Origin of the sequence: Yersinia sp. J1 (genome assembly GCF_050586585.1) — a bacterium.
In the GTDB taxonomy this organism is placed as follows: Bacteria; Pseudomonadota; Gammaproteobacteria; order Enterobacterales; family Enterobacteriaceae; genus Yersinia; species Yersinia entomophaga.
The window spans coordinates 461,373-519,043 of sequence record NZ_JBOBDP010000002.1; the positions used below are offsets into that span (position 1 = coordinate 461,373).

The window sequence follows — 57,671 nt, forward strand, 5'->3', positions numbered from 1 at the left end:
TCTCCCAGTTTACGGTTCTGCCAGTCGTGCGCGGGTAAAACCGGCAGCCCCAACATACTCAGCAACTTATCTTTACCCGGCTCTGGGAACTCAATGCGCACCGTCAGGCGGGAAATGGCTTTAACCTTCACGTCTTTATAAGCGATGCGAAATTGAGGAACGCCTTCGGTCATTAACTTATTAAAGGTAAATTCGACGTCGTTGGCGGTAATAGGAACATTGTCGTGGAAGCGAGCGTGAGGGTTGATATCAATTTCGACCCAGCGCATATCCGCAGGGTAGCGAGCAGATTCGGCAATCAGCGGATAATAGCTGCCGATTTCATCGTCAGAACTGGTAAACAGGCTATCGTACAGGCGTTCAAAGCCAACCGCAGGCACGCCGCGTAGGGCAAAGCGGTTAAAGTTATCAAAGGTGCCAATGGCGGACAGCGTAATATTGCCGCCTTTGGGTGCCGCCGGATTAACATAATCAAAATGAGTGAAATCAGCGGAATATTTTGGCTCGCCCAAAATTGAGAATGCCACGCCTTCGTTTAGCGTTTCTGCATGCAATCCTAGACTGAAAGTAGCAAATATTAGTGCGGTGAATGCCCGTAATAGCATGATAACGGTGAACCCCTGCGACAAACCTACATAGCAACTGTTTCAAGTAAAACTACCAGCTGTCCGGGTACGAAGGCAAACATTAAAGAAATTTGTTTTCATTACAAAACTTCAGCAATTTCTCCAGCGTTAACGGCCTGCTGAGTAAATAACCTTGCAGGAAGTGAACGCCGTGAGCAATCAGATATTGTGCCTGTTGCTCGGTCTCAATTCCTTCGGCCACGGTTTCAATTTTCAAATTCTTCGCCAGTATCAATACGGAGTCTAAAACGGGCGCGGTAAGGGTTTCAAATCCGATATTATTGATAAATGCCCGATCGATCTTAATATAGTCTAGCGTGAAGCGTTCCAGATAAATTAGCGCGCTGTGTCCGGTACCAAAATCATCTACGGCAATTTTCACGCCGTGCTCACGCAGCCAGGCGAATTGGGAAATAGCTTGTTCTTCTTCTACCATCCCACGTTCGGTTATTTCAAATATAGGGTCGAAGGTATCTAAGGGTAACCGCGCTAACAAACTTAAAACATCCTCACGGAATGTCGGCTCACCTAAATGAAGTGGTGAAATATTAAACGCCAGTTTGGTGCCGGTGGGAATGGAACCAACCATTCTGGCCGCATCCGCAATAATTAAATCAAACAAATGCTGGGTTAGTTGTTGTATCAAACCCTGAGCTTCGACAACGGGAATAAACAAATCCGGCGGAATACGACCCTCAGTCGGGTGCTCCCAACGCACCAGCGCTTCCAGCCCGGACATTTTACGGCTGGTTGCTTCGAATACCGGTTGATATTCGATAAAGAATTCACCGCGCTTCATACCGCGCAGAATCTCGGCCTCGGGGTTTTGGCGGTTGGACATAATGTAATAGGCAGAAATTCCGACAAAGGCGGCCAATAATAATCCGCCAAGTAAAATTATCCGAATATCACTGGCTGTGAAATTGACGCTATACAATAGTAACTTGATGGGATAACCCGGAATCTGGATCTCGCGAGAGGCTGTGTCGGGCAGTTGTTCAATTGGAATGACTTTGGCATTAAAGGTTGTCACGGCCTGGTTGCCAATAATAATCGCCATACCGTTGACGCCCTTATCATTAAAGTTAAGCAATAAATAAGGACGCAGGTTTAACTCTAAAGTTGTCAATACGCCGGTATTTCCGCGGCCAGGCTGACGTAGCCAAACGGCGACCGCCGGTTTATCTGGCAGAATAGGCGTACCCTGCTGAAGCTTGAAATCCAGAGTCTGGTATAAATTAAGTTTTGGGTAAATAGCGTTACTACTGACATGCATTTCGCCGGTAGCCGACGAGCAATAAGTGAAACCATTTCGTACCAGTAAGAATGTCCGCACGCCGTTCGTAAACGCTGCCTTATATTGCAGTGCAGGCTCCGCTAACTTGCAGGATTTCTCCGTTAATGGAATCAGCTGAGACATGGTGGTGGTTAAGTCATTTAAGAAATGCGAGGAGTAAGCGACTATTTGCTCGCTCTGGGCAGATAATCTTTTCTCACTGTTACGATAAAGAAAAGACAGAGTAACGGTAACAAAACAAATAAAGAATATCAGAGAAATAGTGGCACTTTTTTTAATCAGGCGGCGCGGGGATACAATATTGCGAAAGAACGCATTTTTTGAACCCATGATAACGCGACTCCCTGACCCGATGAAAAAAGTAATTATAAGTATAAATATCTTAGCGGTGAAGCGCTACTGGTTTGGTATTAGCCTCGATGCTTCAGAGCTGATATTAGACTAATAAATAAAATTTAATATTTTAAACTGACTTAATGGCAAAAATGTATTAAATAGACTTAATAATGTCTAACTTTAATTATTAATATGATTTTTACCTAAGCTAAGTTGGAACAATATGCTGCGGTTGGTTTAATCAACATCAAACAAGGAAACAGAGTAAGCCTTAGCTGTTTCTCGTCGGCGATTCTACAAGAGAATGAGGGATTGTGAACCCCATTGAGCAGAAAAAGGACGTTTCCTACAGCATAAGGGAACTAATCTGAAGGCGTTGCAGGTTCAACAGCAAAAAACGCTGCGACAAGGGCAGCGTTTTATCACTTCGTTTGGCATTTCTGAGCAAGCAGGGAACTGTCTCAATTAGCTTTGCGTGCGGTTACTCAGTACGCGGCGGCCATCTTGATAACGCTTATTCCAGTAAGTATCGGTCAGGTTCGAAATTGTCACACCGACACTGGTCGAAGCGTGGACAAATTTATCGTTACCCAGATAAATACCTACATGGCGTCCTGTCGAACCTGCGCGGAACAGCACAAGATCACCGGGGCGCAGTTTTGTACGCTGGATTTTTTTACCAATATCCTGCTGCTCTGAGGTTGAGCGCGGTAAATCCATGCCAAATTGTTCGCGGAAAGTCAGTTGTACAAAAGCGGAACAATCAATACCGCGTTTGCTGCTGCCGCCTAAGCGATAGCGAACCCCTTTCCAACCTGCGTACTGTTCTAAAATCTTTGACTTGATGTCAACGTTGCGAACCATCGCTTCGAATTCATCCTGAGAGGCTTGCAGTAAAAGACCGTTTTTATCATTAACTGCACGCATCTCAGTTTGCGTATTTTGTAGATTCGAAGCGTTGTTCGAGCTACACGCGGATAACATGACCGCGGCAGCTACTGCAGGTATTAACCGCAGAATGTATCTCATAATAGGTTGAGACTTGACCATTGTTATTGTTTTCCCTTGCTGTCCTTACGACGGATATCGCCACTAAAAAATGCCAAACGAAGTGAGACTAGGGTTCACACATCGATCAGACAATAACTTAAACGAATAAATGTGCAGAGACGCACAATTTTTATTGGATTAAGCGCAAAATGCTGATATTCGAGCGCAAACTTTTTCGAGGTTACCGGATTGACTTATAAAAGGCGAGTATTTTTGCACAGATTCTTATAAGAAATCCTGATGTAACATAATGTTATATTTTATTCCTTACTCGATTAGCAATCAGATACATCAAAAACCAGTTTAACTTATTGTTTTAAAGGTAAATAACTTGCTTATCATTGCTCTCCTCGTCATGACGAACTTTTGTACACTAATATAGCTCTCTAAAAATTATGCATGAATATGTACCAAAACAATTTGGGCAAGGGAAAAGTAAATCATGACCAGCAAGGCATTTAACTTGTAAACAAAAGCAGGTCTTTTTGGGAGTATTCCTAATTTATTGCCTCTGGAGGTATCTGACGAATCTTCTATTTGCGCATTGCGTGCATTGTTTATTCTGATATGGGTAACCTGATATAGATAAATAGCGCTGAGTATCCTTGGAAGGATATGTGCGTTCTAATGGCTAATTAGGCTGTCAGTAAAAGTGTAATGTGATTTGTGTCACCCTTTTAGGGTTTAATAACCACTTAATCAACTTCAGTCATAACCGTGGTTATCTGCGCAGGTTGCAGTTTTTCTATCACCTTGTTTCAGCGCTCAACGATTTAATATTTGGAATATGATAACGAACATATTGGTTTATCTTTAAGGCGATCGATGCGATTTTCGTCGAAATAGCGGTTCTAAAATAGAAGAAATTTTTAATTCGACTCCTTTCTAACTTTGTTGTTCTTTGCACTGCTCTACCAAATAAAAAATGTACCGTTGAGCTGGGGAAATGTCTTGCGGTTTGGGTGTGACTCGCAGTGAATTTGTCACCAACGCTGGTAGCCATGGTGGGGAAGATACTTTGGTCAAGGTGATTAATTTTTTCGAAAAGAATCAATCCATTAATTAACCAACCGAGAGCCGTATGCTGTCACATAATCAAACCTTAAAACGTCAAGATGATCTCCATAAATTGCTGAAGGATCACTACTCGTTATTTATTCAAGGGATTAGCGAGACACGGCACATTTCTCCTCGTACAGTGCGACGGAATATCCGCTCCCTGGTCATAAAGTATCCGAACATTAACAGGTTCTATGGTCGGGTTGCTATAGATGCATGTGTCCCTGGAAGATTTTCCTCAGAGTCAAATCATCCTTATTAGGGGAAATATAGGGAATAGCTGCGAGTTTACCTATGGGGAAGAAACCATCTGGTAAATTGGCCGCTATAAGTTTGATGTGTCTTTTATTTCAAACGAGCACTTTGACTTGGTACACGGAGTTTCCGTGCCCCGTCTTGATAACGTAAGAATGAAGCAGCAGCTAATGCTTTGTTCAGAAAAAAGTTATTTGATTGCAGAAGGGATTAAGTTCAATAAGTTCTCATTCCATAAGGTTGCCGATTTGACGCAGTTTGACGGCGTGATAACCGATGGCGCTATTCCAAAAAAGACGATTGATATGTCGATCAGCAAAAATACGGAAATAGATTTAATCGAGATCTAACGGGGAGCGGCGACTCCCCGTGGCGTGGAAATACGTATCAGAGCCGTGGACGCTGTGCGCTCGGCAGACGTTGATTTATCCAGTCAATGATTCGATCGCTGGCTGGCGTGAGTAATATCCAACTGGCACCGACCAATACAACGGAAAGCGCGCCGACGGCAATATCAGTAAACCAATGGGCGCCGATCATTATTCTTGGCAGAGAGAACACGATGGCGATAATCAACGCAATGGCAAAAGCCCCGCGTGAGAAATAGCGCAGCATGAAGCAGGCGAATATGATTAACATCATGCCATGGTCGCCGGGGAAGCTATCGCTGGAGGCGTCTTTGGTTGGGATACCAATAAGCTCGCTAACGCGGTTGATATTCTCAAATACCAGCGTCGGGCTTGGGCGTTTAACCGGTAATAAATGTCCGAGCTGGTTAAGAAATACGGCCGTCAGTAACATCACAAAACCCATTACGATTAAACGACGGCGTCCTGCCGGATTTTCTTTTAAGAAAAAATACATGTACAGCGTGCCCATGCACAGCAGAGAAATAACGTCGAAGGCACGGTTATTGGTTACCGCCACCACATGTAGGAAGGTTGGGCTGGAAAGCAGGCGCTCATTGAAGTAATGGAAAATGGCGGAATCGGGGCCGAACCACCAACCATGATTTTCAGGTAAGTACCAGGATAGGAACAGGGCTATACCCAATAGGTTGAGCATCAAGATTGTCGGTAAATTGCGGCGGGTCATGCGAAGGCCTATATATAATTAGATGTTTAAAACAGTAACGCAGATAAAAATACGTCGGGCATTATACCTACTTATGTAAACGAATATTCAACAAATTGCCCTGTAGCTTATTCCAGTCGTTGTCTCCGGAAGAAATCACTTCAATTCGACTGTCTGGCGGCGGAGTGGGGCGGGTCTCAATTTGTAAATCATTCCCCTGCCGATTAACCACCAACGCGCCTTCGGGAATACGCATCACGCCTTTAACACGTTCTACCGGACTCAAACGAACCCATTCAAGCAACGGCACGGTGTCAAATATCGCCTCGCTGTTAAATACCCAACCGCAGCTAGTATAACCTTGCCCCTGGTTAAGCGCTCTGCGCCAGGGTTCGCTACCGCTCAGGTTTAATGCAGCCAGGCCTTTTTTTGGGGATGATTCTCCGTGATGATGGCGTGCATCCGGCAGTTGGGTCTTATTGGTATGCAGAATATCCAATACGGAAATAGCTATTTTTCCCGAATCAGAGAAATATAGCGGACGCTGCGAATTCTGAGCTTGCTGCCATTTTGCCAATGCCTGACGGTCGGTATCGATATAAGTATCTTGCTTACTGGCAATAATGACATCCGCTGCGGCTAGCTGGTCGCGGAAATTCTCGTTTTCAGTGTAGCGTTCATCATGTAATTGGCGGGCATCCAGCAGGCACAGCGTGGCGCTAAGACTAATCCAGGGCTGATAAATATCGGCGGTTAACAGAGACAAAATTTGCTTTGGATGACCCAAACCGGTGGGTTCGATTAATAACCGATCCGGTTTGGCCTGCTGTAGCAGCATATTCAATCCCACTTGCATAGGTAAACCATTCACGCAGCACATACAGCCGCCGGGGATTTCTTTTAGTATCGCGCCACTATCGGATAATAACGCGCCATCGATGCCAATTTCTCCAAACTCATTAACTAGCACCGCCCATTTTTCATGTTCGGGTTTTTGCGCCAATAACTGGCGAATCAGGGTGGTTTTACCGCTGCCAAGAAAACCGGTAATCAGATTGGTTTTTGTCACCACATGCTCCCAGTAAAAAAACGTTGCGTTAAGCATACCGAAAAATAAAGGCAGCGGAACTGTCACATCATGCGCTTAAAAATATAATTTATTAAGTAGCTTAATAATCAATCAGTTATTAAGACAACTCTTAATGCAGAGCCTGAATAGGCTAACGACTGACGTTGATAATTTAACTATTTTAATGGGTTATGCGCCGATTAAGGTAGTAAATAATGCCTTATCAACACCATTGTTTTGAGCGAAATCCTCTACTCTTTAATTGAGTCTTAGCGGATTTTGAGGTGAACATGGGTCAATATCGAGTACTCAGCGTCGCACTGGTTTTATTTTCATGGACCGCATTGGCTTATGGCACAGCCACCAGCGGTATCGTTCGCTTTACTGGCTCCATTGTAGATGCACCCTGCCAGATTGATTTTTCTGCACAAACTCTGGCAACCCGATGTTATAGCAACGGAAAAAACCTTTCTCAACGTCAAGTTATCACGACGGGCATGAACACAACTTCCAACTTACCGGGGAATCTGGGCACTTCAGAAGTTCAATGGCTGAATAAAGAACGCAATCTGGCTATTGTCACCATTAATTATCGCTGAAAGAATAGCTATTGCTAAAAGAACAGTCGTAGCTAAAAGAATAATTATCTCTGACAAACCAACGCTTATCCATTCAACGCTAGCAGCCCGATTTAATTAAATCGGGCTAATCTGTAGCATAATTCTTTGCCTTTCTGTGAGCCTCTGCGCAGCTCTGCCGATTTTTCTGTCGGACCAGATGTTATACTTCCAGTCACATATAGGGATATTATCGGTTAAACCCACCTTTTTGGTCAGGCCAATTCAGCTTGGTACTGTTAAACAGGCTAGATTCAGGTAATAAAATAATGCGTTTATACCAAGAAGTCGGCGGGAAACTGCGCGATGCACTGAATGCGGGTGAATATATCGCAGGCGATCGCCTACCGCCAGAGCGAGATATTGCAGAAACATTTCAGGTCAGCCGCAGTGTGGTGCGGGAAGCGCTCATTATGCTTGAGCTGGAACAACGGGTGGAAGTCCGGAAAGGCTCGGGCGTGTATGTGCTTAGCAAACCAGAAAAAAATGCTGATGATGAGCAGCCCGAAATTATTGATAGCGGGTATGGACCGTTTGAATTGCTACAGGCCAGGCAACTGCTGGAAAGTGAAGTTGCCGCTTTTGCTGCATTGCAGGCCACCAAGGCCGATATTCTCAAAATGCGGCAGGCGATAGAGCAGGAAAGGCTGTCGCTAGAAGCCGGACAAATAGATGAAAGTGCCGATGAGCTTTTTCATAATCTTCTGGCGCAATCGACACAAAATAGCGTATTGGCCAGTATGGTGCGGGAAGCTTGGCAGGCGAGGGATACCAGCGTGATGTGGCAGGGCGTTCACCTGCACGTTGCCGATTTCAGCTACCGTTGGCAATGGCTGGAGGATCATCAAAAGATCTTGCAAGCGGTGTTACGGCGGGACAGCAAGGCGGCCAAACAGGCTATGTGGCAGCATTTGGAAAACGTGAAGAATATTTTGTTAGAAATTTCCGATTCCGATCATCCTGATTTTGACGGTTTTTTGTTTGAATCGGTGCCAACATTATCAGATAACGGATAAATAACGGGCAGGGATAAGTTGGGGATAGATGGTGTGAATAAAATTAATAGCGCGGCTAAACAATAGCGGCTAAACAATAAATGGGAATGCTTTGCGACAATGCCACTGATCGCCTTAGACGGCCAGTGGCATTGGATTGATCAGGCTTTCTCTAACAGGACGCGCACCGTTTCTTTGGCGCCATTTTGTTGTAACTGAACATAAGCCTGAGTGACGGCAGCGACAAATTCAGCCCGCTGCGGCAGCTCTTCGCCGAAGATGCTTTTTAGTGCCAGCAAAGCCTGCACTCGTTCTGCGCCGTCTCTGGTTTCCGCGACGCAGGCTTTAAAACTTTCCAGCATTGGATCGCGAATATCAATTTCCTGACCTGCATCGTCAATACCGCCGACATAACGCATCCAGCCTGCAATGCCCAGCGCCAGACAGGCGTAAGGTCCGCCGTTTTTCAGATGCCAACGCACGGAATCCAGCATTCGCTGCGGCAGTTTTTGGCTGCCGTCCATCGCGATTTGCCAGGTGCGGTGTTTCAGCGAAGGATTGCGGTAACGTTCGATAAGGCTATCTGCATATGCACCTAGATCGGTATTTTCGACGCTAAGCGTTGGTGCCTGTTCTGCCATCATCAACTGACGAGCGGCACGCACATAGTTGGCATCGGTCATACAATCGCTAATATGTTGATAACCCGCCAGATAACCTAAGTAAGCCAAGAAAGAATGGCTGCCGTTCAGCATGCGCAATTTCATTTCTTCAAAGGGCAGTACATCAGCCACTAACTGAGCGCCGACGGCCTGCCAGTTTGGGTGTCCGGCAACAAATTTATCTTCGATAACCCATTGAATAAATGGCTCGCAGGCTATGCCGCAGGGATCGGCTACGCCCAGTTCGGCGGCGATTTCATGCAGCGTTTCATTGGTTGCGGCCGGTACGATGCGATCCACCATGGTATTGGGGAAAGTGACGTTCTGGCGGATCCATTCGGCCAGTTCCGGATCGCGAACGGCGGCGAGGCTCAGTACCGTACTGCGAGCCACATCGCCATTTTCTGGAATGTTATCGCAAGAAAGTACGGTGAAAGGCGGCAAACCGCGTAAACGACGCAGGCGCAGCGCTTCAACCAGCACGCCGGGTGCAGAGGTTGGCGCTTCCGGTACGGCCAGATCGGCCTGAACCATCGGATGATTGAGATCTAACTGACCGCTGCCGGGTTCAATGCAGTAGCCTTTTTCAGTGATAGTCAGGGAGACAATGGCGACCTGGGGTTCAGCCAATTTATCCAACACCGCCATGATACCGTCTAAACGGGCATGCAGAGATTCGCGTACTGCGCCAACCACTATGGCCTGATTGCCTTCGGCACCTTTTTCCAGCACGGAATACAGATGGTCTTGCTTACGTAAGTCCTGAATCAGGGTATCCCCGCCGAACAGACTGACTTCACAAATCCCCCAGTCACCGCCCAGCTGATTCAGCACCCGATCGGTCAATAACGCCTGATGAGCGCGATGGAAGGCACCGAAACCCAGGTGAACGATACGGCTTTTCAACTGGCTACGATCGTAAGTCGGAAGGCGGACGGCGCCGGGAAGCGGGCTATTGGCAAGGGTCTTCATACATAAGCTCCAGAATGGTTTACCTTCCCAAATGTTCGCCTGAGCGTCTGGGAACCGGTATCAAATATAGGCAAGCTGGAAAGGTGTTGGACCAGTTTGGTAAGTCTGCTTCTCTGGGCTAACCCTCTCTATCAGGGAGAGGTTTTTCCGCTGCTTGTCATGATTAGCGGCTTGCAGTGTAAAGCGATATGATAGAAATTAAAATTGGTTAGTCCAAAATTGGTCATATTCGTGAGGTGGATCAACCAATATACTTTTGCTTTTTGACACTTTTTCACTAAAGAGTAAGGTTAAAGCTGAGTGATATCTATTGATAATCGGTATAACAACATTTCGGTAAAAGGTTAGATACGTGAAATTATGACCGCTTGGATACCGGATTGAGCTTTAGATGATGAATAACCGTGAAAAAGAAGACAGTTTGACTCCCGCATCGCAGTTATTGCCGATGGTGCAGTAACACGGGGTAATTCAATGATGACAATGACGCAGGTGAGAAGGTAAAGCAGATGGAACAAACATGGCGTTGGTATGGCCCGAATGACCCAGTTTCGCTGGATGACATCCGTCAGGCTGGGGCAACAGGCGTAGTAACTGCACTGCACCATATTCCAAACGGCGAAGTGTGGCCGGTGGAAGAAATTAAACAACGTCAGGCAGAACTGGCGGCGAAAAGTCTGGTGTGGTCGGTAGTAGAAAGTGTGCCGGTACATGAAGAGATCAAAACTCATTCAGGTGAAGTCGATAGGCACATTGCCAACTACCAGCAGACGCTGCGGAATCTGGCTGCCTGCGGTATCGATACCGTGTGTTACAACTTCATGCCGGTGCTGGACTGGACTCGTACCGATCTGGAATACACGCTGCCAGACGGTTCTAAAGCGCTGCGTTTTGACCAGATTGCCTTTGTAACCTTCGAACTACACATTCTGAAACGTCCGGGCGCGGCTAAAGACTATACGGCGGAAGAACAGGCGCAGGCAGCGGATTATTTCGATTCGATGACCGAGGCGGAAATTGCCCGGCTGACCGGCAATATTATTGCGGGTCTACCGGGAGCCGAAGAAGGCTATACTCTGGACCAGTTCCGCGCTCGTCTGGCTGAATACGACGGCATCGACAAAGCCAAATTGCGTGAGAATATGGCCTATTTCCTGCGTGCAATTGTGCCGGTGGCGGAGCAGGTAGGTTTACGTATGGCGGTGCATCCGGACGATCCTCCGCGTCCGATTCTTGGCCTGCCGCGCATTGTTTCCACCATTGAAGATATGCAGTGGCTGAAAGAGACCGTAGACAGTATTCACAACGGTTTTACCATGTGCACCGGTTCCTACGGCGTGCGGGCGGATAACGATCTGGTCAAGATGATCGAAACCTTTGGCGATCGCATTCATTTCACGCATTTGCGTTCAACCTGTCGTGAAGGTAATCCGAAAACCTTCCACGAAGGCGGACATTTGCAGGGCGACGTAGATATGTATGAAGTCGTGAAGGCGATTCTGACGGAAGAACAGCGCCGTCAGCGAGCAGGGGATCGGCGTCCTATTCCGATGCGTCCGGATCACGGCCACCAAATGCTGGATGATTTGCACAAGAAAACCAATCCGGGCTACTCGGCAATTGGGCGTTTGAAAGGTTTGGCTGAAGTGCGCGGCTTAGAGTTAGCGCTGAAGCGAGCGTTTTTCCCTGAATTGCGTTAATTCAGTGAAATGATGGTTAGTGGAATAATGATGGTTAAGGGCCGGTTTTACCGGCTCTTAACGTTGAATCAGCAAAGATTAATCTGCGCGCCCCATATAACGGCGTTCTGCGATATGAATGCGGATTTTCTCACCCGGGCTGATGTACTCGGGCACCTGAATTGACAGGCCGGTACTCATGATTGCCGGTTTGTTACGAGCACTGGCTGAAGCGCCCTTGATGCTCGGCGCGGTTTCCACAATTTCCATATCGACCGTCTGCGGCAATTCGAGCGCCAGCAACTGGCCTTCCATCGTCAATACTTGCATTCCCGGCATACCACCTTCAGGAATAAACAGCAGTTCTTCTTCGATCTGCTCTTTTTTGAAGTTGTACGGCGTATAGTCTTCTTCATCCATAAAGACATATTCGTCGCCGTCAATATAAGAGAAGTTGACCGCGCGGCGGGTTAGAGTGATGGTGTCGAGAATATCATCGCCCTTAAAACGCTCTTCCACTTTCAAACCGGTACGCACGTCTGAAAAACGCATTTTGTATAAAGTACTCGCACCACGGGCGCTTGGGCTTTGTACATCAATATCTTTCACCAACAGCAATTTGCCGTTGTAGTTGACTGCCATACCGCGCTTAATTTCGTTAGCTCTTGCCATAAAAATAACCTGCCAATCAGGATTGAAGATAAGTTGCGACAAATTACCCGTGCTGCGGGCTACAGGCAAGCAGATAGCGTAAAAAGAATGAGGAAAAAGCGCGAAAACCTGGCTTGGAACAAGCAATGATTCGATGGCGGATTATTGCGGGAAAAAGAATGTGCCGCCGGAGAGGAATTGGCCCGGCGGCGCAGAAGATTGGAACCTATTGATAGACCGGCAGTAAGCCCATTAATGCACAGATATGAGCCACGGCGTTAATCAGGCCAAAGGCGATGATAAAGCCGATCATCAGGCTGCCGCCCGGTGCTCGGTAAGTGGCCTGCGGGAAGCGGCGGCGAGTTGCGCGCGCCATCAGTGCCGGAACAATAACGGCCCAAATAGTGGCGGCCAGACCGGCAAAACCAATGGCGTACAGGAAACCATTCGGAAACAGTAAGGCACCGATGGTGGGTGGCACAAAGGTCACTAACGCTGATTTTGCCCGGCCAATGCCGTCATCGGCGAATTTAAAGAAATCGGCGATATAGTCGAACAGTCCCAGTGATACCCCGAGGAAGGAACTGGCCAGCGCCATATAGGAGAAGGCATTCAGCAATTGACCGGTCAATGGGCCTGCGGAAACCGTATCCATCTGTTTTAACAGGCTGCCAATGTTGCCGCCGTCGGCAATCACCAGTTTGAAAGCATCGCGCGCGATGTTGCCCTGAATCACATACTGCCACAGGATATAAATCGCCAGAGCAATCAGCGTGCCGAATAACAGACTGCGCACCACGGATTTACTGTCTTTGCGATAATACTTCACCAAACCGGGCACGTTGCCGTGATAGCCAAATGAGGTCAGCAGATAAGGCAGAGCCGCGAGCGCGTAGGGCAGATAGCTGGCGTCGCTTTGGCTATGGTTAAACAGTACGTCGGCTTTTACATGGGTATACATATCACCAACGGACATAACGAATGTGATTACCATCCCGCCAATCAATATGGTACTCAAACGGTCTACCGCGCGAGTAGATAACCAAACGATAAAGGCCACCAGCACCGCGAAGACTAAGCCTGACGTGGTTTGCCCCACGCCGATAATGCCGTCCAGAGTGTGGGCGATAATGGAGCCACCCGCCGAGATATAGGCGTAAGTCAGGATATACAGCACAAAGGTAATGGACAGGCCGTTGATTGAGCTCCACATGCGCCCCAGCAAGTCCTGCACCACCGTATGGAAACTGGCGCCAGTCGGGTAGTTGAGGTTAGCTTCCAGGATCATCAGGCCGGAAATCAGCATACATGCCCAAGTGTAGATCAGCAGCGCGACAGAACCGCTAAACCAAACGCCGGCGGTCACGATAGGAATAGAGAACATTCCTGCGCCGACGGCGGTACCTGCTACGATCATCGCGCCGCCGAGAACCGACGGACGGGATAGGGACTGAGTAGAGTCCATTGACATGCATTGCTCCTGAAAGACCCGCTGAGGGTAAGGTTCTTTTGTACTAGCTCAATGGTACAGTGGTGGCGGGGCGCTGTAAATAGCTGAATATACTTAGACTGAATAATTAGCCGGTTAATACTTCGGCCATCAGCGTCATTAATATCGCTATATGATGCTTATAGTTTAGACTTTGGTTAAATAATCGACAGGTCGATTGAGTGATTCATCTCAGTTATTGAGGCGGAATCATCCGGGGGAAGGATAGTGCTGGTAGTTATTGACGGCGATTGCTATTGTCCGCCATCTACTCTGCCAGCCCACCGGAGAATCACTGATGGACTGTCGCTCAGATTGCGGTGCTTGTTGTATTGCCCCCTCGATTTCCAGCCCCATTCCGGGTATGCCTTTCGGCAAATCTGCCAATACCCGTTGTATTCATTTAGCCATTGATATGCGTTGCGCCATTTTCCACTCTCCGCAGCGGCCTAAAGTGTGTGCCAGCCTGCAGGCTCGACGGGATATGTGTTTTACCCACCGCGATGAGGCTTTGGTGTATCTGATTCAGTTGGAAGCCGCCACCGCGCCATAATGGGCAATAGCGCCTGGTTTTGGGCATAAAAAAGGCGATATTGAATATCGCCTTTCATGTTTTATCTGCGGAGCCAGAGGTACATCCTCTGGCTTCATGTTGTCACCATTAAGCGCCTTCTGGCACCGCATGTGCGGTATTTTTTAGCACCTGACCGGTATATTTCTCAATTTCCAACTGCGCCATCTGGCCACAGTTACCCTGAGCCAGACTGGATGAGCCGATATCGAAAGTCAGGCAGTTGATATTGCCGTTTTTACAGATAGAGCCCGGTTCCGCCGGTTCTGCCGGATCGAACCACGCTCCCTCACTGACGCGAATCACGCCCGGACGAACGTCTTCGGTCACCACTGCGCCCACCAGGATCTGACCGCGATCGTTAAAGGCACGAACCAGATCGCCGTTGGTAATACCGCGTGCGCTAGCATCCTGCGGGTTGATCAGAATAGCTTCACGATCGGCTACCGCATATTTTTTCCGCAGCGGGGTGTTATCCAACTGGGAGTGCAACCGGTTGATCGGATGAGCGGTATTGAGCGACAACGGGTATTTTTTCGCTTCCGGCCCGCGATACCACTCGTATGGCGGCATCCAGGTAGGAATTCCCCGACAATCGGCATAACCCATTTTGGCAATGGTATCTGAATAAATCTCGATCTTGCCGGATGGCGTCCCCAGCGGGTTTAACAGTGGATTTTCCCGATAATCGGCAAAACGAATCCATTGTTTATTGGCCTCTGGAATCGGGAAGCGAACGTAGTTATTCGACTGCCAGAACATATCAAACGGCGGCAGAGCGACTCGCGCCGTTCTGGCCTGAGATTTCATATCGTCGTACATGGATTTGAGCCACTGGGTTTCGTCTTTGCCGTCGGTAAAGGCATCGAGAACGCCCAGTCTGGCGGCCATGGCAGCGAAGATATCAAAATCGTTACGAGATTCATGCTGCGGCGGTACGCATTGATGCATCGGGAAAACATACAGTTGCGAGTAATCGCCGCCCATTTCCAGATCGTTACGTTCGTAGCTGGTGGTGGCAGGTAGCACGATGTCGGCGTACTTGGCGGTTGCGGTCCAGTAAGGTTCGTTCACCACGATGGTTTCCGGATGCTGCCAGGCTTTGATCAGCTTATTGGTATCCTGATGCTGGTGGAAGGTGTTACCGCCAGCCACGTAGACCATTTTCACATCGGGATAAGTTACCTTGGTGCCATTAAAATCAATGGTTTTACCTGGATTAGCCAGACATTCCGCAATACGCGCCACCGGAATTGGAGCCGGTGAGTTCTTCGGCGCATTACCGGCGGAAATCCCCGGTAAAATGCCGCCTTTGGCCGTTGGGCTACCGCCGGAAGAGTAGTGATAGCTGAAACCGAACCCGCCGCCCGGCAGGCCGATTTGGCCGAGCATTGCCGCCACGGTCACCAGCAACCAGTGCTGTTGTTCTCCGTGATGCTGACGCTGAATGCCCCAGCCGCCCATGATCATTGTGCGCTGTTTGGCCATATCCCGCGCTAGCTGACGCAGAACTTCAGCATCTACGCCACTGATATCAGCGGCCCATTCGGCATTTTTCGGTTGACCGTCATTTTCACCTAACAGGTAGGACTGGAATTTATCAAAGCCGACGGTGTAGGTCTTAACGAAGTCCGGGTCATACAATTTTTCAGTCAATAAGGTATGGGCGATACCGATCAGCATCGCGCTATCGGTATAAGGGCGCGGAGCGATCCATTGAGCGTTAGTGAATTTGGCGCTGTCGTTATACACCGGATCGATGCTGATAACTTTGGTGCCTTTTTTCTTCAGCGCTTCAAAACCGGTCTGGCCCACGTGATCCGGAATGTTCCAGCTATTTTTTAGCGTGATCATCGGGTTACAACCCCACAGGATCACTAGCTCGCTGTTTTCTACCACGTTTGGCCAGGCGGTTTGCTGCTCGTAAACCTCCATAGAGCCGACGACGTGGGACATAATCACTTGCGCGGCGCCGGTAGAATAGTCACCGGCATAGCCGAGGAAACCGCCGGTCAGGTTCATCAGGCGTTGTAACAGGGTGCGGCTGTTGTGCAGCATTCCCACGCTTTTCCAGCCGTAAGAACCGGCGTACAGTGCCTGCGGGCCGTGATCTTTCTGTACGCGGGTAATTTCGCCACACACCAGTTCAATCGCTTTATCCCAACTGACACGAACCCACTCATCGCGGCCACGTAGCTCAGTACGGCTACCCGGCCCGCCTTCCAGCCAGCTTTTACGCACCATAGGATATTTGATGCGGTTTTCCGCGTGCACCTGATAAGGTGCCATGGTGATCAGATCGTTAGGGTAGGGATCGTCTTTTACCGGCTGAACGGCGACCATACGGCCATTTTCGACAATAGCTTCAAACGCGCCCCAGTGAGCGCCGGTCAGAATGCCTTTCTGTGCCTGGCGCAATGCCAAAAATTGAGGCAACGCCTGGCTAATAGCCTCTGCCAGCGCAGATTTAGGCCACAGGCCGGCCACTAAAGGTAACGCCGCTAACGCGCTGGTGCCCATCAGGAAACGGCGGCGGCTCATTTGTAACTGTTTTTGTTCGTATTTGCTCATTTTCGCCTCTCGTTTACGACTTGGCCGGCATATCACTGGCATGTTTTTGTACGTATTGTGTCAGTACGCGTAGCTGTTCCTGAGTCAGGGAAGTACGCGGTGCCATGCCTTTAATCACGCCAATCCACTGGTTAGCATTGAAACGATCCAGTGCAGTCAAACCGTGGCAACCGGTGCAGTTGGAAGACATCATATCGGCGGCGTAGCGCCAGATTTTTTGTTGATCGTCAACCAGCTGTTTCTTCGGTAACCAGACTTGTAGCGCCACCTGATGCCAGATCAGACCGGTTTCAGCATCGGTTTGTGAGGACGTGGTTTTCAGCGCTTTCTGCGCTTCTTCGCCCAGTAATACGCTGAGGATGCGTTTACCTTGAGCAGCGTAGAAGACTTCCGCTACGCCATCTTGCTGCCAGCCTTCCACGTCGACTAGCACCTGATCGCCTTGCTGTTTCACGACCTTAACTTCGGTAGACGGCATCAGATTACCGGCGTTATGGCTATCACCCGCCTGCATAAAGAAAGGTTCGGTGGCAATGGTGTATAACGTGGTTGCGTCAGCCGGTGTTTGTGCTGCGGCGGTGGCTAGCTCGGCAGCCCCAGCTTGAGTCAGCTCGCTCATATCCGGCAGGATGTGGGCCACGCCTTTGTGGCAATCAATACAGGTTTCCCCGTTTTTGATGGCGACCGGATGCTGAACGCGGGCTTCAGCACTTTGCGCGGTGATGTCCATGGCGTCATAATTATGGCAGGAGCGGCAGGTGGCGGAGTCGTTCTCTTTGAGGGTTTTCCACACCGATTGCGCCATCGCCAGCTTATGGGCTTCGTACTTCTCTGGCGTGCTGATGGTCCCGACCATTTCGCCGTAGATATCTTTCACCGCCCGGATTTTAGTCCACAGGTAATCCAGTGGCTCATGGGGAACGTGGCAATCAGCACATTCGGCGCGGATGCCTTTCGGGTTCTGGAAGTGGACGCTGCCCTGATACTCGGCCAAAGGCTGCTGCATGGTATGGCAGGAAACGCAGAAGGTAGTATCACTGGTTTTATGGAAAACGGTGGCAGTACCAGCCAGAAGTGCAGCGCCAAGAATGATGCCGATCAGTAATAGCCATAGCCATCCCCACCGACGTCGTTTACCGAGTTCAGTCTGTTTTTTGCTCATATTACACCCATGTTATGTGTCTAATTGTTTTGGTAACGCTAGATTGGCGAACGTTGGGCAAGACAAAATCCGTTGCCCATAAAAATAGTGCGTCTATTGTAAATGGATTTTTTGCTGAAAACTAACCAGATAGAGGTATTTGCAAGATTAGATCAAATTTGCTGAGTATAAATACAGGAAACGCACAATTTTTTACCAAGCATAGACAATAAATACTTGAAATGCTTGGTTATATAACTTTTTATATAGCGCTATTTTTTAGTTGGAAGAGGTATAAAAACGGCGAGTTAACCAGAGATGAATGGCATTTTTACTTGCCTCAAAGTGTGGTTCGGGCAGTTCATTGGGGGGGCACCAAATCCATTGGCTACATTTCTCCGGCTCTTTATTTTCCACCTCGCCGCCGGGATACTCGGCCAGTAAACATACCGAAACCGTATGTTTGCCTTCGGCCTGCCAGGTGGCGATATTATTGGTCAGAGCAATAACCTGTGGCTGCTGAATCAGCAGACCGGTTTCTTCAGCCACTTCCCGCTGCGCGCACTGTTCAAAGGATTCACCAGCCTCTACATGCCCGCCGGGAATCGACCAGTAGGGTGCATGCTTACCGCAGCGTTTTCCCAGTAATACCGAACCTTGAGGGTTCACTATGATGACGCCAACACCCACAACCACAGCCATATTTTTTCTCCATCAGCAAATCGTCAGCAAAGTATGCCATTTCTGCCTTAAACCCTACCAGTGAAAGCGTCTCCAGAGGTAAAATGTGCGTGACATCAAAAATCTGCTATGACAATTCGAAGAAAACTTGCATAAACCCAAATGTAGAAACACACTATTGAAACGTTTCAGCGTTATCTGCTTCACTGGGTGATAAAGGGTAACGCTCCTTTTTCTCATAAAAGCTGAAACGATTCAATTTCAGTAAGAGAGGAGACTTATGTTCCAGTTGTCACTGAAGGATATCCATTTGGCTGCCAACGCGGCCGATAAAAACGAAGCCATCAAGCAGGTAGCCGCAGCGCTGACCGACGCCGGTTGTGTCGATGCCGCCTATGTTGATGGGATGCTACAGCGCGAGCTGCAAACTTCTACTTACTTGGGTAACGGTATCGCCATTCCTCACGGCACCACCGATACCCGCGATCTGGTGCGCAACACAGGCGTGCAGGTATTTCAGTTTCCGCAGGGTATCGCTTGGGGCGAAGATCAAACCGCTTATATCGTCATAGGTATCGCGGCGCGTTCCGATGAGCATCTGGCGCTGCTACGCCAGCTGACTCACGTACTGAGTGACGATACGGTAGCGGCTCAGTTGGCAAAAACGACCTCACCAGAGGAATTGCGCAGCCTGTTGATGGGTGAGAAAAAAGCGGCTGAATTCCATTTCGATACTTCATTAATCGCCTTGGACATAGCGGCAGATAACCTGATTACCCTTCAGGCGCTGAACGCCGGTCGTTTACAGCAAATTGGTGCGGTTGATGCCAGCTTCGTTAGCGATGTGATTACTCGTTCGCCGCTGAATCTGGGGCAGGGGATCTGGCTGAGCGACAGCAGCGAAGGCAATCTGGTCAGTGCGGCAACCCTCAGCCGTCCGGCGGTGCCTTTTGAGCATAACGGTGAAAAAGTGGCGCTGTTGCTGACGCTGTCCGTAGCCGACCAACAGCCGCTGAACATGCTGAATTATTTAAGTGATTTACTGTTGGCGAAAAAAGCTGACGCCTTGCTGAACGCCGATGCCGCCACCGTGCTGGCATTGCTGACCAGCGAATATGTAGAACAGAGTCAGATGTTAAGCGCGGAGTTTGTCATCCGCAACGAACATGGGCTGCATGCGCGCCCAGGGACAATGTTAGTGAATACAATCAAACAGTTTACCAGTGAAATTACCGTTACCAATCTGGACGGCACAGGTAAACCGGCAAATGGACGTAGTCTGATGAAAGTTGTGGCATTGGGTGTGAAAAAAGGGAATCGTCTGCGCTTTACCGCCAGCGGTGAAGATGCGCAGGCTGCGCTGGATGCCATTGGCACCGCGATCTCAGCCGGTCTTGGGGAGGGCGCAGCATGAGCAGAAGAGTCGCGACTATCACCCTAAATCCAGCCTACGACCTGGTCGGTTTTTGCCCAGAAATTGAACGTGGCGAAGTGAATCTGGTAAAAACTGCCGGTCTGCACGCCGCCGGTAAAGGCATTAACGTTGCCAAGGTACTGAAAGATTTAGGTATCGACGTTACCGTGGGCGGTTTCCTCGGTAAAGACAATCAGGATGGATTCCAGCATTTATTCAGCAATTTAGGTATCGCTAACCGTTTTCAGGTAGTGCCGGGGCGTACCCGTATTAATGTAAAACTGACCGAAAAAGACGGCGAAGTGACAGATTTCAACTTCTCCGGTTTCGACGTTAGCAAGCAGGATTGGGATCGTTTTGTGGTGGATTCCCTGAGCTGGCTGGGTCAGTTCGATATGGTTGCCGTAAGCGGTAGCCTGCCAGCAGGCGTTAATCCCGATGATTTTACCGATTGGATGTCGCGCCTGCGCAGCCAGTGTCCGTGCATTATTTTTGATAGCAGCCGCGAAGCGCTGGTTGCCGGTTTGAAAGCGTCGCCGTGGTTGGTGAAACCTAACCGCCGCGAGTTGGAAATCTGGGCCGGTCGTCCGTTGCCCGCTTTATCTGACGTCGTCGAGGCCGCACATGCCTTGCGCGATCAGGGAATTGCTCACGTGGTGATTTCTCTGGGTGCGGAAGGGGCGCTGTGGGTGAATGCTTCCGGAGCCTGGTTGGCCAAGCCGCCTGCCTGTGAAGTGGTTAGCACCGTGGGTGCCGGTGACTCTATGGTGGGCGGTTTGATCTATGGCCTGCTGATGCGCGAATCCAGTGAACATACGCTGCGATTGGCAACGGCAGTTGCTGCTTTGGCCGTCAGCCAGAGCAACGTTGGCGTTACCGATCGTCCGCAGTTGGCCGCAATGATGGCTCGTGTGGATCTGAAACCTTTTAATTGATATTCGGAGGCGAAATGAAAACGCTACTGATACTAGACAGCGCGCATGGACAGGCCAGCGGCCATCTGGCGACGTTAATGCTGGGCGCCGCGGCCAGCAAAGCCGGTCTTACATGGGTTGATAAAGCGGAAGACGCGGAGCTGGTGATTGTTACCGGTTCGGCAATACCGGCCGACGGCGCATTAAACGGCAAAAAAGTGTATCTCGGCGACCTGGCTAAAGCGGTTCGCGATCCGGATGCTTTTCTGGCAGATGCCATTGCAAAAGCGCAACCTTATCAGGCTAGCGTTGAAGCTCCTGCGGCAGCATCAGCCAAAGGGCCAAAACGTATTGTGGCGGTTACTGCCTGTCCAACCGGCGTGGCGCACACCTTTATGGCTGCTGAAGCTATTGAAAGTGAAGCTAAAAAACGCGGCTGGTGGGTGAAGGTCGAAACCCGTGGCTCCGTAGGCGCTGGCAATGCGATTACGCCGGAGGAAGTGGCGGCGGCTGATTTAGTGATTGTGGCAGCCGATATTGAAGTGGATCTGGATAAATTTGCCGGTAAACCGATGTATCGCACTTCTACCGGTCTGGCGTTGAAGAAAACCGTGCAGGAATTGGATAAAGCTTTGGTTGAGGCTGAAGTGTATCAGCCGAAATCTGCCGGTAGCGCCAATACCGGCGTGAAAAAATCTGAGGGCGGTGGTGCTTATCGCCACCTGTTGACCGGTGTTTCTTACATGCTGCCGATGGTGGTTGCCGGTGGTTTGTGTATCGCGCTGTCCTTCGTATTCGGTATTAAAGCCTTTGAAGAAAAAGGGACGTTGGCTGCGGCCCTGATGCAAATCGGTGGTGGCTCTGCCTTTGCCCTGATGGTGCCGGTATTGGCCGGTTTTATTGCCTTCTCCATCGCTGACCGCCCAGGTTTAACGCCGGGTCTGATAGGCGGGATGCTGGCCGTCAGCACTGGCGCCGGTTTCCTCGGTGGGATTATCGCCGGTTTCCTCGCCGGTTATGTGGCTAAAGCCATCAGTACCAAACTGCGTTTACCGCAAAGTATGGAGGCGCTTAAGCCGATACTGATTATCCCACTGGTGGCCAGCCTGATAGTTGGTTTAGTGATGATTTATGTGGTCGGTACGCCGGTGGCAAAAATCATGAGTGGCCTGACTGCCTGGCTGCAATCCATGGGGACGGCCAATGCGGTGCTGCTGGGAGCCATTCTGGGTGCCATGATGTGTACCGATATGGGGGGGCCGGTGAACAAAGCCGCTTACGCCTTTGGTGTAGCACTGCTGAGCTCGTCAGTTTATGCACCAATGGCTGCCATCATGGCAGCGGGAATGGTGCCACCACTGGCAATGGGTCTGGCAACTCTGCTGGCACGTCATAAGTTCGACAAAGGCCAGCAGGAAGGGGGCAAAGCGGCGCTGGTACTGGGTCTGTGCTTTATCTCTGAAGGTGCGATTCCCTTCGCCGCTCGCGACCCAATGCGTGTGTTGCCGTGCTGTATCGCTGGTGGCGCGCTGACCGGTGCACTTTCTATGGCATTCGGCGCACAACTGATGGCACCTCACGGTGGTCTGTTCGTGCTGCTGATCCCTGGGGCGATTCATCCGGTACTGCTGTATCTGGTGGCGATCATCGCCGGTACTGTTTTGGCCGGTGGCTTGTACGCGATGCTGAAACGCCCTGATGCTGCATTGGTGAAAGTGGCTTAATGCATTATTAGCAACACTTAAATAGCATTAAAATAAATTATCGATACCAGTCAGTTAACCCTGACTGGTATTTTTTTATTGGAAATATAGAGTTTTATATTTCAGACGGTTAATTTGTTACTGGCCCCTTTATTAACTCGCCGTATGTATTGTTAGTCGAATAATAAATCTGACTTTGTTCAGTGTTTTTGACGTTTGATCAGAAGAATCGCAGCCCAATTCGTTATACCTCATCACTTATTTCGTCACCTTACTACGTTTTGTTTAATAAGGAGGGCGGGATGAATGGCTCTATTGTGTTAAACAAGCGTTAGAATTTGCTGACCATTAATGATGAATAATACGTCTTATCAATAAATAAGGTGTTATTACCGGAACACCTGTATCACCGCGCCGATGACGTGATTTCCCGCGATGATCTGCTCAGTACTTGCCGGCTGGATCGCGTGGTTTCGCCGGTATTTTTTCCGGGTACCATCAAACATATTCGCGATGTATTGCGCAAAACTACCTAGGCTGAAGTCATTACCCAGGCTGAAGTAATAAAGACGCATAAAAGGGGAGAGAAAGTCTATTTGAGTGGATTATCGGATAGCGGGCAGCTGCAATGGGGTAAGAATGCCAGCCAGCAGTATTGGGGGAGCGGCTCTCAACGGCGAAAAAGGCGCTGCCGAGCTGTATCTACTCAGTGGAGCTTGCCACTACAGCAAAATGCCCGTCGGGGTTAAACCCGCAGGCATACTTTAGATAATGGTGATGACTAGATTTCTTCCTGTGATTTCAGCCAGGCGATTTCTTCCGGCCAGATATCCGGGTTAACGGTTTCCAGAATCAGCGGAATATTGTCAAAACGCGGATCGCGCATAATGTAGCTGAAGACGGTTTTCCCGATGTTACCTTCGCCCAGACTGTGGTGGCGGTCGACCCGACTGTTAAATTCGCTTTTGGCATCATTCAAATGCATTCCACGTAAATATTCGAAACCGACGATCTCACCCAGCGCGGCAAAAGTATTCTGACAGTCTTCTTCTGTACGCAAATCATAGCCAGCGGCAAAGGCGTGGCAGGTATCAATACATACGCCGACGCGGCTTTTATCTTCTACACCGTCGATAATGGCGGCCAGATGTTCAAATTTGAACCCGAGATTACTGCCCTGACCAGCGGTGTTCTCGATGACGGCAGCCACGCCCTGAGTTGCATCCAGCGCGATATTGATCGATTCGGCAATGCGCGCCAGACAGCGGTCTTCATCGATTTGCATTAAATGGCTACCGGGGTGAAAGTTCAGCAAGGTCAGCCCCAGTTGCTGACAGCGCGTCAGCTCGTCGATGAAGGCTTCGCGAGATTTCTCCAGCGCTTCCGTGACCGGGTGGCCAAGGTTAATCAGGTAACTGTCGTGAGGCAAAATATGGGCGGGACTGTAGTTAAATTTCTCACAGGCTCGTTTGAATTTTTCAATCACATCTTCAGGAAGCGGAGCTGCACGCCATTGGCGCTGATTTTTAGTAAACAGGGCAAATGCGGTAGCCCCGATTTCGTTCGCCCGAATGACGGCTTGATCTACGCCGCCCGCAGCGCTGACATGTGCACCGACAAATTTCATTCAATTCTCCTTTAATCACTCGCTCATTATGACATTGATAACGACTTGATTGAATGGCTGAAGGCAGATTGCGGATAAAGGAATAAAAAACCCTCTGCCGAAGACCGGCAGAGGGTAGGATGTGACTTCAATGGGGAAATCAGCCAAGCCAATGTTGAACCAACAGATTAATGCCACCGCCGCCGATAATCAGCCAGACAAACAGCATGAGCGCCAGTAATAAAGGCTTCATTCCAGCCTGACGAATCGAGCCGATATGCGTGGTCAACCCTAGCGCGGCCATGGCCATTGCCAGCAAAATAGTGTCCAGCGTAATCAAATGGCTAACGACGGTTTCTGGCAGTAAATGCAGCGAATTGAAACCGGCCATGGCGATGAAAATCACCGCAAACCACGGAATGGTAATGGCACTTTTTTGATTCTGCGAACCGGATTCTGGCTGGCGACTGCGGCTGAGATAGGCTGACAGCACGAGCAGGAAAGGAGCCAGCATCATAACGCGAATCATTTTGGTGATGACTGCGGCATTTTCCGCATCCGAGCCGATAGCATGGCCAGCCGCGACGACCTGAGCCACTTCATGAATAGTTGAACCGGCAAAAATCCCAAAGGTTTCCTGACCGATCGGTAGCCATTGGTAGTGCAGATTTAGCTGATAAAACCACGGATAAATGAAAATGCACAAAGTACCGAAGATCACCACGGTTGCGACCGCCACCGCCACTTTACTGGCATCGGCTTTTAGCACCGGTTCGGTTGCCATCACCGCCGCAGCGCCGCAAATACTGCTACCGGCACCAATCAGCATCACGGTTTGCTGATCCAGCCCGAAAACTTTACGACCCAGCCAGCAAGCCAGCAGGAAGGTGGAGCTTAACGTCATCAGATCGATAAGCATGCCGGTTGCACCTACGTCAGCGACTTGCTGGAAGGTCAGACGAAAGCCATACAAAATGATACCCAGACGTAAAAGTTGTTGTTTTGCCAACAGCACGCCCGGTGAACAAGAAGGTTGTAGCCAGGGATACAGGGTATTGCCCACTAAAATACCGAACAATATGGCTAACGTGAGCGCCCCTAATCCCAGATTGATAAACCACGGCATATCGCCCACGTGAATCGCGGCGGCGGTCAGTGCTCCGGTTAGTACCAATCCGGGAACAAAACGCATCAGTGCCGCGGGCTGCGGCCGTTGTAGAGTCTGAATCTGGTGAGTTGCCATCGTTATCTCCTACATCCTGTAAACACGCCGAGATAGTACAGGATGTCAGAAGATTAGATAAATTGATTATATGGTTATAACTTATTTGTATAAGTGGTAAGGTGCGCGTTTTTCAACCGGAAAATAGATAAGCCGAAGTGGCCTACCCCAGTTTGAGCGCTTTCGTTGATTAATTATCCTATTGATAGAGTGTCAACTGCGGCTCGGGCGTGAGTCCCCATGCCTTTGGTCGAATGTTTGTCGGTTCATACTTTTTCCGAATATATAATCAAAAAAATGGTTACGACCTACTATCGCCTTACTGTTTATGCGTGAAAATAAATTCGCTGGTATACTGAGCATTGTAATTAGAGGTTTAACGTTTGAATGAAAAATACTAAAAAATATGAAAAATCGCTGCTGGCAATTATGTTGTTCACGGCAGTGTTATATCTTTTGATGCCTCCTGCGCTTATCGCCTATTTTTTCGGACTCTATAATCTGAATCCTTTTTCAATTGGCAACCTGCCGCATTTCAATCCGTTTAACACCGAACGTGGGTTGCCGCTGCACCAAATCTACTGTTATCTGCTGCTAGCCTGGCTGTTGCTGAATGGTCTGATAATTTTGGTTATCAACTTAATTCATCTGGTTTTTTTTCGATCTGGTGATGATGAATAACCACTGCATTAGCATTTATCAGTATTTTATTCGGCAATACCCGGCGCTTTTCTATAAAGGTGTTACCCTTAATACGATAATTATCAGCGGTAATACGGCACTAACTCGTAGCCACGCATCTTTATAACATTGTAAATTATAGGGTTGTGTTAAAACGCGGCGTTCAAAGCCAGCGTATTGAGGGCAGGGCTGCCAATTTCAATTACAGAGACTGTTATGCATATCACCTTGCGTCAGCTTGAAGTATTTACTGAGGTATTGAAAAGTGGTTCTACGACCCAGGCTTCGGTGGTTTTGGCATTGTCACAATCTGCTGTTAGCGCTGCGTTAGCTGATTTAGAAGGTCAATTAGGCGTGCAATTGTTCGACCGGGTGGGGAAACGCCTGGTGATAAACGAGCATGGGCGCCTGCTCTATCCTAAGGCTGTAGCCTTATTAGAGCAGACCAGTGAGATAGAAGAACTCTTCCGACAGGATGTTGGGTCACTCCGCATCGCTGCCAGTAGCACCATTGGCAATTATATGCTGCCCGCTATGTTGGCGCGCTATCGTCATGATTTTCCTGCAACTCCGTTAGAACTGAATATTGGCAACAGCCTGGATGTCATTACCGCCGTGGCTGATTTCCGGAGCGATCTTGGACTGATCGAAGGGCCGTGCCATATGCCTGAATTGGTCACCCAAACCTGGCTCAGTGACGAGCTGGTGGTGTTTGCTTCTCCAGATAATCCATTGTGCCATAAGCCGATTACGTTGGATGAACTGGCTGACGCCGTATGGATTTTGCGTGAGCGAGGTTCGGGAACGCGTGAGGTGTTGGATCACTTGCTGCTGACCCATTTGCCACACTTCACTTTACTGATGGAATTGGGCAATTCGGAAGCGATAAAGCATGCGGTGCGCTATGGCATGGGCATTAGCTGTCTTTCCCGGCGAGTCATCGCCGAGCAGCTCGCGAACGGCAGTTTGGTGGAGATATCACTGCCGCTACCGCCGTTGGTGCGGACGCTATATCTGGTTCATCATCGGCAAAAGCATCTGTCCAACGCGCTGCAACGTTTCCTGAGTTACTGTACTGAGACAGAGTAATCCCGATTTCGAGTTATGGATATTCCAGAGGTTCCCCCGTGATTGTGTTGATATTTTAGACAAAACCGCCTTTTTCATTAGGATTTCACTAATAATCTGATGGCGATCATGAAGGTATCTTATATCAGCGCATTCAGACTACCCACGCTGGCGGGATTTGTTACAATTCCGCCTCGTTTTTTTCAGGGCAGATTAGGTAAGAATGGCTCAGACAGATAATAAAATCCCCGTGCAGCATGGCGCGCAGAGATTACGCCGCGAGCTGAAATCGCGGCATTTAGCCATGATCGCTATCGGTGGCTCTATTGGTACCGGCCTGTTTGTCGCCTCGGGCGCTACGGTTTCGCAGGCAGGGCCAGGCGGAGCATTGCTCTCGTACGCACTGATCGGCTTGATGGTGTATTTCCTGATGACCAGCCTGGGCGAATTAGCTGCCTTTATGCCGGTTTCAGGCTCATTTTCCACCTACGGTTCCAAATATGTAGAAGAAGGTTTCGGCTTCGCGCTGGGCTGGAACTATTGGTATAACTGGGCGGTCACTATCGCCGTGGATCTGGTTGCGGCGCAGTTAGTCATGAACTATTGGTTCCCGGAAACTCCCGGATGGATCTGGAGCGCACTGTTCCTGGGGCTGATGTTCCTGCTGAATTACATTTCCGTTAAAGGTTTTGGCGAAGCGGAATATTGGTTCTCACTGATTAAAGTCACTACGGTTATCGTGTTCATCATCATCGGCGTACTGATGATTGTGGGCATCATGAAAGGTGGTGAAAGTGCGGGTTGGCACAACTGGACGATTGGCGATGCACCGTTTGCCGGTGGCTTCTCTGCGATGATTGGCGTGGCGATGATTGTCGGTTTCTCTTTCCAGGGCACCGAATTGATCGGTATTGCTGCCGGTGAATCGAAAGATCCGGGTAAAAATATCCCGAGAGCCATTCGCAAAGTGTTCTGGCGTATTCTGCTGTTCTATATTCTGGCAATTCTGATTATCAGCCTCATTATTCCTTATACCGATCCGAACCTGTTGCGCAACGATGTCAAAGACATCAGCGTCAGTCCGTTCACTCTGGTATTCCAGAACGCCGGCCTGCTATCCGCTGCGGCGGTGATGAATGCGGTCATTCTGACGGCGGTATTGTCTGCGGGTAACTCGGGTATGTACGCTTCGACCCGTATGCTGTTCACGTTGGCCTCGGAAGGTAAAGCGCCGCGTATCTTCGCCAAACTGTCCAAAGGCGGTGTGCCGCGTAACGCGCTGTATGCCACCACGGTGGTCGCTGGTTTGTGCTTCCTGAGCTCAATGTTCGGTAACCAAACGGTTTATCTGTGGTTACTGAATACTTCAGGTATGACCGGCTTTATCGCTTGGTTGGGGATTGCTATCAGTCATTACCGTTTCCGTCGCGGTTATATGAAGCAGGGCCGTGATCTTAACGATTTGCCATACCAGTCCGGGTTTTTCCCGCTGGGGCCAATTTTCGCCTTCGTGCTGTGCCTGATTATCACTCTGGGCCAGAACTATCAGGCGTTCCTGCAAGATCGCATCGACTGGTACGGCGTGACCGCAACCTATATCGGCATTCCACTGTTCCTGGTTATCTGGTTTGGCTACAAGCTGACTCGTGGAACCAAAGTAGTAAAATACGATGAAATGGAATTCCCGAAATGGAAAGATGAACATTAAGGTTTATTGTTTGCTTCGCTGAAAGCGTTCGGCAATATAAATTAATGTGATAGAAGGGCGATTATTTAATCGCCCTTTTTTAATGGGAATAATTCTCACCTTATTGTTTTTATGAAATCTTGGGCAAAAATTTTCGTGAAGATTGGTCGGATCTGTTTATTTAAGCTGACGGAAATGAAACGGGTAGGTTAATTTATTTTTATAAAATAGGTATTTACAAAAGATTACATTCAATAACCTTTAGCAATCTTATTGATAAGTATTATCGTTTGTTTTATTGTTAGCGCCATCTTATAAAGACGACCAAGGATATCTGCGTGAAATCTGTATCACGGAAAATGGCTAAAGGTGTAAGTATCAGTCTTTTGATGGGCAGCACATTAATGGCGGGTTTTAGCGCCTGGGCTGAAAATATTACTGATATGGCAGGGCGTTCGGTAGAAATTCCGGCCAAAGTCGATCGCATTTTATTAGGTGAAGGACGCTTATTCTACGCAGTCTCTCTGCTGGAAGGCAAAAAGCCCTTCGACCGAATTGTCGGCTGGCAGGGTGACTTCCGTAAACTGGATACCCAAACCTACGCCGTTTATAAAGCCAAATTCCCGCAGGTTGATAATATTCCGTTGATAGGCAATACCACTGCCGACAGTATCAGCCCGGAAAAAGTCCTGACGCTGAATCCCGATATCGCTATTTTTGGTTTATCTGGTCACGGACCGGGTAAAAACAGCGAATTGGTCAACCAGTTAGAGAAAGCCGGTGTGCCGGTGGTGTTCGTTGATTTCCGCACTTCTCCGCTGAAAAATACCCTGCCAAGTATGCGTGTATTGGGGAAAGTGTTGCACCGCGAACAGCAAGCCAATGATTACATCAAATTCTATGAAGATAATGTCCGTAAAGTGACTGACATTACCAACACCGTTCCCGCCGAGAAAAAACCAAGCGTGTTCATCGAGCTGCGTGCTGGCGCGATGGAAGAGTGCTGCGGCACTGCCGGTAAAGGTAACATGGGTGACTTTATCGATCAGGCCGGCGGTAATAACATCGCTAAAAACCTGCTGCCGGGAGCACTGGGTACGGTAAATCTGGAGAAAGTGCTTTCGGCTAATCCTGATATCTATATTGCTAGTGGTGGTAAAGCGCCGGACAATAACGCACCGGGCATATCTTTGGGGGCGCAAGTAACCCAAGAACAGGCTCAGGCAAGTCTGCAAAAGATTCTGGATCGTAAAGGCATCAATACCCTAAGTGCGGTAAAAGAGGGGCGAAGCTACGGTATCTGGCACAATTTCTACAACTCTCCTTATAACGTTTTAGCGATTCAGAGCTTTGCTAAATGGTTCTATCCGGAACAATTTGCCGACCTCGATCCAAATAAAACCATGGACAGCCTGTATTCTCAGTTCCTGGCTATTGAGCCAACCGGGACATATTGGGTTGATTCAAAGAAATAGTCTGTAACAGGTAACTGAAACAATGAGTGTAACTGCGGAACCCTTACCAAAAGTGAAAAGTCAGACTGATACCGGCGTCATGGGGCGCTATCAAAACATAGTGCGCCATCGATTGTTAATTTTGGCGGTATTGGCTTTGGCAATCCTCGGCTGCCTGCTGTTGGATTTCACCATGGGACCTTCCGGGTTATCACTCTCCTCCCTGTGGCAGACGCTGGTTGACCCTGCCAGCGCCGATGCGGGCACCCGAGTTATCGTGTGGGATATTCGTTTGCCTTATGCATTGATGGCGGTAGTGATCGGGCTTTCCCTCGGTTTGGCCGGTGCTGAAATGCAAACCATCCTGAATAACCCGCTGGCGAGTCCCTTTACTCTTGGGGTTTCCTCAGCGGCGGCTTTCGGCGCTGCGCTGGCGATAGTCTCCGGCATTGGCATTCCGGGGGTTCCGGATCAGTGGTTTATCTCGGTTAACGCCTTTATCTTTGCGTTGTTCGCGGCGTTGATGCTGGACGGCATTACGCGTTGGACGCGGGTGGCGACCTCCGGCGTGGTGTTATTTGGTATCGCGCTGGTATTCACCTTTAACGCATTGGTTTCCATGATGCAGTTCATCGCCAGCGAAGATACGCTGCAAGGGCTGGTATTCTGGACCATGGGCAGCCTGGCGCGAGCCTCTTGGACCAAACTGGGCATTATGCTCGGCATTTTTGCTCTGATGTTGCCTCTTTCCATGATGAGTTCATGGAAGCTGACTGCGCTGCGTTTGGGCGAAGATCGCGCCATTAGCTTTGGTATTGATGTGCGTCGCCTGCGTTTAGGCACTTTGTTGCGCATCAGTATGTTATCGGCTCTGGCGGTGGCATTCGTCGGCCCGATAGGCTTTATCGGTCTGGTTGCACCGCACATTGCCCGTATGATTTTCGGTGAAGATCACCGCTTTTATCTGCCAGCCAGCGCCCTGATTGGCGCATTGGTATTGTCTATGGCTTCCGTCGCATCGAAAAACCTGATTCCGGGCGTTATTATTCCCGTCGGCATCGTTACATCGCTGGTGGGCGTGCCGTTCTTCCTGAGTATTATTTTGCGCCATCGGGGGAATGTATGAATTCAGGTTTACGTATTGAGCATTTTAATACCGGCTATCCAAAACGTCCGGTTATTCAGAATCTGAGCGTACCTTTGCTGCCGCGTGGCAAGATCACCGTGTTGCTGGGGCCAAACGGCAGCGGGAAGTCCACGTTATTGCGTTCTTTAGCCGGTTTGAACCGAGCGGAAGGGCAGCTATGGCTGGATGGTAAAGATTTGATGCAAATGCCTTTTGCGCAACGAGCCGAACAAGTGGTGTATTTGCCGCAGTCGTTACCGGCCGGCGTGCATTTGCACGTATTGGAATCGATTATTGTCGCGCAGCGGGCGTCCGGTGGCCGTAGTCATGCCAGCAGCGAAGCGGAAGTCATGGCGTTGCTGGAGCAACTGGGTATTTCCCATCTGGCTTTAAGTTATCTGGATCAACTTTCCGGCGGTCAGAAGCAGTTAGTGGGTTTGGCTCAGTCGTTGATCCGCCAGCCATCGCTGTTATTGCTGGATGAACCGCTGAGCGCCTTGGATCTTAACTACCAATTCCACGTTATGGACCTGGTGCGGCAGGAAACCCAAAAGCGCAACATTATTACCGTTGTGGTGGTGCACGATATCAATATCGCTTTGCGTCACGGTGACCACGTTTTGATGTTGCAAAACGGTAATCTGATTGCCGATGGCGTACCGGAAGACGTGATTACTCCAGCTAGTCTGGCGAAGGTGTATGGCGTTAAAGGGCGAATTGAACGCTGTTCCCAAGGCACACCTCAAGTATTAATTGATGGATTAGTCACCGAACCGACAATTTAATTATATATTCTCACCGCCTTATTAAATTATTTCACATAAATAAGGCGGTGATATTAAGCCGTGCCCCGAAGTTATTATAAAAATAAAATTCAAGTGGAAATTCCGGAAGCAGTATTTCTGTTTCAATGAGCAATGACTCTAAATATATAAAAATAATATTTATACATTTCAATACCTCATGGAGAATGGTAATGGCAGTCTTTAGCAAAACGAAAACAGCGGTATTGATTACTGCTGCGATATTATCTGCCCAATCGCAGGCAGATAATAAAAATACCGCATCGACAGATACTCTGGTTGTTACCGCAACCGGTTTCCAGCAGCGTATTCAGGATTCGGCCGCATCTATCTCTGTAGTCACGCGTCAACAGATTGAGAATAAAGCCTATCGTGATGTGACCGATGCGTTGAAAGACGTTCCTGGCGTAGTTGTCACCGGCGGCGGCAGTAAAACTGATATCAGCATTCGTGGTATGGCGGCGAAATATACTCTGATTCTGGTGAACGGTAAACGGGTGGATACTCGCAGTACGCGCCCGAACAGCGATGGCTCCGGTATTGAGCAGGGCTGGTTACCACCGTTATCTGCCATTGAGCGCATTGAAGTGGTGCGCGGGCCGATGTCTTCCCTGTATGGCTCCGATGCCATGGGCGGGGTTATCAACATTATTACCCGTAAAGTTGGCAAAGAGTGGTCCGGTTCCCTGCGTGCGGATGCCACCTTGCAGGAAGATTCTAAATCCGGCGATATGTTCCAGACTAACGCCTATGCCTCCGGCCCGTTAATCGACGGTTTATTAGGATTAAAAGTCAGCGGTCTGCTTTCACATCGCAGCGAAGATAAAATCATTGACGGTTATAATGAACAGAGAATGCGTAATGGTGCTGCGACATTTAGTTTAACACCGGATGATAAAAACGAATTTGATTTTGAATTGGGTCATTATGTTCAAGATAGAAATGTGACGCCGGGTTATTCTGTCAAGAAAACAGATAAAAATAACGACGTTCAGTATGACCGAAATAACTATTCTATTACACATAATGGTTATTATGATTTCGGTAATTCAACCAGCTATGTTCAACGTGATGAAACGCGTAATCCATCGCGGAAAATGAAAAGCGTCGATAATGTCTTTAATACCCAAACGTCTTTCCTGCTAGATAATCACACATTAATTCTGGGCGGCCAATATCGCTTTGAAGAATTGTATGATGACAATAATCAGCTCAGCACGGCTAAAGATCTCAAGAAATTAAGCCGCTGGAGTTGGGCGCTGTTTGTCGAAGACGAATGGCAAATGACCAACGATTTCGCTCTGACCGGCGGTATTCGTATGGATCAGGATCAGAACTACGGGACTCACTGGACGCCGCGCTTGTATGGTGTATGGCATCTGGCTGAGGAATGGACGCTGAAAGGCGGCGTTTCTGCTGGTTATCGCTCACCTGATTTGCGTCAGGCAACGGATAATTGGGGACAATTAACGGGCGGTGGTAATGGTGCTCCGGCAATAATCATGGGGAACTCCAGCCTAAAACCGGAAAAAAGCGTGAGTGAAGAGATTGGCGTCCTTTGGGATAACCAGGATGATCTCAATGCCGGTATTACCGTCTTTAATACCCATTTCCGCGATAAAATAACGGAAAGTAGACAGTGTACTGATGTTGATGCAAGTGGCGAACCGAGTGGTGCGGCTTCTGGCCAGTGTAGGGTCAATGGTGAAAACTTCCAGTATATCAATGAGCGTCTTAACGTTGATGAAGCGACCATGCGCGGCGTTGAGGCGACATTCAATTGGGATATCAGCAAGGATTGGACTTTAGGTTCTAGCTATACATTTACTCAATCTAAGCAAAAAAGCGGCAAATTCTCTGGTCAACCGTTAAACCAAATGCCTAAACATATGGTAAACGCTACGCTGGACTGGAAAACGAGCGAAGACTTAGCGACCTGGATTCGGGCTAATTACCGTAGTAAAACCTCTGAATATCTGGATCGTACCAACCTGAAAGGCCGCACGCCGTCTTATACCTTTGTAGACCTAGGTGCTAACTATAAGCTCACTAAAGAACTCCGTTTAATGGGCGGTGTATACAACGTATTGGATAAGCGCGTTGATACCACGGTTAGCGACAAAGTGCTGGACGGTCGTCGTTATATGGTTGGTGTTAATTACGATTTCTGATTTTTTCTTAATTAAAGCGATTGATGAAGCCACTGAAAAGTGGCTTTTTTTATTCAATCTTGTCGTGGGGGAGCAGGTTGATGAATTTCTCGATTTTGCTTCCTTCGTGCTTTTTATGGTTTTCAAAATATGAACTTTGAACTTTGAACTTTGAACTTTGAACTTTGAACTTTGAACTTTGAACTTTGAACTTTGAACTTTGAACTTTGAACTTTGAAATCGGATCAGGTTTCAGTTGATATTTGCTTTGTGAATATTTCACTTCTACAGCCTCAACCAAGTCAAAGCGCGCAGGCGCGAGTCTTAACCATCCGCGCCTCCGCACAAAGCCGCTTGCTTCACAGGACACCTCGTTCATCACACCGGCTGACGGGCGCCTCCCTGCTAATGGCGTCTCGCTCCGCCGTCCACGGCGGGTTGCCCTATCCTCTGTTCTTCATTCAGCAGGCTGCGATGTGCTCTTATCTTAAAGGCCGAATTAAAAACACAGAAAACCGAACTATAAAGCTTTCAAAACATGATCCTGCCTGAATTATCGAAAACCCTCACCGCTTTTGTATATACGTCAACGCCAACGCTAGCGCCAAAACCAACCCTTTAATAATATCCATTGCATAGTAAGGCACTGAAAGCATCACCAAGCCATTTTGCAGCACGCCGAGAATCACCGCGCCAATCAGGGTGCCAAAGGCGTTTGGTTTGCCTGAGCCTGCCAGTGAAAAACCGATATAGGCCGCGGCCACCGCGTCCATCAGGTAACCGCTACCGGCGTTAACCTGTGAAGAACCGATGCGGGAAGCGAGCAAAATGCCGCCCAACGCAGCCAGCTGTGAGGAAAGCACATAGGCCAAAACCCGATAACGAACCGTGCGAATACCGGACAACCGTGCCGCTTCAGGATTGCCGCCAATGGCATACATACGACGGCCATGCTTGGTTAGCGATAGATAAAGCTGCACCACTAATGTCACAATGAGCATAATAATCACGATGACAGGGACTTGCCCCAACGCCGAAAACATCTCCGGAATCAGCCCTTCGGCCATATCGCCACTCGGCAACAGCATATTCTGGGTGATAGAACCGCCGTAGCTGTAGGTCATCGCCACGCCTTGAATGACAAATAAGCTGGCTAGCGTCGCCAACATATCGGGGATCTTCAGTACCACAATCAGGAAAGCGTTAAACAACCCGACCAAACCGCACACCAGCAAAGTCACAATGATAGCGCCGGTGGTACCGAAGCCGTACCAGACAAACAGCGACACCACTACTGCGTTGGCCAGTGAAGCGGTAGAGCCAACGGAAAGATCGAAACCGCCGATAGATAGTGATATCGATACGCCGATGGCGATCACCGTGACAATAGCGATAGATCGTAAAATATTGATGATATTGTTCGGATCAAGGAAGTTATCCGAAGCCAGACCAAACAGGGCGATCAACGCAACAACGGTAAGTAACATCCCCCACTTATACAGAAAATCAAATAGCTGATGACGCCAGGGCTGCACATTAGGTAGGGGCGAATCTTTACTCACGCGGGTGTTCCTCCGGTTGAAAATAGTAATAGCGTTTCTTCGTTAATTTCTGCGGCGTTCAGCTCGGCCACGATGCGACCATCCCACAGCACGCAAATTCGGTCACATAGGCCTACCAGTTCGGAGAATTCACCCGAGGCATAGATAATGCCTTTGCCCTGACGCGCCAAATCGTCGATCAGGCCGAATAGTTCCTGTTTGGCTTTGATATCAACGCCTTTGGTCGGTTCATCGAAAATCAGTATCTGTGCGTCTCCCCGTAGCCATTTACCGATAGCCACTTTTTGTTGATTGCCTCCGGAGAGTCGAGCCAATTTCTGCTGCGGCGCAGAGGTACGTATCCCTAAGCGCTGAATCAGTGTTTTAGCCCAGTTTAATTCCTGTCGGCGGCTGAAAATGCTCCAGCGGGAGAAACTGTCGTCGGCGCATACACTCAGATTCATAGGAATGCTTTCGTGAATAAAAATGCCTTCTTTGCGCCGTTCTTCCGGCACCAGCGCCAATCCTTGCGTCACTGAACGATCCGGCGAATGCGGTTGCCAGCGCTGACCACGTAATTCCGCCTGTTTCACCGTACAGGGCATCGCGCCAAACAGCGCTTTGCACAACTCGGTTTTTCCTGCGCCTGCCAAACCGGCAATGCCTAAAATTTCCCCTTGATTTAGCTGGAGGCTGATATCGCGCAGTTTATGTGGATCACGCAATCCACTGACGCTCAAAAGGGTTTTATCGCTGCAGGGCGGGCGGCGGGGAGGGAATATATCGTCTAGCTGATGACCCAGCATTTTCTCGACGATTTGCTCACTGCTCAGCCCGGCCATAGCGCCGTGGCTGATAAATCGCCCGTCTCGCAACACGGTAATCTGATCGCAAATCTCGCGTAATTCATGGATGCGGTGAGAAATAAATACGATAGCAATACCTTCCGATTTCAGGCGGCGTACCACCGTAAACAGACGGGCGCTTTCTTCCTGATCCAGCGGAGCCGTTGGCTCATCCAGAATCAAAAAACGACAGTGGTGGGAAAGGGCGCGCGCTAGCAGCACCTGCTGTTTTTCTGCCAGGGTGCAGGATTCCAAGCGCTGGCGAACGTTCAGCGGTAAACCCAATTGTTGGAGCAACTGCTCAGCCTGACGATAAAGCCGCGGCCAGTTGAACAGGTGGCCCGATTCTGCCAGCGTTGCCAGCATAATATTTTCTGCTACCGACAAGCTTGGCACCAAAGCAACATCTACCTCTTGCTGCACCACGTGAATTCCGAGCTGTTTAGCCTGAAGCGGCGAATGAATATCTACCCGCTGTCCGTCGATGAAAATTTCACCACTGTAGTGACCGTGCGCACCGGAAAGGATCGCCATTAGCGTTGATTTTCCCGCTCCGTTGGCTCCTACCAGTGCATGGGTTGATCCGCCTTCCAGCGAGAAATCGACCTGCTGTAAGGCATGAAAACCGGAAAACGAGAGTGAAATATTGCGCATTTCCAGGCGAGAAGGGGTGAGGGTAGGCATAAGTTTCTGTAACGGCCCCGCTAAATAGGTGAATACCGCCCAATAGTTAGCTTTATCGGTGGGGTAATAAAAACGTTTCGTCAGGCGAAAATCGTAAAAAAAACGTCAAAAAATGCGCTTGTTCTCGGTGTTTTTTAACATGTTTTAAATCATTAGCAATGAACTAATAGGGTTAAGCTATAGCAAATAATTATTAAACATCTTTGGCTTAGCCATTAAGATGAATCAGACCGGACAGGATTAAGACAGGTTAGAAAGTAATAATAATCGCCGTTGATAACAACTGAAAAAAATTCATAACATCAGCAAGGAAATGGCATGAGTGCGAACACAATCCGCGTGCAGGTAGGGCCTGCCAACTATTATTCTTTTACCGGTGCTATCGATAAGCTGAGTGAATTCTATCCACAGCCCGTATTGGAAAAAGCGCTGTGGATTTATGGTGAACGAGCATTAAACGCCGCGCAGGATTATCTGCCAGCGGAATTTCATTCCGCCAATGCTATTAAGGCGCGCTTTAACAGCCATTGCAGTGAATCCACCGTGGCAGAACTGGTCAGTGTGGCCGGTTCCGAGCGCCAGGTGGTGATCGGCGTTGGCGGCGGTGGCGTCCTGGATACCGCTAAAGTGGTAGCACGACGCTTAGGCCTACCGCTGGTGGTCATTCCTACCATTGCCGCGACCTGCGCCGCCTGGACGCCTCTATCCGTGTGGTATACCGAGCAGGGGCAGGCGCTGAATTATGAAATTTTCAATGATGCTAACCATTTGGTTTTGGTTGAACCGCGTATTATTTTGCAGGCTCCTGTGGCCTATCTGCTGGCCGGTATCGGCGATACCTTGGCTAAATGGTATGAAGCCGTTGTATTAAGCAGCGATCCTAAATCCTTACCGTTGACGGTGCGTCTGGGTCTACAGGCGGCGCTGGATGTGCGTAATGTTCTATTGGAACAGAGCGAGGCGGCATTGCAGGCAGTCGCGCGGCGCGAATTAACGCAGGATTTCCTCGATGTAGTTGACGCAATTATTGCCGGTGGCGGCATGGTGGGGGGATTAGGCGAGCGTTTCACCCGCGTGGCGGCGGCGCATGCGGTACACAACGGATTGACGGTATTGCCGCAAACCGCACGTTTCCTGCATGGAACAAAAGTGGCCTACGGAATTCTGGTACAAACCGCTTTGCTGGGGCAGGAACAGGCGTTGAAAGACCTGATTGCTGCCTTTAAAGTCTGGGGCTTACCAACCCATCTGGCCGCGCTAGACGTCAATATTCGCGACCGTGATGCCATTGAACAAGTGATTACCCGAATTCTTAAGCCGGGAGAGTCCATCCACGCACTGCCAATTAGCCTGAATAAACAGAAAATACGGGCGGCAATTGAGCAGGTAGACATCGCTGCGCAGGCCTTATAAGGCGTGGTAAGGGCTTTTTTTCTTCGCAGAGCGAAATAAACTGGTTTGGGATGGTTTTAACGTCTTGTCTTTTCATCTCGGATTAGGGCAGAATACGCGCCAAGAAATAGCCGACGTTTTAAATAACTCGTCGGTTATTTTTTTGCATTCGTGTTTTCACAAATCAAGAGGCCGGGCATCGATCCGGATAGATAAATAGGTCCGCGTGCGATTATTCACACCATGAAATCGCCGTTATGAGGAAAGAAAGATGGGGCAATTGTTCACTTTAGCGTCGGTGCCTACCGGCATGCGCTGCACACGCAGCGATTATGGGGCAGCAGGCATTTTTTCAACCCGCTATTCCGCTTTCATTACCCCACTTGCGTATCCCAGGCAGATACGAAGTTTCCCCGTCACCTCTCGACTTTGTGGTACAAACACAAATCTGGTCGAAGGTATGGGGAGGCTGAATCATGTCGCTTAATACAGCTGTTCAGGTCGGCACCAATCAGACAGGCACCAACAATCGCGTCCAACTCAGAAAAACTCTGACGTTGGTTCAAGTGGTTATGATGGGGCTTGCTTATCTGCAGCCGATGACCATTTTTGATACTTTTGGTATTGTTTCAGGCTTGACCGATGGTCACGTCGCGACTTCTTACGCCATCGCTTTGATCGCGGTTCTCTTTACCGCCGTTAGCTATGGCAAATTGGTGAAACGCTTCCCGTCCGCGGGCTCGGCCTACACCTACGCGCAGAAATCCATTAGCCCACACGTTGGCTTTATGGTGGGTTGGTCGTCATTGCTGGACTATCTGTTCATGCCAATGATCAACATTCTGCTGGCAAAAATTTATCTGGAAGCCATCTTCCCCGGCGTGCCTTCGTGGATCTTCGTTGGGGCGTTGGTCAGCCTGATGACCTTGTTCAACCTGCGCGGCATCAACGTGGTTGCTAACCTGAACTCCATCATTGTGGTGGTACAGGTAGCGATTATGGTGGTATTCGTCGGGCTATTGATTCATGGCGTTTATCAGGGTGAAGGTGCGGGTACATTAGTTAGCACCAAGCCGTTCTATTCAGAGAATGCCCATTTGGTGCCGATGATAACCGGTGCGACGATACTCTGTTTCTCATTCCTTGGGTTTGACGGTATCAGCTCATTGTCTGAAGAAACGCCAAATGCCGGCAAAGTGATTCCGAAAGCCATTTTCCTGACGGCGTTAATCGGCGGCATTATCTTTATCGCGGTATCTTATTTCTTGCAGTTATATTTCCCGGACATCTCGCGCTTCAGCGATCCTGATGCGTCACAGCCGGAAATCATGCTGTTCGTGGCCGGTAAGTTCTTCCAGTCTGTGATTCTGTGCTTCTCTTGCGTCACGGTACTGGCTTCAGGCATGGCGGCGCACGCCGGGGTTTCCCGACTGCTGTACGTCATGGGCCGCGATGGTGTATTCCCAGAGAAAGTGTTCGGTTACGTGCATCCGAAATGGCGTACTCCGGCCATCAATGTGCTGTTGGTCGGTGGCGTAGCGTTGTCTGCGGTGTCTTTCGACCTGGTTACCGCAACGGCGTTGATTAACTTTGGTGCGCTGGTGGCGTTTACCTTTGTTAACCTGTCGGTTATCTCCCAGTTCTATATCCGGGAGCGCCTGAACCGTACCCTTAAGGATCACATCAACTACCTGATTCTGCCGGTAATTGGTGCAGGTACCGTCGGCGTGCTGTGGATGAACCTGGAAAGCAGCTCAATGACCTTAGGTCTGGTTTGGGGGGCGATTGGTCTGGCGTATATGCTGTGGAAAACCCGTGTTTTCCGTCAGGCATTACCGCAGTTCAATGAAGAACTTGCACGATAATAAAACTTGATTGATTTGTGATGAAAAGCGGAGCCGATTGGCTCCGTTTTTTTGTCCGCAATCTGCGGGTAAAAAGAATTGGCCGTTGGAATAGGGCGAAATACGCTGTTTTATTATCAGTGCTGATCTGCACGACTCGGCAACCTGATGTTCAATATTGGTGTTATCGGCGGACTGAATAGCACCGCCGGGTAATCATTTTGGCGAGAAGTTAACTCACTAATTCGCGAGCATAATCGTACAATGATTTTAATAGCTCCAATTTATCTTTATCACTTTCATACAGATTGTAGAATTGCTCCAATTGCTGCACATACTCCTGTACCCGCTCAGGGCTTAGCACTTCGCGGCGATGGTTAAGCCAGCGCTGCTGCTCGCTGTCATCCAGAGTATTGGGGTAGTTTCTGGCGCGAAAACGGAACAGCAACTCATCCAAACGTCGATCCTGAAAACTCAGATCCAGCGCAGGCAGATTTTGCGGCGCAGTTTGCTGAATAATCTTCATTGCCGCTCGATCGGCGTCACTAAAGAAGCCGTCATAAAGCTGGGCATCCACATCGTTGGATGCAGCAAAAGGCGGGGCTTCAGCAAACAGGGCAACTACTTTTTCGCGTATCTGCGGGTTTTGTCGCAATAATTGCAAATTTTGCAGGCAACGTTGGCGATCGATACCTAAACGTTCGGCATTCTCTGCCAGCAGAGTTTTCGCTGGAGCCAGCACTGGACACTTATTGATATGCACCAGTTTGATTGGCACAGAAGATTGATTGGCAGAAAGCTGGTCTCGACGAGTATATAAGCGTTCACGCAAGGCGTCGGTATCCAGTTCCAGCAGCGGCGACATATCTCCGGCCAGATCGCACATGATGACGGCGTTTTTGTTATCCGGGTGCCAGGCCAGAGGTGCAACCCAGCTGGTGTTACCTCGCGCAGCACCAAACATGCCGGAAACGTGCACCAGCGGAGTCATCTCGGCAATGTCGATTAACGAATTGATTTTATGCTTATTACGATGCTGATAGAGATAATCAAACAACCGAGGTTGCGCCTGCTTAACCAGTTTTGCCATCGCAATGGTGGCATGTACGTCAGACATCGCGTCATGAGCCTGTAAATGTTCTACGCCATTGGCTTTGGTCAGATGTTCCAGTTTAAAGCTCGGCAGGCCGTCGTCATTTTCCGGCCAGATAATGCCTTCCGGACGCAAGGCATAACATGCGCGCATAACATCCAGTAAATCCCAACGAGAATTACCATTTTGCCAGCTGTAGGCGTAAGGATCGTAGAAGTTGCGATAAAAGATATTACGGCTGACTTCATCATCAAATCGAATATTGTTGTAACCCAAAATACAGGTTCCGGGCACGCTAAAAGCCTGATGAATCCGTTGGGAAAACTCAGCCTCGTTGACGCCTTTGGCCAGCGCGGTTTGCGGCGTAATGCCGGTAATCATCACCGCCTCGGGCTGTGGCAGATAATCGTCCGCCGGAGTGCAATACACCACCAATGGCTCTTCGATGATATTGAAATCCAGATCGGTTCGCACACCAGCAAACTGCGCCGGACGATCCAGCGCCGGATGTTGACCAAAAGTCTCGTAATCATGGACGTAAAACGTCGGTGATGAGGTTGGTTTTGCCATTCTTTTGTATTGACCTTTATTGACTCTGGCTTAGGGGCTGAGATTTACCCACGGCAGCCACTCACTTTGTAACAAGAATATCATCTCAGCATAGTTTTCACGTCAGTTTTATCATCACTAAAACCGAGGGGATCTCGGGTTACCCTAGTTAGATAAGATGAGAACGACCCCGCATGTGAATCGGAACATAATGATATTTATACTTAAAAAAATATTGAATCATTTATAAATTAAATAACTTTGACTTTAATGATTCATTAAACGAGTTATTTAACTTCCGTTTACTCAGCCCTTTATACAATGCTCGACATAAAATACTTAACAGGGTTTGAAACGGTGAAAACACTTTTATTGACCGGGGCAACGGGCTTTCTGGGCGGGGCAGTGCTGGAAAAGCTTCTGATAGAAAATTCGGATTTTAATTATTTATTATTGGTTCGGGCTAATACACCAGAGCAAGGCTTAGCCCGTATCAAACATAATTTAGAAAAATTTTATCTTTCGCCCCAAAATCTGAATAAAGTTACAGAACGACATATATTATTAGGTGATTTGGCTGAGCCAGAAAGTTTTATTTCCGATCCTCGGTTGGATGAGGTTACTCATGTTATCAACTGTGCGGCGGTAGCCTCTTTTGGCAATAATCCGTTAATCTGGAAGGTTAACGTTGAAGGCACACTGGCCTTTGCCAAACGTATGGCTCAGGTGACAGGTTTAAAACGCTTTGTACACGTTGGTACGGCGATGTCTTGTACGCCGGATGCAGGAAGTCTGGTTGATGAGCAGGTATTATCTCCGGCCAGTGAGGCGCATTTAGTCGAATACACCAAATCCAAATCAACCATTGAAAATCTGCTTTCAGAACAATGTCCTGATTTACCGCTGGTGTTCGCCCGACCGTCTATTGTTGTTGGCCATACCCGCTTAGGCTGCCAGCCTTCCAGCAGTATATTCTGGGTCTTCCGTATGGCATTAATGATGCGGAAGTTTATGTGTTCTCTGGACGATCATATTGACGTTATTCCTGTCGATTACTGCGCAGATGCATTGGTCTGCTTATTATTACATCCAGAATTACCTGACTATATTTATCATATCTCTGCCGGTGAAGAGAATAGCGTTAGTTTTGCCGAAATAGATAATGCGATGTCTCTGGCTGCGAAACAAAAACCAGTGGGAATAAATTATATGCAGGTTGATTACGGTGCCTTGGTACAAATGCGTAATCAGCTGAAAAATATATTTGGGCCTTGTAATGAACGCTTAATGCTAAAAGCTATGCGGTTATATGGCTCATTCGCCATGCTAAATGTGCGCTTTAATAATCAGCGACTATTGAGTTTGGGAATGGCAAAGCCGCCGCGCTTTACGGATTATGTCGCCTGTTGCGTAGAGTCCAGCCGCGGTTTAACCATTCAGGAACAAATGGCCATCGATTTTAAATAAAATTAGTACACCTTCTTACCCGGCAACAACAATTGCCAAGATTGTCATATTTTATCATGTTTGGCGGAGTGCCAGATGTTGGTTACTCCGCTAGAATTAGCCCTTTCCTGACGAATAGGGTGAGTGTGCTGTGCGCCTTGATAAAGCAATTACGCCACTGGATAATTTGATTTATAGCAATTACCGTATTGCCCACGCTTTACGAATTAGCGTGGCCTTTGTCCTAACCTTTCTTATCCTGCGTTTACTTGCCTTCCCTGATGCCACTTGGGCGCTAATTACTTTGGTCGTGGTGATGGGGCCGCTTTCCTATTGGGGAAACGTCTTTTCTCGCGCTATTCAACGTATTGGCGGAACTCTCTGCGGGGCAGCTTCGGGTCTGGTCGCGCTGTATCTTCAACAATATTCTCTAACCGCTATGCTCGCTTGGTGCTTTGTAGTGATGTTTGTCTGCGGTTATTTAACCTTGGGCAATCGGCCTTATATGGCTTTATTGATCGGTGTAACCTTGGCATTAGTTTGCGGTTCCGGCTCGGTCGATATGAGTACCGCTCTGTGGCGCAGCGCCGATGTTATTTTGGGTTCTTTACTCGCGTTGTTATTTACTAGCATTTATCCGCAGCGGGCTTTTACCCATTGGCGTATGCAATTAAGCACCAGCCTCCACGCCATCGGCACTATCTATGCTGCTTATTTATCACCTAATGTGGTCGATCGTCCTCGTTTAGAGGACAAAATGAAAAGCGAGTTAGCGCGATTGGTCAAAATGCGCGGTTATATCGCTTCGGCGACCAAAGAATCGGGTATTGATAAAGAGGTATTTAATGCGATTCAAACTCTGTATCGCAATGTGGTTTCTACGCTGGAACTGTTGGCCGATGCCTATTGGTCGTCTCGCGAAAGCCATTTTTTACTGCTGAATGTCCAAACTCTGCGCCATACTCAGTTGCTAACTATTCGTACTATGGATAATTTAAGTCAGTGCCTGCTCAGCGGCCAGCCGGAGTATGAGGAGGTCGCCGCCAGCGAATTGAGTGAGATCAGCGTAGAATTGGAAAAACTGCTTGAAGTTGCTACCAAAAATCAGCAAATCGAGGCGCCTATTTATGGCTATGTGTGGTTGAGCATAGAAATTACCCGCCAATTGAAAGAACTGGGCGATTTGATTGAGATGACCATGCGACGCTAGCCGATTATTTGGACGCGAAAGGCGATGAAATTTCTGTCTGACGGGTAAAAAAGGTAAGATAAGTCAATGAATCTTGTCTCTGATGGCTGCTAACCTGTATTGTTAAGATCGCGTGTTGTCACGACGTGATGGTGAACAGACAACCGGCCGTCAGCAATTGAATTTGTGTAAAACTTAGCTAAGGTGTGAAAATGGAAAATGTAAGCAAGCCAACTTTCCAGGACGTTTTGGAGTTCGTGCGTATGTTTCGTCGCAAAAATAAATTGCAGCGTGAAATTGTCGATAACGAAAAGAAAATTCGTGATAACCAAAAACGCGTTCTGTTGCTCGATAACTTGGGCGAATACATCAAACCTGGCATGAGTATTGAAGACGTGCAGGGCATTATCGCTAACATGCGCAGCGACTATGAAGATCGTGTTGATGATTACATCATCAAAAATGCCGATCTGTCGAAAGAACGTCGTGAACTGTCGAAAAAACTGAAAGCAATGGGCGAAGTTAAGTAACCTGAGCGATTTAGTTTAAAGATTGGAGAGCCAGATTGATGTCTGGCTCTTTTTTTATCTATTGAAAGTGAATATCCAAACCCGCGAGTTAGGAAAACCTTTGATTTAGCGTAATCATGGGCATAAATAATCGCCATTTAGCACATTTGAGCGATGGCGTTGTTGGGAATGCCTGGCAATGTTATTTGCCGGATAATTACATTATTTGCAATAGCAAAAAGCCCGACTAAGTTTCCTTAATCAGGCTTCTTTAATATGGCTCCTCTGACTGGACTCGAACCAGTGACATACGGATTAACAGTCCGCCGTTCTACCGACTGAACTACAGAGGAATCGTGTGAACGAGGCGAATAATAGCGAGGGCGGACGGGTTTGTCAAAGTAGAAAACCATTAAAAACGTGCGTTTGCTGAGAGAATGAGCTTATTGTCTTGTTTTTCAGCAAAATCAGCTCGTTATGGTGCAAGATTATGCTGTTTTATTTCTTTTCCCCTTTGCCTGTAACAAAGGGGAATGAGGTTGATAAGGAGAAATAAGAAAGAACAACGCTTAGGCTTTACTTCTGCGCAGTAATATTCGTGGGAAAAGATTATCTAAAACCCCTTTGCCACTGAGAGTGAAGGCCGAAAGCAGGGTAAAACTCAGAGCAATCGAGCCAAGAATGAAATAGGTATGGCTGAAACCGATCTGGTCATACATTTTGCCTGCAAAGGCCGAGAGAAATATCGCCGCTACCTGTTTGGAGAAGCAAAAACCAATTAAATAGATGGTGGCGGAAAATCGCACGTCAAATACTGAGGTAATGTATTTGAAGGAACCAATGAGCAGGAAGGGAACCTCAAAAGCGTGCAGCATCTTCAGGCAAATCACTTCCAGCGGCGTTGTGGCGAAAGCCGAGCCAAAAATACGGATCGACATAAACATCCCAGCCATCAGTAGCGCATTTTTGCTACCAATGCGGTTAATAATCCAGGGTGCGCAGAACATCAGCAGGGCGTTGGCCAATTCTCCAAGCGTGGTGACATAGCCAAATATTTCGGTGCCACGTTGTTTCGACTCAAAGAAGGACTTAAAGAAATTGGCAAACTGTTGATCGAAAACGTCATAGACGCAGGCAACGCCGATGATATACAGAATAAATAGCCACAGCTTGGGCATTTTAAACAGTTCGCCGACCATTTTCAGGTTAAATAGCGATTCGTTGGCGCCTAATTGATTCATTACTTCGGCGGAGCGGTTTTTATGAGGTTTGGCTATTAACAGTAATGTGGCCAATATCAGAGCGCTGCCTGATCCCATCCAAAACACCAGGTCCGGATTGACGTTAAACAGTATTCCGGCGGTAGAGGCGCAGATTCCCCAGCCAAAACAGCCAAACATCCGCGCTTGTCCGTATTCAAATCCGCTGGTACGGCTAACTCGCTCGACATAAGCTTCGATAGCGCCGGAGCCGCCGGAGAAAACAAAACCCAGATAGGCTCCGCCAACCAAGGATCCGAGCAGCGTGTTGTATTTCAGCAGCGGCGCGAAGATATACAGGAAGAAAGGAGCAAAGAAGATTAGCAGTAGGGTAATCGTCCAGAGTAGATGCTTTTTCAGCCCCAGTTTATCCGAAAGCACGCCGAATACCGGTTGAAAGCAAATGGCGAATAACGATAGAGAGGAAAAGACGATTCCGGTATCGGTTTTGCTCAGGCCAATCACGTCGGCTAACCAAATCGGCAGGAAAGGGAAACAGGCTGCCATAATAAAAAAATAGAAAAAGACAAACCAACCAAAAATCCAAAAGTTAGAGTTATTCTTATTAAAGAATGGGTTACTTTGCATACAACCCCCGTAAGGTACTCAATATGTTCTGCACAGGTTCGCTGGTTATCGTTCTCGGCCAGGTGCCTGCCAGGGTTATTCATCAGGGAAAGCGCGACGAACCTCGCCGCGCATTACCAACGGGAATTACAATTGTTCGAACTTGATCAAAATGGCACTTTCAGGATCCAGCACCGGTAAAGCTAAACCAACCTGTGCCAGCCATTCTCCATTGGCTTCGATCGGCTGAATCATCCATGGGGGTAATACTTTCATGGTATGCCCGCCTTGCTCGACGCTAATCAGTTCCGGTACGTCCAGCAGGCTAACGCGGTAACGAGCCTCTGGACGTAGATAAGGCATACGTAACTGACCAGGCAGAGACCAGGTTGGCATCGCCAGTTGGCTGACAATCAGTAGCGCCTGATCCTGCGATTCGCTGACTACGCCGTGCAGCAGGGTCGTGGGATCGTGGCTATCCAGCCGCACTACGTTGCCACTGTGTAATAAAGGTCGCAAAGATTTGTGCAGGGCGATATAGCGGGCAAAACCGCGCTGTTCTTCGCTGCTTTCTTTCACCGGATCCAATTCCACGCCCATATGGCCAAATAGCGCAGTCAGTCCACGAAAAGCGATATTGTGCTGCCGATAAGTGGTGTGGCAGAGTTTGCCACCAATATGGCTTCCCATGACTTCCGGCGGGAAGAAATAACTCATACCGCGTTGAATTTTCTGGCGTTCCAATGCGTCATTGTTATCTGAAGGCCAGAAGCGATGGGTGCGTTTGAGAATTTCATAGTCAATACGACCGCCGCCGGAGGCGCAGGATTCAAATTCGACGTGAGGATGATGCAATTGCAAAGTATCAAGTAGACGATACAGCGCTTCGGCTTGCCCGGTTGACCCCGCGCGGCCCTGATGACCGGGCTGAACGATTTCCCGATTCATATCCCATTTTACATAATCGATGTCATGCTCACCCAGCAGCCAGTCCATTCGCGCTAGCAGATAATCGAAGACCGCCGGATTTTGTAAATCCAACACGTATTGCCAGCGTCCGGTCGGCTGTTGATAGCCGGGAAGCGCCAATAGCCAGTCCGGGTGTGCACGATATAAATCAGAGTTCGGATTAACCATTTCGGGTTCGACCCAGATACCGAACTCCATGCCCAGATCTTTCACCTGCTGGATAACAGGTTGCAAGCCGTTGGGGTATTTCTTTTCATCCAGATACCAGTCTCCCAACGCCGCTCTATCGTGATTTCTTCCTTGGAACCAGCCATCGTCGATAATAAAGCGCTCGACGCCTAGGTCGGCCGCCTGCCGAGCCATCGACATAATGTACTGCGGGTTGTGATCGAAATAGATGCCTTCCCAGGTATTTAGATGCACCGGCCGGGCTTTGGGCTGCGGGAAGTGGACAATGTGTTGACGCACGAAGCGGTGTAACTGTTGGCTCATGCCATTCAGCCCGTGATTAGAATGGCTGGCATACAGCCAAGGCGTGGACTGGCTTTCTCCTTCCGCCAAACTGACTTCACCCGGTAAATATAGCGCTTCGGCCTGAAGCAGGCGACGTCCATCGGTTTTCACATCGGCGCGCAGACGATGGTTGCCGCTCCAGCCCAAATGAATACCCCAAACTTTACCTTGTTGTTCACTATAACCGTGGCAGCCGAGCACCATGCCGGGGAAATACTCGTGGGAGCTACGACCCCGGCGGTTTTCCTGCTGATAGCTACCGTGCTGCAAGGTCACGCGGTGGGGCTGGAACTCTTTTACCCAGCGACCATGGAAAGCCATCACTTCATCGGCCGTTTCATTGACTGGCAGCGTCAGCGCCAGACGATCCAGCCAGTAATTTTCGCAGCCCAAATTGGTTAAGCTGTTACGCAGGCTAAGAACGCCACTGGCGCTATCCAGATTCAGCTCTGAGGTCAGGCGCAGTCCCGCGATATCATCTTCGCCAATAATCGTTAGCTGATTATTTTTATGCTCGATTTGGGTGGTAACAAACACCGGCGACCAGTCCTTTCCGTCTCGATGTCCTTCCACGCTGGGGCTTCCGAACAGGCCATGCCCCAGTTCTGCCGCCAGCGTTAGCGGTACGTCAACGTCTAAACGTCCGTGTGGCACTGCCCGATTCAGGGTTTGAATATCTTCGGCATTGAAACTGTGCAGGTGCGGTCCCCAATAAAGAATTTCTGCATATGGCTGGCAACGAATGATGACGTCAGTGGCTGGGCTTTCCAGTCGCAGGATGCTTGGTTCCATATAATCCTCTCGGTAAGCTAGGAATGAATCAGTGAGGATTAGCATTGATCCGAAACGTTTCGGCTTAAACCGAAACGTTTCGGATCTGTGATGAAGTTAGAATAATATCGAGTCAACAAACATCGGATACATTAAATTTAGCGATGGAGTTAAGTGAAAAGAATGGTTTTTTTCTTTTTAAATCAGAGTATTAATTTGCTTTGTGCAGTGTGTCCCCAACGCCTAACTTTGGTTGCCACAAAACCTGTAGCTGTTCTACTGGCGCACCTTCAATTAAGGCCAACGTCATATCGGCGATTTTTTCTCCAACCGCAGCACGAGTCTCTTGAACAATCGGCGTGACGGTGGTTTCAACCAAAGAATCAGCCGGTAATCCATCAAATACAATCAATGAAATCCCTTGAGAACCCAGCAGGTTATGTTGCTGTAACGCCATTGCTGCGCCGTCTCCCAGCATATTACTGTCGGTTACTATGGCGGTAGGGGGCTGCGGCAACGCCAGCAAGTGCAGAGTGGCCAGATAGCCGGCGCGGCGGTTGCTATCAATTGGCTGCTGGTAACCCTCGTCCAGCGGAATCTGGTGGTTAGCCAATCCATCTAGATAACCTTGTAAGCGTTGATTAACATAGGTTTGCTGGCTATTTCCCCCCAGATAGGCAATACGTCGATGGCCAAGCTCCACCAGCTTTTCTACTGCCAGTAGCGTTCCGGCGCGATTATCAAAATCGAACCAGGCATAAGGGCTATCCAGTGAGCTGCGGCCCATCGCTAAAAAGGGTAAATGATGCTGAGCCAGATAGCGTAAACGACGGTCATTCTGCTGCGTGTGTGCCACGATCAACGCGTCAACCCGCTGGCTTTCTATCAGGCGGATAAACGACGGATGTTGGTCATGAGATACATCTGAAACCAGCAATAAATCAATATTATGCCGTGCCAGCGCGGCGCTGATGGTACTGATGGTTTCCAGAAAGGAGGCGTCGTTAAGCACGTTAGGTTGAAACGGATAAACTAGCCCAATCGCATCGGTTTTACCCATTTTCAAGCGCCTTGCCAAAGCATTAGGACGATAGCCCAAACGTTCGGCTACGGCTTCCACCCGCTGGCGAGTAATGGCGGATACATCGCTGTAGCCGTTCAGCGCCCGACTCACCGTCGTGGTGGACAGCTTTAATTCTTTGGCAATCATTTTTAACGACATAGGGATCTCGGCAGGAAGAAGAAAGGAATTATCCCATTGATTCAATATGGTAATAATTTAGGGCGTTGGGCAGTGAAATACCAGAGGAAATGCCCTTATTTGCGTGCCAGACCGCAGGGAAATAAGCGGTAATCGCTGTGTATTACCGCTTCAGGAGATGAACGAAAGCCTGCAGGACGCAGATTAAAGCGATTGAGTCTGGCTAATTTGAGCCCCGCTATCGTCAAAATAACTGTATGTCAGCGTGGCTCCGTGAGCGTTGGCGGGCAGGGGGTTTTCGGTGCTGTACTCACGTTCGCTGAATGGTGGGGTCATCATATCCATTTCCTGCAGGATATTAATCTTTTTCCCTTTGAGACTCAGCGTCATTTGCCCGAAAGAGACGTGATACGGCGTGGGATTGTGGCTCCGCAGCCGTGTTTCACCCGCGTTCTGTATCAGCGTGAAATTCACTTTCTTCATCGCAGCTTCGGGGGAGTGAGTCAGTCCTTTTGGGCGATAAAACACTTTCATTTGGGTGTTCATCGCCATGGCGACCTGCGGATTATCTTCATTATTGGAACGCTCTTTCGGCGGGATCTCGTACAAATTCAGCCAATAAACGGATTCTCGATCGCTGGCGGGTTGATTACCTTTGCTAATGATACGCAGGCTTTGCATTGATCCCGGCTGCATTTTAAAAACCGCAGGCAGCGGCAGGAAAGGGGCTTTGGCCTGATCCGGCGTGTTGTCTACGTCACCATCATCAATCCAGCTTTGTACCACTACGGGATATTTATTGGTATTAGCCAGCATTAGGGTATTTTCTCTTTCTCCCTGGAGAAAGATTATTCTGGTGGCGGAGGCCACAATACCGGCATCCGCATTGAGACTGATGATAAATAGCAGCAACATGGTTAGTGCGGATAACAGGTTTTTCCGCGTGCAGAGCGTATGAAATCGGATCATTGTACTTTCACCAAAACGTATGCGGTGGCATCGATTTTACCGGCGGTTGGTGCGCTCCCCGGGAGTTTTTTCAGCGTAGCGGTAAATTGGGTGGTGTAATTGTTATAACCGGCGGCGCTGCTGCCGTTGGCATTGGCGCCCGCGAGAATGGGATACCACCCAGCATTAGCAGTGGAGGTACAGTTACCGCTGCATCCTCCCCAGCCGACAAAATTCATCGGCGCACCGCTACTGTCTTCCAGCGTGATACCGACACCGGTGGCGATGCGGCTGTCGGTGCCGTACAGATCGGAAAGCAAATAGCTCACGCCGCCCGCCGTATTCACCAAACCTAATCCCTGCGCTTTCAAATACCCCGGTAAAGAGGTTTGGATACCGATTGAGGTTTGGCCGCTATTGATACCGGAAATGGTTCCAGTCTGGCATTCCACATCGACATTGATGCTGGCACTGCGGGTTTGGTCTTGAGCCAGTTCGCTAACGGTAATCGTGGGAAAAACCACATAAGGGGTGACATTGCGCACCACGCAGGTGTTTTTACGGCTCAGGGATGAGACCGGCGCGGTATTCATGCCAAAAGCCATATAGCGACCGGAACCCCAGGTATCGAAGCGGGTGGAGGAGTCATAGCCCGTTTCCGGCACATCGGCTCCCGGCCCTTTGAACACCACATAGCCATTTGGCTGATTACAGGTGTAATTACCGGAATATGTGTCTGCCGCCGGGCCGGGACAGCCCCAGGTTGAGGGGCCGGGAGTACGATCCACCGCGGCGACTTTTTTTAGCTCTGCGCGTATCTGGCTGAAATGTTTGCCTTTGATTTGAATTTTATTACCGAGTATGTCGTATTTAGTCAGACGAACCTGCTGCCAGATTCGGGTGAATTCCATGCCGGAATCCACGTGAATCAGTTTCAGCGCGGTGTAAGGGAAAAAGGTTTGGAAATAGTTATCCCCCATATTGGTATAGCCGCCGACGTTACTGTCGCCATTGGTTGCAAAAACCTCGTACAGACTGTCTTTATCCGCCAGATCGCACTCGTAGAGCACCGTTTCCGGATTGGCTAACGCTCGCGCCGGAACCAGACTGATAATGCTAGAAGCCAGAATAGAATCTACTGGCTGAATATAATTACTGGTCATATTGATATTGCCAAAGCGTAGGGGCGCGCCGTTGCTGTCGCCGCCCAGGTTGTATCCTTTCCAGACGCATTTGGCATAGCCGGGCAGGCTCAGTGTGAGCGAGACGGAAAATAGCGCCAGCGGGAGAAAATAGCGTTTAAGCGTAATTTTTTGGCAATACGAGGTTGATGACATCATATAACTTCCTGAATTAGTGCATATCATTGGCACAAAGTGCGTCAAAAGCGATCAGCGGCTGTTTATCATCAACGCCGTCCAAATCGTAAGGCAGAATGCAGCGCTGGTGGTCGCCATCGCCCCATTTAATCGTGAGTTTTCCCTGTCGTTCATCGGCACGCAGATAAGCCTGACCGGCCTGTCCAACCATGCCCACCACGATATTTTCTCGGTTATACACGTTGGCTCCCATCGGAACGATGCTGGTATCCGGACGCTTGATGGTAATGAGCAACGGATAGCCGTTTAGGGTACGGAAAGTGACTTTCACCGCGGAACCGGCATAAGGCGCGATGCGGCGTTCGCCGTCCTGTAATTCGGTTTTGAAATCCATTCCCTGCGGATCCAGGGAAATAGTGTTGTAGCGATAAGGGGTTAAAGTCGGCACCAATGCATAGCCGAAGCGATCGATACTGGCACCTTGCCCGTACATCACTTTGGCTCCTTCGGCACCTTTGGCTTCCACTAACGCAAAGGTTTCACTGAGATAGGGGCCTAGGGTGACGCCACCGCCGTGCACGGCGACAGCACCGCGCGCGCTGCCAGAGGCCTGCCAGTAACCGGTACTGAGTGAGGCGCTGCCGCTCAGGCTGGTGACCGGCAACCGTTGTTGCAGACTGCCGCTCCAGGTGTTTTCTTTATTGCGTTGGCTGCGCGAGAAATCCAGGCTGTAGCTGGCAGACTGATCTTCACCGGTGACGCCTGAAAGAGAGGTTTGATAGTTGGTACCGCTACTATTGCTGTGAATTGCGCCGATGGAAACATAAGGTGCACTCGGGCTGCTTCCCAGAGGGAATGACAGAGACAGCTGTGCCAGCGTTTCTTTTCCGGCGGGCGTTTGTAAGCCGCTTTCGATCGGCATACCTGTTATCGGATCTTCAAAATTGCCGCTGCCGGTCGAGCCGCCGGTCGTCTGGCGTGAAACGGAGAGATTCACATTGACCTGATTCCAGAGCAGCGTGGCGTAACCTAGCTGCAATTGGTTATCCCGACTGCGGCCATCGCGGTAATCCTGCGACGAGGCGGTGAAATACAGCGAGCCATAGTCCTGCAAACTCTGATTCATCGACATTTCAACCCGCGAGCGCTGCTGGTAGCTACCGGACTGCCAGGTTTCACCGCGACTGGTTGCTCGAACGCCAATGACATCGCCTAAATCACGATAGCCTTCGGTGGAATAACGATAGCCTGCCAGAGATAACGTGGTGCCCGTCGGCTGAAAGGTGCGGCTAAAGGAGGCGCGCACCATCCAGCCGTCTTGATGTTCATCATTAGGCAGTTGCGCGCTGGAGTAAGTGGTGTCGAAGCCCAGAGCGCCAATATAGTGAGCGAACACGCCGCCGAGCATAACGCCTTGATAACCTGAGGCTAAACGCAGGCCTCCGTTAGCGGTCAGGGCGTTACTGATACCGTACTGATAGGTTAGCTCGCTAAATGTTTCGCCATTCCCCACATCGCGTATCTGGCCGCTGGAAAAACTGTAGCGTGAAAAACCGGGGCGCAGTGATTCTGGCACCGAAGAAAAAGGTACGCGAAAGCTGCTGGTGGAACCGTCGGCTTCGGCGATGATGATCGTTAAATCGCCACCAAAGTTGGTGGCTGAAAGATCGGTTATTTCGAATTGCCCCGCAGACACGGCAGTTTGATAAATAGGACGATCATTCTGATAAACCGTTACGTTGGCATTGGTTTTAGCGATGCCTCGCACCACCGGCGCATAGCCGCGAAGGGAATCGGGCAGCATTCGGTCGTCGGTTGCCATGGTCACGCCTCTAAAACCCAGACTGGAAAAAAACTGGCCGGATGAAAACCCCTCGCCCAGCGTGATTTCGCTGCGCAGGCTTGGCAATGCGCGTTGAGCGTAAACCCGCGTGGTCGTCCAGTTTCCGCCGCGATTATTGTCATAGCGAAAGGAGCCCTGTTGGCGTAAACGCCACATGCCGGCGTTTACGCCGTTGGTTAGCCCAAGATAAGTGGAATCGGTATTCTGCGTGACGCCGTTGCGGTTATAAGCTACGTGATATTGGTTCAGATTATAATTACTGAAGCCTATGCTATCGCCGACGTTGAGGTTTTTCGGATCGACATAACCCCGAGGCACCTGCTTCACAAAACTTTGGGGTACGCCCAGATCGAAGCGTAATAAAGAATAATCAAAGTGCTGAGTGTTGCCCGGTAATAAAATTTCCAGAGGCTGACAATCTGTTTGTTTCTTGGCCTCTGCCAGTGCTTTATCGGCAATGCCCGCCTGAGCCAATTGTTCGAGAGAAAAACAGGCCTGAACCCCAGCGGTTTGCTGCGTGAATTTCAGATCTATTCTGTCGATAAAATGATTATTCATATAGAGATCGACCTGATAGATGCCGATCTCCAGATTATTCGCTTTATTAAATCTGGCGAGTGATCCTTCGCCTAGTGGGGAGCCACGTAATAAGGCTTCTTCAAAAACGTATTCATCTCTATTGCCATCATTAGGCACTGAGGCAAAGGCGGAGTGCGTTATCAGCAAACCCGGCCCCAGCGTATAAGACAACCAAGAGATTAATTTCACTTTCTATACCCACTGATTTCTTGATTAAACATAAACCAGTTATAAGCTATAAATGGTTGAGATATTCGCTCCGTAGTCGTTCACTAACGTAAGGGTAAGTTGCTGACCTTTAATCGCTTTTATTCCTTCTGGAATCGTCAGAATCGACGAAGATTTTGGGGATACCATCTCACTGCTGGCGAAAGAAATGATTTTATTATTCACCGTCATCTGCGCGTCTCGTAAGCTAATGAAATATCCGGTTGGGTTATTTATGGTTATTTTCTGTCCGGTGTTATCACTGAGGCTAACTTGTATTTTTTCATGCAGGTTATCGGTGTTTTCATTAAGCGCGGTTGGTCGATAAAATACCTTCAGGCGATTTTTTACAATCAGCACTAATTTATTATTGGCCTGTTTATCCGCTTTCATGGCGGGAATCTGTAGAAAGTTAAGATAGAAAACGGATTCGCGATCTTTGGGGAGATTACGTTCGATATAGGCCAGACGAACTACCTGACCGCTTTGTGGCTCCATACGAAATATTTGCGGAGTCAGTAAAAAAGGCACGTCGTCTTTGGTTGGTGATGACTGGTTATTACCATCATCCATCCAGATTTGCACCAAATTCGGATTATCGTCTTTGTTGCTGAGCTGTAATATTTTTTCCCGCGTGCCTTCCGGATAAACCACCCGCGTGCCTGTCATTACAACGCTTGCCTGCGCTGCAAAAGAAACAATGCTGGCCAAGGCCAGCAAGATGCAGGCAATGATGTTTTTAGCGTATATCGTCATTGGTATCTCATATTCTTGGCGTGTTGAATTAATTAGCCTGAACGGGTAGGCCAGCATCACTGGAATTATCAGGGGTAAGTAATGGCGTATTGTGCCGAAGCCATCACGCTACCGGCGACCGCATTTCCGCTTTCCGAAATATATTGCACGGAGAGATCCTGAGAGGCCGAAGTTGCGCCTGTTGCTAGCGTAATTCCCGGAACCTCAACGGGGCCGGAAGTTAAAATGACCGGGCGATCGGTTGAGTCTAATAGTTGGATTGCCACAAACTGAGCGGTACCGGTGTTACCCAAATTTCCGGCTGGGGTGACGTTCATTCCCTGGAATACCGAACTGATTTTGGTTTCTTTGCTGGCGACATTACAGCCGGTCAGGTTGATGGTGAAATTGGTTTTACCAGCGACGCTATTGGGGCCGGACAGACTGGCGGAAGCGACGGTGGGCAGTAATACAATCGGCGTATTTGCCGAGCCATTTATATCGACCTGACAGGTTTGTTCAGCTACCTCACCCTGAAACTTAATGGTGTTATTAGACGTGGCAGCCAATGCAACACCGGGCAAGGTGAATAGCAGGGCCATCAGTAGCGTTTTATTCATTCTGATCTCACTTACTTTATATGATTTAAGGACACAGACTTGTTCGGGGGGGAGGGCAAGATCTGCGAGGCACGGACGATGGCGATATCAACGACCGTGGTTAATCAGCGCGTAGTGTAGGTGGGATGACCTGCAAGCAGAATGAGAGGCGTCTTTGATTTCTATAGGAAACGTCCTACAAGCTTTGTAGGATAAAGGCTACTAGAGCTAAATAGGCTATTTTTTAGGAGGTTGGGTATTAATAAAACGGCGATTGGCGCTGAGCTTTGTTTTGTTATAGAGAAGCGTCATAGAGAGTAGGCAGAATTAAACGGGTAAAACGCCCTCTTTCGGTGATGGCGTTATTATCAGGCGCGGGTACAGGCCGTTTGCCCGAATTACCGGGCAGCGGCTTTGGCAATTTGCTCATTGGTTTGTATCAATAA

Annotated in this window: 47 protein-coding genes, 1 tRNA gene and 1 pseudogene (2 of these 49 cut by a window edge); 22 read left to right on the plus strand and 27 right to left on the minus strand. The window is 49.0% G+C overall.

All coding sequences use genetic code 11. The features are described 5' to 3' along the window. From ACQ4OC_RS06680 to mepS, 3 genes are all read right to left on the minus strand, one after another. Positions 1–605, minus strand: the start of a protein-coding gene (locus ACQ4OC_RS06680; protein ID WP_120806295.1) for an extracellular solute-binding protein. It extends 1,204 nt beyond the left edge of the window; 605 of the gene's 1,809 nt are visible here — the first part of the coding sequence; its start codon is at positions 603–605; the stop codon falls past the left edge of the window. Positions 606–687: 82 nt separating this feature from the next. Further along, positions 688–2,253 (minus strand): cyclic di-GMP phosphodiesterase, encoded by a 1,566-nt coding sequence (locus ACQ4OC_RS06685; RefSeq protein WP_430971034.1) that lies wholly within the window; start codon positions 2,251–2,253, stop codon positions 688–690. Positions 2,254–2,724: 471 nt separating this feature from the next. Beyond that, complete coding sequence (gene mepS, locus ACQ4OC_RS06690) at positions 2,725–3,309, minus strand: bifunctional murein DD-endopeptidase/murein LD-carboxypeptidase (protein ID WP_064517412.1); 585 nt, start codon at positions 3,307–3,309, stop codon at positions 2,725–2,727. A gap of 1,081 nt (positions 3,310–4,390) precedes the next feature. On the opposite strand from mepS, the gene ACQ4OC_RS06695 reads away from it, so the two are divergent. Both ACQ4OC_RS06695 and ACQ4OC_RS06700 read left to right on the plus strand, forming a co-directional pair. Beyond that, positions 4,391–4,630, plus strand: a complete 240-nt coding sequence (locus ACQ4OC_RS06695; RefSeq protein WP_071925609.1) for a DeoR family transcriptional regulator — start codon at positions 4,391–4,393, stop codon at positions 4,628–4,630. A gap of 76 nt (positions 4,631–4,706) precedes the next feature. Next, positions 4,707–4,973 (plus strand): DeoR/GlpR family DNA-binding transcription regulator, encoded by a 267-nt coding sequence (locus ACQ4OC_RS06700; protein ID WP_071925610.1) that lies wholly within the window; start codon positions 4,707–4,709, stop codon positions 4,971–4,973. Between the two features lie 37 nt (positions 4,974–5,010). On the opposite strand, the gene ACQ4OC_RS06705 is transcribed toward ACQ4OC_RS06700, so the two are convergent. Together ACQ4OC_RS06705 and ACQ4OC_RS06710 are read right to left on the minus strand one after the other, a co-directional pair. After that, positions 5,011–5,718 carry a phosphatase PAP2 family protein gene (locus ACQ4OC_RS06705; RefSeq protein WP_064517417.1) on the minus strand — a complete coding sequence of 236 codons (708 nt, stop codon included), beginning with the start codon at positions 5,716–5,718 and terminating at the stop codon, positions 5,011–5,013. A gap of 67 nt (positions 5,719–5,785) precedes the next feature. Next, positions 5,786–6,766 carry a CobW family GTP-binding protein gene (locus ACQ4OC_RS06710; RefSeq protein ID WP_430971035.1) on the minus strand — a complete coding sequence of 327 codons (981 nt, stop codon included), beginning with the start codon at positions 6,764–6,766 and terminating at the stop codon, positions 5,786–5,788. A gap of 290 nt (positions 6,767–7,056) precedes the next feature. On the opposite strand from ACQ4OC_RS06710, the gene ACQ4OC_RS06715 reads away from it, so the two are divergent. Both ACQ4OC_RS06715 and ACQ4OC_RS06720 read left to right on the plus strand, forming a co-directional pair. Continuing rightward, positions 7,057–7,365, plus strand: coding sequence for a hypothetical protein (locus ACQ4OC_RS06715; protein ID WP_064517420.1), 309 nt, complete (start codon positions 7,057–7,059; stop codon positions 7,363–7,365). A 287-nt stretch (positions 7,366–7,652) separates the two neighbouring features. Beyond that, a complete protein-coding gene (locus ACQ4OC_RS06720) occupies positions 7,653–8,399 on the plus strand; it encodes an FCD domain-containing protein (protein WP_064517423.1) in 747 nt (248 codons plus the stop codon). Between the two features lie 140 nt (positions 8,400–8,539). On the opposite strand, the gene ACQ4OC_RS06725 is transcribed toward ACQ4OC_RS06720, so the two are convergent. After that, a complete protein-coding gene (locus ACQ4OC_RS06725) occupies positions 8,540–10,012 on the minus strand; it encodes a mannitol dehydrogenase family protein (protein ID WP_064517425.1) in 1,473 nt (490 codons plus the stop codon). 509 nt (positions 10,013–10,521) lie between these two features. Between ACQ4OC_RS06725 and uxuA the strand changes: the two genes are divergently transcribed. Beyond that, complete coding sequence (uxuA, locus tag ACQ4OC_RS06730) at positions 10,522–11,712, plus strand: mannonate dehydratase (protein WP_064517428.1); 1,191 nt, start codon at positions 10,522–10,524, stop codon at positions 11,710–11,712. 78 nt (positions 11,713–11,790) lie between these two features. Here uxuA and yeiP read toward each other — a convergent pair whose 3' ends face one another. Further along, positions 11,791–12,363 carry an elongation factor P-like protein YeiP gene (gene yeiP / locus ACQ4OC_RS06735; RefSeq protein WP_049597106.1) on the minus strand — a complete coding sequence of 191 codons (573 nt, stop codon included), beginning with the start codon at positions 12,361–12,363 and terminating at the stop codon, positions 11,791–11,793. 205 nt (positions 12,364–12,568) lie between these two features. Continuing rightward, positions 12,569–13,813: a tryptophan permease gene (mtr, locus tag ACQ4OC_RS06740; RefSeq protein WP_064517430.1), complete on the minus strand. Its 1,245-nt coding sequence runs from the start codon at positions 13,811–13,813 to the stop codon at positions 12,569–12,571. Between the two features lie 316 nt (positions 13,814–14,129). On the opposite strand from mtr, the gene ACQ4OC_RS06745 reads away from it, so the two are divergent. Next, positions 14,130–14,384, plus strand: a complete 255-nt coding sequence (locus tag ACQ4OC_RS06745; RefSeq protein ID WP_064517433.1) for a YkgJ family cysteine cluster protein — start codon at positions 14,130–14,132, stop codon at positions 14,382–14,384. Between the two features lie 108 nt (positions 14,385–14,492). On the opposite strand, the gene torA is transcribed toward ACQ4OC_RS06745, so the two are convergent. The 3 genes from torA to ACQ4OC_RS06760 all read right to left on the minus strand — a co-directional run bounded on the left by torA (position 14,493) and on the right by ACQ4OC_RS06760 (position 18,816). Beyond that, a complete protein-coding gene (torA, locus tag ACQ4OC_RS06750; protein ID WP_430971036.1) occupies positions 14,493–16,973 on the minus strand; it encodes a trimethylamine-N-oxide reductase TorA in 2,481 nt (826 codons plus the stop codon). A 13-nt stretch (positions 16,974–16,986) separates the two neighbouring features. Then, positions 16,987–18,135, minus strand: a complete 1,149-nt coding sequence (locus ACQ4OC_RS06755) for a NapC/NirT family cytochrome c (protein ID WP_064517439.1) — start codon at positions 18,133–18,135, stop codon at positions 16,987–16,989. A 258-nt stretch (positions 18,136–18,393) separates the two neighbouring features. Next, positions 18,394–18,816, minus strand: a complete 423-nt coding sequence (locus ACQ4OC_RS06760; RefSeq protein WP_064517442.1) for a nucleotide triphosphate diphosphatase NUDT15 — start codon at positions 18,814–18,816, stop codon at positions 18,394–18,396. Between the two features lie 259 nt (positions 18,817–19,075). Here ACQ4OC_RS06760 and fruB point away from each other — a divergent pair, with 259 nt between their 5' ends. The 5 genes and pseudogenes from fruB to ACQ4OC_RS06785 all read left to right on the plus strand — a co-directional run bounded on the left by fruB (position 19,076) and on the right by ACQ4OC_RS06785 (position 23,594). Beyond that, the gene (gene fruB / locus ACQ4OC_RS06765; RefSeq protein ID WP_120806288.1) at positions 19,076–20,209 is read left to right on the plus strand and encodes a fused PTS fructose transporter subunit IIA/HPr protein; all 1,134 of its coding nucleotides are present in this window, start codon (positions 19,076–19,078) and stop codon (positions 20,207–20,209) included. Continuing rightward, positions 20,206–21,144 carry a 1-phosphofructokinase gene (fruK, locus tag ACQ4OC_RS06770; RefSeq protein WP_064517448.1) on the plus strand — a complete coding sequence of 313 codons (939 nt, stop codon included), beginning with the start codon at positions 20,206–20,208 and terminating at the stop codon, positions 21,142–21,144. The genes fruB and fruK overlap by 4 nt, the downstream gene beginning before the upstream one ends. A gap of 14 nt (positions 21,145–21,158) precedes the next feature. Continuing rightward, on the plus strand, positions 21,159–22,847 hold the full coding sequence (gene fruA / locus ACQ4OC_RS06775; protein WP_064517451.1) for a PTS fructose transporter subunit IIBC: 1,689 nt from the start codon (positions 21,159–21,161) through the stop codon (positions 22,845–22,847). Positions 22,848–23,188: 341 nt separating this feature from the next. Beyond that, a pseudogene (locus tag ACQ4OC_RS06780) lies at positions 23,189–23,359 on the plus strand (winged helix-turn-helix domain-containing protein); the annotation flags it as partial. A 106-nt stretch (positions 23,360–23,465) separates the two neighbouring features. Further along, the gene (locus ACQ4OC_RS06785) at positions 23,466–23,594 is read left to right on the plus strand and encodes a hypothetical protein (protein ID WP_256966685.1); all 129 of its coding nucleotides are present in this window, start codon (positions 23,466–23,468) and stop codon (positions 23,592–23,594) included. 13 nt (positions 23,595–23,607) lie between these two features. On the opposite strand, the gene nfo is transcribed toward ACQ4OC_RS06785, so the two are convergent. Together nfo and ACQ4OC_RS06795 are read right to left on the minus strand one after the other, a co-directional pair. Then, positions 23,608–24,453 carry a deoxyribonuclease IV gene (nfo, locus tag ACQ4OC_RS06790; RefSeq protein ID WP_064517454.1) on the minus strand — a complete coding sequence of 282 codons (846 nt, stop codon included), beginning with the start codon at positions 24,451–24,453 and terminating at the stop codon, positions 23,608–23,610. A 139-nt stretch (positions 24,454–24,592) separates the two neighbouring features. Further along, positions 24,593–25,675, minus strand: a complete 1,083-nt coding sequence (locus ACQ4OC_RS06795) for a YeiH family protein (protein WP_064517457.1) — start codon at positions 25,673–25,675, stop codon at positions 24,593–24,595. An 876-nt stretch (positions 25,676–26,551) separates the two neighbouring features. Here ACQ4OC_RS06795 and yieE point away from each other — a divergent pair. The 6 genes from yieE to ACQ4OC_RS06825 all read left to right on the plus strand — a co-directional run bounded on the left by yieE (position 26,552) and on the right by ACQ4OC_RS06825 (position 34,644). Further along, positions 26,552–27,424, plus strand: coding sequence for a DNA-binding transcriptional regulator YeiE (yieE, locus tag ACQ4OC_RS06800; protein ID WP_064517463.1), 873 nt, complete (start codon positions 26,552–26,554; stop codon positions 27,422–27,424). 202 nt (positions 27,425–27,626) lie between these two features. Next, entirely contained in the window at positions 27,627–29,111 is a 1,485-nt protein-coding gene (locus ACQ4OC_RS06805) for an amino acid permease (protein WP_064517466.1), read from the plus strand. A gap of 338 nt (positions 29,112–29,449) precedes the next feature. Then, on the plus strand, positions 29,450–30,565 hold the full coding sequence (locus ACQ4OC_RS06810) for an ABC transporter substrate-binding protein (protein ID WP_371112910.1): 1,116 nt from the start codon (positions 29,450–29,452) through the stop codon (positions 30,563–30,565). 22 nt (positions 30,566–30,587) lie between these two features. Further along, a complete protein-coding gene (locus ACQ4OC_RS06815; protein ID WP_064517472.1) occupies positions 30,588–31,670 on the plus strand; it encodes a FecCD family ABC transporter permease in 1,083 nt (360 codons plus the stop codon). Beyond that, positions 31,667–32,455: an ABC transporter ATP-binding protein gene (locus ACQ4OC_RS06820; protein WP_120806286.1), complete on the plus strand. Its 789-nt coding sequence runs from the start codon at positions 31,667–31,669 to the stop codon at positions 32,453–32,455. Before ACQ4OC_RS06815 ends, ACQ4OC_RS06820 begins: the two co-directional genes overlap by 4 nt. A 185-nt stretch (positions 32,456–32,640) precedes the next feature. Next, the gene (locus ACQ4OC_RS06825) at positions 32,641–34,644 is read left to right on the plus strand and encodes a ligand-gated channel protein (protein WP_064517477.1); all 2,004 of its coding nucleotides are present in this window, start codon (positions 32,641–32,643) and stop codon (positions 34,642–34,644) included. A gap of 49 nt (positions 34,645–34,693) precedes the next feature. Here ACQ4OC_RS06825 and ACQ4OC_RS06830 read toward each other — a convergent pair whose 3' ends face one another. The 3 genes from ACQ4OC_RS06830 to ACQ4OC_RS06840 form a co-directional block, all read right to left on the minus strand. Continuing rightward, entirely contained in the window at positions 34,694–35,002 is a 309-nt protein-coding gene (locus ACQ4OC_RS06830) for a hypothetical protein (protein ID WP_430971037.1), read from the minus strand. Between the two features lie 187 nt (positions 35,003–35,189). Then, positions 35,190–36,110 carry an ABC transporter permease gene (locus ACQ4OC_RS06835; protein WP_371112914.1) on the minus strand — a complete coding sequence of 307 codons (921 nt, stop codon included), beginning with the start codon at positions 36,108–36,110 and terminating at the stop codon, positions 35,190–35,192. A 71-nt stretch (positions 36,111–36,181) separates the two neighbouring features. Continuing rightward, positions 36,182–37,693: a sugar ABC transporter ATP-binding protein gene (locus tag ACQ4OC_RS06840; protein WP_064517483.1), complete on the minus strand. Its 1,512-nt coding sequence runs from the start codon at positions 37,691–37,693 to the stop codon at positions 36,182–36,184. Positions 37,694–38,011: 318 nt separating this feature from the next. Here ACQ4OC_RS06840 and ACQ4OC_RS06845 point away from each other — a divergent pair, with 318 nt between their 5' ends. Together ACQ4OC_RS06845 and ACQ4OC_RS06850 are read left to right on the plus strand one after the other, a co-directional pair. Next, on the plus strand, positions 38,012–39,106 hold the full coding sequence (locus ACQ4OC_RS06845; RefSeq protein WP_064517486.1) for an oxidoreductase: 1,095 nt from the start codon (positions 38,012–38,014) through the stop codon (positions 39,104–39,106). A gap of 455 nt (positions 39,107–39,561) precedes the next feature. Continuing rightward, positions 39,562–40,950, plus strand: coding sequence for an APC family permease (locus ACQ4OC_RS06850; protein ID WP_064517489.1), 1,389 nt, complete (start codon positions 39,562–39,564; stop codon positions 40,948–40,950). Positions 40,951–41,161: 211 nt separating this feature from the next. On the opposite strand, the gene sbcB is transcribed toward ACQ4OC_RS06850, so the two are convergent. Then, a complete protein-coding gene (gene sbcB / locus ACQ4OC_RS06855) occupies positions 41,162–42,592 on the minus strand; it encodes an exodeoxyribonuclease I (RefSeq protein ID WP_064517492.1) in 1,431 nt (476 codons plus the stop codon). A gap of 336 nt (positions 42,593–42,928) precedes the next feature. Here sbcB and ACQ4OC_RS06860 point away from each other — a divergent pair, with 336 nt between their 5' ends. The 3 genes from ACQ4OC_RS06860 to tmaR all read left to right on the plus strand — a co-directional run bounded on the left by ACQ4OC_RS06860 (position 42,929) and on the right by tmaR (position 45,736). Continuing rightward, a complete protein-coding gene (locus tag ACQ4OC_RS06860) occupies positions 42,929–44,038 on the plus strand; it encodes an SDR family oxidoreductase (protein ID WP_064517494.1) in 1,110 nt (369 codons plus the stop codon). A gap of 130 nt (positions 44,039–44,168) precedes the next feature. Beyond that, a complete protein-coding gene (locus ACQ4OC_RS06865) occupies positions 44,169–45,227 on the plus strand; it encodes an FUSC family protein (protein WP_430971038.1) in 1,059 nt (352 codons plus the stop codon). A gap of 191 nt (positions 45,228–45,418) precedes the next feature. Further along, positions 45,419–45,736 carry a PTS system regulator TmaR gene (gene tmaR / locus ACQ4OC_RS06870; protein WP_064517499.1) on the plus strand — a complete coding sequence of 106 codons (318 nt, stop codon included), beginning with the start codon at positions 45,419–45,421 and terminating at the stop codon, positions 45,734–45,736. Positions 45,737–45,992: 256 nt separating this feature from the next. Here the strand turns inward: tmaR and ACQ4OC_RS06875 are convergent. The 10 genes from ACQ4OC_RS06875 to ACQ4OC_RS06920 form a co-directional block, all read right to left on the minus strand. Further along, positions 45,993–46,068: transfer RNA gene (locus tag ACQ4OC_RS06875), tRNA-Asn, on the minus strand. 216 nt (positions 46,069–46,284) lie between these two features. Beyond that, positions 46,285–47,562 carry an MFS transporter gene (locus ACQ4OC_RS06880; RefSeq protein WP_430971039.1) on the minus strand — a complete coding sequence of 426 codons (1,278 nt, stop codon included), beginning with the start codon at positions 47,560–47,562 and terminating at the stop codon, positions 46,285–46,287. A 126-nt stretch (positions 47,563–47,688) separates the two neighbouring features. Beyond that, complete coding sequence (locus tag ACQ4OC_RS06885) at positions 47,689–49,815, minus strand: alpha-galactosidase (protein ID WP_064517505.1); 2,127 nt, start codon at positions 49,813–49,815, stop codon at positions 47,689–47,691. Positions 49,816–50,005: 190 nt separating this feature from the next. Next, entirely contained in the window at positions 50,006–51,016 is a 1,011-nt protein-coding gene (locus ACQ4OC_RS06890) for a substrate-binding domain-containing protein (protein WP_430971040.1), read from the minus strand. Positions 51,017–51,199: 183 nt separating this feature from the next. Then, a complete protein-coding gene (locus ACQ4OC_RS06895) occupies positions 51,200–51,964 on the minus strand; it encodes a fimbrial biogenesis chaperone (protein WP_084414347.1) in 765 nt (254 codons plus the stop codon). Further along, positions 51,961–53,280 (minus strand): fimbrial protein, encoded by a 1,320-nt coding sequence (locus tag ACQ4OC_RS06900; RefSeq protein ID WP_084414387.1) that lies wholly within the window; start codon positions 53,278–53,280, stop codon positions 51,961–51,963. The genes ACQ4OC_RS06895 and ACQ4OC_RS06900 overlap by 4 nt, the downstream gene beginning before the upstream one ends. A gap of 16 nt (positions 53,281–53,296) precedes the next feature. Further along, a complete protein-coding gene (locus tag ACQ4OC_RS06905) occupies positions 53,297–55,873 on the minus strand; it encodes a fimbria/pilus outer membrane usher protein (protein WP_064517510.1) in 2,577 nt (858 codons plus the stop codon). A gap of 39 nt (positions 55,874–55,912) precedes the next feature. Next, on the minus strand, positions 55,913–56,647 hold the full coding sequence (locus ACQ4OC_RS06910; protein WP_430971041.1) for a fimbrial biogenesis chaperone: 735 nt from the start codon (positions 56,645–56,647) through the stop codon (positions 55,913–55,915). Positions 56,648–56,715: 68 nt separating this feature from the next. Then, on the minus strand, positions 56,716–57,246 hold the full coding sequence (locus ACQ4OC_RS06915) for a fimbrial protein (protein ID WP_064517515.1): 531 nt from the start codon (positions 57,244–57,246) through the stop codon (positions 56,716–56,718). Between the two features lie 377 nt (positions 57,247–57,623). Then, positions 57,624–57,671: the end of an ATP-binding protein gene (locus tag ACQ4OC_RS06920; RefSeq protein WP_430971042.1), read on the minus strand. 3,636 nt of this gene lie beyond the right edge of the window; only the last 48 of its 3,684 coding nucleotides appear in the window; its start codon lies off the right edge, out of view — the gene reads right to left on this strand; the stop codon is at positions 57,624–57,626.

Bases quoted from the DNA above. Each gene is read 5' to 3' on its own strand.
- ACQ4OC_RS06685 (WP_430971034.1), bottom strand. From the start codon at position 2,253: ATGGGTTCAAAAAATGCGTTCTTTCGCAATATTGTATCCCCGCGCCGC.
- mepS (WP_064517412.1), bottom strand. From the start codon at position 3,309: ATGGTCAAGTCTCAACCTATTATGAGATACATTCTGCGGTTAATACCT.
- ACQ4OC_RS06695 (WP_071925609.1), top strand. From the start codon at position 4,391: ATGCTGTCACATAATCAAACCTTAAAACGTCAAGATGATCTCCATAAA.
- ACQ4OC_RS06705 (WP_064517417.1), bottom strand. From the start codon at position 5,718: ATGACCCGCCGCAATTTACCGACAATCTTGATGCTCAACCTATTGGGT.
- ACQ4OC_RS06715 (WP_064517420.1), top strand. From the start codon at position 7,057: ATGGGTCAATATCGAGTACTCAGCGTCGCACTGGTTTTATTTTCATGG.
- ACQ4OC_RS06720 (WP_064517423.1), top strand. From the start codon at position 7,653: ATGCGTTTATACCAAGAAGTCGGCGGGAAACTGCGCGATGCACTGAAT.
- ACQ4OC_RS06725 (WP_064517425.1), bottom strand. From the start codon at position 10,012: ATGAAGACCCTTGCCAATAGCCCGCTTCCCGGCGCCGTCCGCCTTCCG.
- uxuA (WP_064517428.1), top strand. From the start codon at position 10,522: ATGGAACAAACATGGCGTTGGTATGGCCCGAATGACCCAGTTTCGCTG.
- yeiP (WP_049597106.1), bottom strand. From the start codon at position 12,363: ATGGCAAGAGCTAACGAAATTAAGCGCGGTATGGCAGTCAACTACAAC.
- mtr (WP_064517430.1), bottom strand. From the start codon at position 13,813: ATGTCAATGGACTCTACTCAGTCCCTATCCCGTCCGTCGGTTCTCGGC.
- ACQ4OC_RS06745 (WP_064517433.1), top strand. From the start codon at position 14,130: ATGGACTGTCGCTCAGATTGCGGTGCTTGTTGTATTGCCCCCTCGATT.
- torA (WP_430971036.1), bottom strand. From the start codon at position 16,973: ATGAGCAAATACGAACAAAAACAGTTACAAATGAGCCGCCGCCGTTTC.
- ACQ4OC_RS06755 (WP_064517439.1), bottom strand. From the start codon at position 18,135: ATGAGCAAAAAACAGACTGAACTCGGTAAACGACGTCGGTGGGGATGG.
- ACQ4OC_RS06760 (WP_064517442.1), bottom strand. From the start codon at position 18,816: ATGGCTGTGGTTGTGGGTGTTGGCGTCATCATAGTGAACCCTCAAGGT.
- fruB (WP_120806288.1), top strand. From the start codon at position 19,076: ATGTTCCAGTTGTCACTGAAGGATATCCATTTGGCTGCCAACGCGGCC.
- fruK (WP_064517448.1), top strand. From the start codon at position 20,206: ATGAGCAGAAGAGTCGCGACTATCACCCTAAATCCAGCCTACGACCTG.
- fruA (WP_064517451.1), top strand. From the start codon at position 21,159: ATGAAAACGCTACTGATACTAGACAGCGCGCATGGACAGGCCAGCGGC.
- ACQ4OC_RS06785 (WP_256966685.1), top strand. From the start codon at position 23,466: ATGCCAGCCAGCAGTATTGGGGGAGCGGCTCTCAACGGCGAAAAAGGC.
- nfo (WP_064517454.1), bottom strand. From the start codon at position 24,453: ATGAAATTTGTCGGTGCACATGTCAGCGCTGCGGGCGGCGTAGATCAA.
- ACQ4OC_RS06795 (WP_064517457.1), bottom strand. From the start codon at position 25,675: ATGGCAACTCACCAGATTCAGACTCTACAACGGCCGCAGCCCGCGGCA.
- yieE (WP_064517463.1), top strand. From the start codon at position 26,552: ATGCATATCACCTTGCGTCAGCTTGAAGTATTTACTGAGGTATTGAAA.
- ACQ4OC_RS06805 (WP_064517466.1), top strand. From the start codon at position 27,627: ATGGCTCAGACAGATAATAAAATCCCCGTGCAGCATGGCGCGCAGAGA.
- ACQ4OC_RS06810 (WP_371112910.1), top strand. From the start codon at position 29,450: ATGGCTAAAGGTGTAAGTATCAGTCTTTTGATGGGCAGCACATTAATG.
- ACQ4OC_RS06815 (WP_064517472.1), top strand. From the start codon at position 30,588: ATGAGTGTAACTGCGGAACCCTTACCAAAAGTGAAAAGTCAGACTGAT.
- ACQ4OC_RS06820 (WP_120806286.1), top strand. From the start codon at position 31,667: ATGAATTCAGGTTTACGTATTGAGCATTTTAATACCGGCTATCCAAAA.
- ACQ4OC_RS06825 (WP_064517477.1), top strand. From the start codon at position 32,641: ATGGTAATGGCAGTCTTTAGCAAAACGAAAACAGCGGTATTGATTACT.
- ACQ4OC_RS06830 (WP_430971037.1), bottom strand. From the start codon at position 35,002: ATGAACGAGGTGTCCTGTGAAGCAAGCGGCTTTGTGCGGAGGCGCGGA.
- ACQ4OC_RS06835 (WP_371112914.1), bottom strand. From the start codon at position 36,110: ATGTTACTTACCGTTGTTGCGTTGATCGCCCTGTTTGGTCTGGCTTCG.
- ACQ4OC_RS06840 (WP_064517483.1), bottom strand. From the start codon at position 37,693: ATGCCTACCCTCACCCCTTCTCGCCTGGAAATGCGCAATATTTCACTC.
- ACQ4OC_RS06845 (WP_064517486.1), top strand. From the start codon at position 38,012: ATGAGTGCGAACACAATCCGCGTGCAGGTAGGGCCTGCCAACTATTAT.
- ACQ4OC_RS06850 (WP_064517489.1), top strand. From the start codon at position 39,562: ATGTCGCTTAATACAGCTGTTCAGGTCGGCACCAATCAGACAGGCACC.
- sbcB (WP_064517492.1), bottom strand. From the start codon at position 42,592: ATGGCAAAACCAACCTCATCACCGACGTTTTACGTCCATGATTACGAG.
- tmaR (WP_064517499.1), top strand. From the start codon at position 45,419: ATGGAAAATGTAAGCAAGCCAACTTTCCAGGACGTTTTGGAGTTCGTG.
- ACQ4OC_RS06880 (WP_430971039.1), bottom strand. From the start codon at position 47,562: ATGCAAAGTAACCCATTCTTTAATAAGAATAACTCTAACTTTTGGATT.
- ACQ4OC_RS06885 (WP_064517505.1), bottom strand. From the start codon at position 49,815: ATGGAACCAAGCATCCTGCGACTGGAAAGCCCAGCCACTGACGTCATC.
- ACQ4OC_RS06890 (WP_430971040.1), bottom strand. From the start codon at position 51,016: ATGTCGTTAAAAATGATTGCCAAAGAATTAAAGCTGTCCACCACGACG.
- ACQ4OC_RS06895 (WP_084414347.1), bottom strand. From the start codon at position 51,964: ATGATCCGATTTCATACGCTCTGCACGCGGAAAAACCTGTTATCCGCA.
- ACQ4OC_RS06900 (WP_084414387.1), bottom strand. From the start codon at position 53,280: ATGTCATCAACCTCGTATTGCCAAAAAATTACGCTTAAACGCTATTTT.
- ACQ4OC_RS06910 (WP_430971041.1), bottom strand. From the start codon at position 56,647: ATGACGATATACGCTAAAAACATCATTGCCTGCATCTTGCTGGCCTTG.
- ACQ4OC_RS06915 (WP_064517515.1), bottom strand. From the start codon at position 57,246: ATGAATAAAACGCTACTGATGGCCCTGCTATTCACCTTGCCCGGTGTT.